General features: G+C 69.8%; 49 protein-coding genes and 1 pseudogene. 24 read left to right on the forward strand and 26 right to left on the reverse strand.

The features are described 5' to 3' along the window. The 3 genes and pseudogenes from F4X11_13545 (at position 1) to F4X11_13555 (ending at position 3,776) form a co-directional block, all read left to right on the forward strand. A pseudogene (locus F4X11_13545) lies at positions 1-68 on the forward strand (energy transducer TonB). Between the two features lie 115 nt (positions 69-183). Then, positions 184-1,899: an AAA family ATPase gene (locus F4X11_13550; GenBank protein MYN66037.1), complete on the forward strand. Its 1,716-nt coding sequence runs from the start codon at positions 184-186 to the stop codon at positions 1,897-1,899. Between the two features lie 170 nt (positions 1,900-2,069). Beyond that, complete coding sequence (locus tag F4X11_13555) at positions 2,070-3,776, forward strand: ATP-dependent helicase (GenBank protein ID MYN66038.1); 1,707 nt, start codon at positions 2,070-2,072, stop codon at positions 3,774-3,776. Positions 3,777-4,257: 481 nt separating this feature from the next. Here F4X11_13555 and F4X11_13560 read toward each other — a convergent pair whose 3' ends face one another. Further along, the gene (locus tag F4X11_13560) at positions 4,258-4,698 is read right to left on the reverse strand and encodes a hypothetical protein (protein ID MYN66039.1); all 441 of its coding nucleotides are present in this window, start codon (positions 4,696-4,698) and stop codon (positions 4,258-4,260) included. Positions 4,699-5,116: 418 nt separating this feature from the next. Here F4X11_13560 and F4X11_13565 point away from each other — a divergent pair, with 418 nt between their 5' ends. Further along, positions 5,117-5,449 carry a hypothetical protein gene (locus F4X11_13565; protein MYN66040.1) on the forward strand — a complete coding sequence of 111 codons (333 nt, stop codon included), beginning with the start codon at positions 5,117-5,119 and terminating at the stop codon, positions 5,447-5,449. Positions 5,450-5,670: 221 nt separating this feature from the next. On the opposite strand, the gene F4X11_13570 is transcribed toward F4X11_13565, so the two are convergent. After that, entirely contained in the window at positions 5,671-7,056 is a 1,386-nt protein-coding gene (locus F4X11_13570; protein MYN66041.1) for a PQQ-binding-like beta-propeller repeat protein, read from the reverse strand. Between the two features lie 252 nt (positions 7,057-7,308). Here F4X11_13570 and F4X11_13575 point away from each other — a divergent pair, with 252 nt between their 5' ends. The 3 genes from F4X11_13575 to F4X11_13585 all read left to right on the forward strand — a co-directional run bounded on the left by F4X11_13575 (position 7,309) and on the right by F4X11_13585 (position 10,886). Beyond that, complete coding sequence (locus F4X11_13575) at positions 7,309-8,325, forward strand: hypothetical protein (GenBank protein MYN66042.1); 1,017 nt, start codon at positions 7,309-7,311, stop codon at positions 8,323-8,325. A 175-nt stretch (positions 8,326-8,500) separates the two neighbouring features. Further along, complete coding sequence (locus F4X11_13580) at positions 8,501-9,505, forward strand: hypothetical protein (protein MYN66043.1); 1,005 nt, start codon at positions 8,501-8,503, stop codon at positions 9,503-9,505. A 151-nt stretch (positions 9,506-9,656) separates the two neighbouring features. Then, on the forward strand, positions 9,657-10,886 hold the full coding sequence (locus tag F4X11_13585; GenBank protein MYN66044.1) for a carboxymuconolactone decarboxylase family protein: 1,230 nt from the start codon (positions 9,657-9,659) through the stop codon (positions 10,884-10,886). A 113-nt stretch (positions 10,887-10,999) separates the two neighbouring features. Here the strand turns inward: F4X11_13585 and F4X11_13590 are convergent, their stop codons facing one another. Then, on the reverse strand, positions 11,000-12,697 hold the full coding sequence (locus F4X11_13590) for a sulfatase (protein ID MYN66045.1): 1,698 nt from the start codon (positions 12,695-12,697) through the stop codon (positions 11,000-11,002). Between F4X11_13590 and F4X11_13595 the strand changes: the two genes are divergently transcribed. Both F4X11_13595 and F4X11_13600 read left to right on the forward strand, forming a co-directional pair. Continuing rightward, entirely contained in the window at positions 12,594-12,779 is a 186-nt protein-coding gene (locus F4X11_13595) for a DUF3018 family protein (protein MYN66046.1), read from the forward strand. The genes F4X11_13590 and F4X11_13595 overlap by 104 nt on opposite strands. A gap of 11 nt (positions 12,780-12,790) precedes the next feature. Beyond that, a complete protein-coding gene (locus F4X11_13600; GenBank protein MYN66047.1) occupies positions 12,791-13,894 on the forward strand; it encodes an SMP-30/gluconolactonase/LRE family protein in 1,104 nt (367 codons plus the stop codon). A 7-nt stretch (positions 13,895-13,901) separates the two neighbouring features. Here the strand turns inward: F4X11_13600 and F4X11_13605 are convergent, their stop codons facing one another. The 5 genes from F4X11_13605 to F4X11_13625 form a co-directional block, all read right to left on the reverse strand. Further along, a complete protein-coding gene (locus F4X11_13605) occupies positions 13,902-15,398 on the reverse strand; it encodes a PQQ-binding-like beta-propeller repeat protein (GenBank protein ID MYN66048.1) in 1,497 nt (498 codons plus the stop codon). Between the two features lie 34 nt (positions 15,399-15,432). Then, a complete protein-coding gene (locus tag F4X11_13610; GenBank protein ID MYN66049.1) occupies positions 15,433-15,891 on the reverse strand; it encodes a hypothetical protein in 459 nt (152 codons plus the stop codon). 125 nt (positions 15,892-16,016) lie between these two features. Next, positions 16,017-17,018, reverse strand: a complete 1,002-nt coding sequence (locus F4X11_13615) for a hypothetical protein (GenBank protein ID MYN66050.1) — start codon at positions 17,016-17,018, stop codon at positions 16,017-16,019. A 200-nt stretch (positions 17,019-17,218) separates the two neighbouring features. Continuing rightward, positions 17,219-18,217, reverse strand: a complete 999-nt coding sequence (locus F4X11_13620) for a hypothetical protein (protein ID MYN66051.1) — start codon at positions 18,215-18,217, stop codon at positions 17,219-17,221. A 110-nt stretch (positions 18,218-18,327) separates the two neighbouring features. Then, entirely contained in the window at positions 18,328-19,719 is a 1,392-nt protein-coding gene (locus tag F4X11_13625) for a PQQ-binding-like beta-propeller repeat protein (protein ID MYN66052.1), read from the reverse strand. Between the two features lie 86 nt (positions 19,720-19,805). Between F4X11_13625 and F4X11_13630 the strand changes: the two genes are divergently transcribed. The 3 genes from F4X11_13630 to F4X11_13640 are packed head-to-tail and all read left to right on the forward strand — an operon-like array spanning position 19,806 to position 23,870. Continuing rightward, positions 19,806-21,650 carry an ABC transporter ATP-binding protein gene (locus tag F4X11_13630; protein ID MYN66053.1) on the forward strand — a complete coding sequence of 615 codons (1,845 nt, stop codon included), beginning with the start codon at positions 19,806-19,808 and terminating at the stop codon, positions 21,648-21,650. Between the two features lie 7 nt (positions 21,651-21,657). Then, positions 21,658-22,797: a glycosyltransferase family 1 protein gene (locus F4X11_13635; GenBank protein ID MYN66054.1), complete on the forward strand. Its 1,140-nt coding sequence runs from the start codon at positions 21,658-21,660 to the stop codon at positions 22,795-22,797. Further along, positions 22,788-23,870, forward strand: coding sequence for a glycosyltransferase family 4 protein (locus F4X11_13640; protein ID MYN66055.1), 1,083 nt, complete (start codon positions 22,788-22,790; stop codon positions 23,868-23,870). The genes F4X11_13635 and F4X11_13640 overlap by 10 nt, the downstream gene beginning before the upstream one ends. Here F4X11_13640 and F4X11_13645 read toward each other — a convergent pair. Genes F4X11_13645 through F4X11_13655 form a run of 3 tightly spaced genes read right to left on the reverse strand, consistent with a single transcriptional unit; the run spans position 23,834 to position 25,376 of the window. Next, on the reverse strand, positions 23,834-24,802 hold the full coding sequence (locus F4X11_13645; protein MYN66056.1) for an MBL fold metallo-hydrolase: 969 nt from the start codon (positions 24,800-24,802) through the stop codon (positions 23,834-23,836). The two genes, F4X11_13640 and F4X11_13645, sit on opposite strands and share 37 nt — an antisense overlap. Beyond that, complete coding sequence (locus F4X11_13650) at positions 24,799-25,113, reverse strand: type II toxin-antitoxin system RelE/ParE family toxin (GenBank protein MYN66057.1); 315 nt, start codon at positions 25,111-25,113, stop codon at positions 24,799-24,801. Before F4X11_13650 ends, F4X11_13645 begins: the two co-directional genes overlap by 4 nt. Then, positions 25,110-25,376, reverse strand: coding sequence for an addiction module antitoxin (locus F4X11_13655; GenBank protein ID MYN66058.1), 267 nt, complete (start codon positions 25,374-25,376; stop codon positions 25,110-25,112). The genes F4X11_13650 and F4X11_13655 overlap by 4 nt, the downstream gene beginning before the upstream one ends. A 163-nt stretch (positions 25,377-25,539) precedes the next feature. Between F4X11_13655 and F4X11_13660 the strand changes: the two genes are divergently transcribed. Together F4X11_13660 and F4X11_13665 are read left to right on the forward strand one after the other, a co-directional pair. Beyond that, positions 25,540-26,523: a PIG-L family deacetylase gene (locus F4X11_13660; GenBank protein ID MYN66059.1), complete on the forward strand. Its 984-nt coding sequence runs from the start codon at positions 25,540-25,542 to the stop codon at positions 26,521-26,523. Continuing rightward, positions 26,517-27,845, forward strand: a complete 1,329-nt coding sequence (locus F4X11_13665; protein ID MYN66060.1) for a hypothetical protein — start codon at positions 26,517-26,519, stop codon at positions 27,843-27,845. Before F4X11_13660 ends, F4X11_13665 begins: the two co-directional genes overlap by 7 nt. 84 nt (positions 27,846-27,929) lie before the next feature. Here F4X11_13665 and F4X11_13670 read toward each other — a convergent pair whose 3' ends face one another. From F4X11_13670 to F4X11_13685, 4 genes are all read right to left on the reverse strand, one after another. Further along, positions 27,930-28,775, reverse strand: a complete 846-nt coding sequence (locus F4X11_13670; GenBank protein ID MYN66061.1) for a DUF4435 domain-containing protein — start codon at positions 28,773-28,775, stop codon at positions 27,930-27,932. Continuing rightward, positions 28,776-30,089, reverse strand: coding sequence for an AAA family ATPase (locus F4X11_13675; protein ID MYN66062.1), 1,314 nt, complete (start codon positions 30,087-30,089; stop codon positions 28,776-28,778). Between the two features lie 71 nt (positions 30,090-30,160). Further along, positions 30,161-31,855: a sulfatase-like hydrolase/transferase gene (locus F4X11_13680; protein MYN66063.1), complete on the reverse strand. Its 1,695-nt coding sequence runs from the start codon at positions 31,853-31,855 to the stop codon at positions 30,161-30,163. A 9-nt stretch (positions 31,856-31,864) separates the two neighbouring features. After that, positions 31,865-32,305 carry a hypothetical protein gene (locus tag F4X11_13685; protein MYN66064.1) on the reverse strand — a complete coding sequence of 147 codons (441 nt, stop codon included), beginning with the start codon at positions 32,303-32,305 and terminating at the stop codon, positions 31,865-31,867. 42 nt (positions 32,306-32,347) lie between these two features. Here F4X11_13685 and F4X11_13690 point away from each other — a divergent pair, with 42 nt between their 5' ends. The 3 genes from F4X11_13690 to F4X11_13700 are packed head-to-tail and all read left to right on the forward strand — an operon-like array spanning position 32,348 to position 34,873. After that, complete coding sequence (locus F4X11_13690) at positions 32,348-33,208, forward strand: FkbM family methyltransferase (GenBank protein MYN66065.1); 861 nt, start codon at positions 32,348-32,350, stop codon at positions 33,206-33,208. Beyond that, complete coding sequence (locus tag F4X11_13695; protein MYN66066.1) at positions 33,205-34,074, forward strand: methyltransferase domain-containing protein; 870 nt, start codon at positions 33,205-33,207, stop codon at positions 34,072-34,074. Before F4X11_13690 ends, F4X11_13695 begins: the two co-directional genes overlap by 4 nt. Beyond that, complete coding sequence (locus tag F4X11_13700; GenBank protein ID MYN66067.1) at positions 34,067-34,873, forward strand: creatininase family protein; 807 nt, start codon at positions 34,067-34,069, stop codon at positions 34,871-34,873. Before F4X11_13695 ends, F4X11_13700 begins: the two co-directional genes overlap by 8 nt. Before the next feature lie 16 nt (positions 34,874-34,889). On the opposite strand, the gene ribA is transcribed toward F4X11_13700, so the two are convergent. Continuing rightward, positions 34,890-36,008, reverse strand: a complete 1,119-nt coding sequence (gene ribA, locus F4X11_13705; protein MYN66068.1) for a GTP cyclohydrolase II RibA — start codon at positions 36,006-36,008, stop codon at positions 34,890-34,892. Between the two features lie 78 nt (positions 36,009-36,086). On the opposite strand from ribA, the gene F4X11_13710 reads away from it, so the two are divergent. Beyond that, a complete protein-coding gene (locus tag F4X11_13710) occupies positions 36,087-37,028 on the forward strand; it encodes a RibD family protein (GenBank protein ID MYN66069.1) in 942 nt (313 codons plus the stop codon). On the opposite strand, the gene F4X11_13715 is transcribed toward F4X11_13710, so the two are convergent. From F4X11_13715 to F4X11_13735, 5 genes are all read right to left on the reverse strand, one after another. Beyond that, complete coding sequence (locus F4X11_13715) at positions 36,988-37,833, reverse strand: class I SAM-dependent methyltransferase (protein MYN66070.1); 846 nt, start codon at positions 37,831-37,833, stop codon at positions 36,988-36,990. The genes F4X11_13710 and F4X11_13715 overlap by 41 nt on opposite strands. Then, complete coding sequence (locus F4X11_13720) at positions 37,830-38,609, reverse strand: fumarylacetoacetate hydrolase family protein (GenBank protein ID MYN66071.1); 780 nt, start codon at positions 38,607-38,609, stop codon at positions 37,830-37,832. The genes F4X11_13715 and F4X11_13720 overlap by 4 nt, the downstream gene beginning before the upstream one ends. Before the next feature lie 7 nt (positions 38,610-38,616). Further along, a complete protein-coding gene (locus F4X11_13725; protein ID MYN66072.1) occupies positions 38,617-39,711 on the reverse strand; it encodes a glycosyltransferase in 1,095 nt (364 codons plus the stop codon). Between the two features lie 74 nt (positions 39,712-39,785). After that, complete coding sequence (locus F4X11_13730) at positions 39,786-40,184, reverse strand: 6-carboxytetrahydropterin synthase (GenBank protein MYN66073.1); 399 nt, start codon at positions 40,182-40,184, stop codon at positions 39,786-39,788. A 34-nt stretch (positions 40,185-40,218) separates the two neighbouring features. After that, complete coding sequence (locus F4X11_13735) at positions 40,219-41,220, reverse strand: zinc-binding alcohol dehydrogenase (GenBank protein MYN66074.1); 1,002 nt, start codon at positions 41,218-41,220, stop codon at positions 40,219-40,221. A 54-nt stretch (positions 41,221-41,274) separates the two neighbouring features. Between F4X11_13735 and F4X11_13740 the strand changes: the two genes are divergently transcribed. Beyond that, complete coding sequence (locus tag F4X11_13740) at positions 41,275-42,048, forward strand: CDP-alcohol phosphatidyltransferase family protein (GenBank protein MYN66075.1); 774 nt, start codon at positions 41,275-41,277, stop codon at positions 42,046-42,048. 8 nt (positions 42,049-42,056) lie between these two features. Further along, positions 42,057-42,437 (forward strand): hypothetical protein, encoded by a 381-nt coding sequence (locus tag F4X11_13745; GenBank protein ID MYN66076.1) that lies wholly within the window; start codon positions 42,057-42,059, stop codon positions 42,435-42,437. Positions 42,438-42,475: 38 nt separating this feature from the next. Here the strand turns inward: F4X11_13745 and F4X11_13750 are convergent, their stop codons facing one another. The 4 genes from F4X11_13750 to F4X11_13765 all read right to left on the reverse strand — a co-directional run bounded on the left by F4X11_13750 (position 42,476) and on the right by F4X11_13765 (position 47,001). After that, positions 42,476-43,222 carry a hypothetical protein gene (locus F4X11_13750; protein ID MYN66077.1) on the reverse strand — a complete coding sequence of 249 codons (747 nt, stop codon included), beginning with the start codon at positions 43,220-43,222 and terminating at the stop codon, positions 42,476-42,478. Positions 43,223-43,257: 35 nt separating this feature from the next. Beyond that, positions 43,258-44,043 (reverse strand): intradiol ring-cleavage dioxygenase, encoded by a 786-nt coding sequence (locus tag F4X11_13755; GenBank protein MYN66078.1) that lies wholly within the window; start codon positions 44,041-44,043, stop codon positions 43,258-43,260. Positions 44,044-44,399: 356 nt separating this feature from the next. Beyond that, positions 44,400-45,626 carry a DUF790 family protein gene (locus F4X11_13760; protein ID MYN66079.1) on the reverse strand — a complete coding sequence of 409 codons (1,227 nt, stop codon included), beginning with the start codon at positions 45,624-45,626 and terminating at the stop codon, positions 44,400-44,402. Beyond that, positions 45,613-47,001: a DEAD/DEAH box helicase gene (locus F4X11_13765; GenBank protein MYN66080.1), complete on the reverse strand. Its 1,389-nt coding sequence runs from the start codon at positions 46,999-47,001 to the stop codon at positions 45,613-45,615. The genes F4X11_13760 and F4X11_13765 overlap by 14 nt, the downstream gene beginning before the upstream one ends. A gap of 176 nt (positions 47,002-47,177) precedes the next feature. On the opposite strand from F4X11_13765, the gene F4X11_13770 reads away from it, so the two are divergent. The 4 genes from F4X11_13770 (at position 47,178) to F4X11_13785 (ending at position 51,008) form a co-directional block, all read left to right on the forward strand. Continuing rightward, on the forward strand, positions 47,178-48,992 hold the full coding sequence (locus tag F4X11_13770) for an acyl-CoA carboxylase subunit beta (GenBank protein MYN66081.1): 1,815 nt from the start codon (positions 47,178-47,180) through the stop codon (positions 48,990-48,992). Positions 48,993-49,025: 33 nt separating this feature from the next. Next, a complete protein-coding gene (locus F4X11_13775) occupies positions 49,026-49,382 on the forward strand; it encodes a hypothetical protein (GenBank protein MYN66082.1) in 357 nt (118 codons plus the stop codon). A gap of 80 nt (positions 49,383-49,462) precedes the next feature. Further along, positions 49,463-49,837 carry an acetyl-CoA carboxylase biotin carboxyl carrier protein subunit gene (locus F4X11_13780; GenBank protein MYN66083.1) on the forward strand — a complete coding sequence of 125 codons (375 nt, stop codon included), beginning with the start codon at positions 49,463-49,465 and terminating at the stop codon, positions 49,835-49,837. Between the two features lie 79 nt (positions 49,838-49,916). Next, complete coding sequence (locus tag F4X11_13785) at positions 49,917-51,008, forward strand: sodium ion-translocating decarboxylase subunit beta (GenBank protein MYN66084.1); 1,092 nt, start codon at positions 49,917-49,919, stop codon at positions 51,006-51,008. Here the strand turns inward: F4X11_13785 and F4X11_13790 are convergent, their stop codons facing one another. Continuing rightward, positions 51,009-51,488 (reverse strand): type II toxin-antitoxin system PemK/MazF family toxin, encoded by a 480-nt coding sequence (locus tag F4X11_13790; GenBank protein MYN66085.1) that lies wholly within the window; start codon positions 51,486-51,488, stop codon positions 51,009-51,011. Positions 51,489-51,891 lie beyond the last annotated feature (403 nt).

The following is a 51,891-nucleotide window of genomic DNA, read 5'->3' on the forward strand; positions in this document are numbered from 1 at the left end:
CCCCCCCCCCCCCCCCCCCCCCCCCCCCCCCCCCCCCCCCCCCCCCCCCACCGGAGGGGTCCGGGCCACGATACCGGGCCCCTCTCCCCTGGGGACCAGACCCGAACTGGCTGCCGCCTACTCCGTCCCGCGCCAGACCGGTTCACAGCGGCTGACCGCTTCTCGACCGCCCATATCAGAACGATGAGCGATCTCCGAATCAGTCGCGTGACAATCCGCAACTTCCGTTGCGTACAGGACATCCAAGTCGACCTGGAACCGGGGACCACCTATCTCGTCGGTGAGAACAACGTCGGCAAGACGTCGATCCTGCTCGCGCTCTGGTCGGCACTCGGAAGACGGCGGCCGCTGGATGACGACCTCCGTCAGTCAGTCGATACACCCGCACCGGCGGAAGCGTCGGTCGACGTCCTGCTCGTGCCCGCGGAAGGTCAGCAGTTCTCCAACGAAATCCGGCAGCGCCTCCTGCACGTGCAGCGCGTTCCCTCCACGCGGCAGGAAGCGGTCGGTATTCGCACGTCATTCCAACCCAGTCGCGAGAGCAGCGTGCTGTCAACCCGACGGTCATTTCTTCAGCCAAACGGTGACGGCGAATGGACCCCCGCCGCCGCCCCACGCCTTCCTCCCGAACTGATGAGGCGAGTCGAAGCTCACTTCCTGGATGCATCCCGGGACCTGGTCGAGGAACTGGGAAACCGCACGAGCACCTGGGGCAGAGTTCTCGCCGATCTCCAGATCGAGCAGCACCCCGAAGAAGGCGACGGCCGTGAAGCTCTCGAGGTTGCGCTCGCTGACTTGGCCCATCGCATCCGGGACTCCAGTCCGGTCCTGTGCACGCTCCAAGACGACCTCGCCGGAATCACCGACGCCCAGGCCGGCGTCGGACGGGTCGAGGTACAACCCCTGCCTCCGCGCCTCGAAGAACTGGCCAGAACGGCGGAGGTGGTGCTTCATCAACCGGAACAGCCGGTTCTGCCGCTCCGACAGCACGGGCTCGGCAGCCGGAGTCTCGCCACGATGCTCGTCTTCCACACCCTGGCAAGGCTCCGACTCGGCGCCGACAGCGGTTTCCAGCCACACCTGCTCACGTTGCTCGAGGAACCCGAGGCGCACCTGCATCCCCAAGCCATCTTCGCGTTGCGAAGCCTCCTGGACCGGCTACCCGGACAACGCATCGTATCGACGCATTCCTCGCAACTCGTAGCGGACGCTGACCCACGGTCCGTTAGGGTCCTGCGGCGCTCGGGAGCCTCCACACGGGTTCTACTACTCTCTCCCGAGACCGCGAAACAGACGCACCAGTTTCGCCGCTACGTCGAGCGTCCTTTCGGTGAAATCATGTTCGCCAGAGCCATCGTGCTCTGTGACGGCAGCACCGAAAGGGGAGTACTTCCGATCCTGCTACACCGCCATTTCGGGAGCAATCCCGCGGGGTTCGGCATTTCCTTCGTCGATTGTGAATCGATGAACGACGCCCGGACGCAGAAAATACTGCGCGCCGCCCACGACTTGGCGCTGCCGTGGCTAGTCTTTGCCGACAACGATCGCGAGGGCCGCGACGCTCTGCGTCGAATCACGCATCCCGCGACGGGCCGGCAGCTCACCACGGATTCCGACGAAGTCGTCATGAGCGGCCAACAGCAGGTGGAGCGACTTCTGGTCGACGCCGGATATACCACCGAGATAGAGCAGGTCGCGCAGGACAACGGCATGCAGATGCCCGCTGGCGACAATCCACATCTGGATTTCCTGAGGAAGAACAAACCCTGGGCCGCCGAACAGGTCGCCGTTCAGGCGATGGAGGCCGACAAGCCGCTTCCGGAGCCCGTCCTAGCCCTGGCCCGGAAACTGCACGCCGTCCTCGGCATCACCCAAACCGAGCCGGTGGAGAAACCGTGAGTCCGCGTGTACCCCGCTCCCTCACGCCCGATCAGGAGCGCGCCATTTCGGCGACACGTCGCGAGGTGCTCGTAGTGGCGCCAGCCGGCAGCGGCAAGACCGAAGTCCTGATCCAGCGCGTGATTCGGACTCTCAAGCACAGCGCCGGCGAAGCGTTTCGGCTGCTCGTAGTGACGTTCACGGTCAAGGCGGCGGAAGAACTGAAGCAACGTGCTCGTGCAGCCGTCGCCGACGAGCTGTGGCGGGTGGACGCCGACACGATTCACGGTTTCGCGCTCGATTGGCTGAAGCGGTATGGAAGGGAGATCGGTATCGGGCCCGACGTGGTAGTGCTGAGCGACGACATCGATCGCGTGGCGGTCCTCGCGGAGTATCTCCGGTCCATCGGACTGGGCGACGACCTCGGCAGTGACGACGGATCCGGCCTGAGAAGGGTGATTGAGGCCATCGACACTCATCGAACTGGACACAATGGACAGCATCGTGCGTGCACCAGCGACTACACCCACCTCGGAGTTTCGATGCAGGAGCTTGCAGATGCCTACAGCGCCGGCCTGCAGGCCCGGGGGGCGGTCGATTTCCCGGGGATGCTGTCGAGCCTGATGGAACTGCTGGACGAGGATCCCTGGGTACTCGAGCATTTCCGCACGCTGTACCGCTGCATCCTGGTCGATGAGGGCCAGGATCTCACGCTGGTCCAATCGGCTCTCCTGCGACGGCTCGCGGGCGAGGGCATCGACCTGTTCGTCGTGGCCGACGACAGGCAGTCGATACGAGGATACGCCGGCGGTGCATTTACTCACGCGCAGGCGCTCGTGCCGTCGGCGGCCCCGGATCCATTGCACCTGCGCCACAACTTTCGCTGCGCACAGGTGATCCAGCGGGCGGCCGAGGCGATCCTGAGACCGGTCGGAGATACTCGCCACGTCGCGCTGCCGGAGAACACGCCGCCCGGTCGAGTCCGCTTCGTTCCCCTGAAGTCTCCCGAAGCGGAGGCATACTGGATAGCGGAGTGGACCAGCGGGCTGCTCAAGACAGGGCTCGATCCCGAGGTCATCGCCGACGGCGAGGATCCATCGGTCGTGCCCGAAGACGTCGCAATCGCCCTCAGAACGCGCTGGATCCTCGCCCCGATCGTCGACGCCCTGGCTGAGCGCGGCATCCGGTGCGTGGTGCAGACGGATACCTCGGTATTCCTTCCGGAACCCGAAGCGAGACTGTTCGTGGATTGCCTCGCGTTCGGGGTAAACGCGAATAATGCGCCAGCGGCTCGCAGGAGCATCGAGGAACTGCGTGACTGGACCGGCGACGACCTGTCAGGAGATCCGTTGCAGGCTCTCCGGAGCGTCCGGAATGCCTCTCTGGAATCCGTAGCTGAACTCGTCACCCGGTGTCTGCTCGGAGGGGCCGACCTCGAACAGGCGATGGAGGCGGTCGCTGAACTGGGAAAGACCCATGACTGGCCGAGAGGAGCTCGCACTCTCTCGGATGTCTGGAGGGACTATCGGACCGCATCGACAGTCCAGAGTCGGTCTCCACAGGGGTTCCTGGCGCATCTCGCCAGAACGCAAAGGACTCGCCCCACCGACCCGGGCGTACGACTGCTCACGATAGACCGTGCGAAGGGGCTGGAGTTCAAGGCGGTGGCCCTGATCGGCGTTCGTGACGGCCTGATACCGCACTACCGCGCCAACAACCCACTCGAACGCAACGAGGAACGCCGACGGCTCTACGTGGCAATGACCCGTGCGGCCCGCGAGTTGGTCATCACATGGCCGACGACGACCGTCGACAGGTACGGTAGAACGCACGAACAGTCACCGTCACCGTTTCTCGTGGAAGCGGGACTCCTGGCCAGCGTTGGCCGGACTACGTAGCGGCTTCGTACCCGGAGCGCAAGCACTCCACAGGCGCGGCCGTTACAGTATCGAGCGCCGGCCGGATGTGCGCCGATCCGCGGAGCTGCCGGCCAATGCGACGGTTCAGTTTCGAAATTGTGCTGGTCGCGGTGCTGCTGTAGCCGGTTGACGGCTGCGCCCGAGGCAGAGGAGTGGCCGTTCGGCGAAGCGGCGGGTTCGGGACGCGCCATCGGAACGCGAGCCGATCGGTTGCCGGAGCGGGGTTGCCCCCCGTGCGTGGCCATCAGTGATAGACCCGAATCGATGCCAAGAGGACCGAGGGATGAGTGGAGACCGGCCGACCCGGTCGCGTGCGCCGTGCAGGTCGCCGACCGGCGAGATTGAGGAACCTACGAGGATCCGCGTCGACCAGATCCGGCAGCGGACAAGGATCGCGTCAGCAGGCGCGGTAAGGCCCGTGCCACAGCCCTAACGGCGACGCGAGATTGCCTCGACAGCGCTAGAACGCGTTGGGGGGCGTCGTGAGTAGGGAGCTGGAGTCTCCCTGCCCCTCAGACTCAGCGCCCTTGTCGTCCCGTCCCACCAGCCCCCAGGCGTTCCCAGACTTGAAGATCGTGCCGCGCTTTTTGAGCCGGTACAGGGCGGTATGCAGATGTCCTCGCGTGATGTCGCGCTCTTGCGACAGGTATCCCCAGAGATCATCGGTCGTCATCATCCCGTCGCGCGTAATGAGCTTCAACGTGGCCGCAGGAAGCGGGACGGTAGCCGAAGCCGGGTGAAGAGAAGCCTCACGAGATGCGTCGGCCTCATCTAGGACACTGAGTGCCGCTTCAAGGCGCTGTTGCTCGTTGTCGATCTCTTGAAGTTGTCGATCCAGAGCTTCACGCCGCCGAACAAGATCGGCCCGTTTCGACTCAACAAAGCTCCTATAATCAGTCATTTGGCACCTGTTTCATTTGTGGTAAAATCAGGGGACGGATGTGGGGCCGGGTTTCCCCGACCCCTCGCCCGCGACGGGCGGCGCTCACCTCATGGGCTCCCCCTTCCGGGGCGTGACCGTCGGGGGCAACGCATCGGGTGTGACCCACCACAGATCGCCAATGCGTTGCCCCTCTCACCACGCCTGATATCAGTCTACACGCCCACATCACAGCACGCAAGCAGCGCGCCCGAAAAATATCACACCGGTCACCGGGAGGCCTGACATCACATGCCAGCTTCACGTGGCGCCTTGGGCATGAAAAGGCCGTCAGCCTGCGAAGCGCGCCGCCATCATCAACCTGCTCGTCGAGGGCCCGTCGCTACGGTCGATCAGTCGCGTCACGGGCGCGTCCATCAACCCGGCCACCAAGCTGCTCGTGGACGCGGGCGAGGCGGGCGTCGCATTCCATAACGAGATGGTCCGCAACGTCAAGGCGGACCGCGTCCAAGTCGATGAGATCTGGCAGTTCTGCTACGCCAAGGCGCACAACGTCGAGACGGCCAAGGCTGCCGCGGATGGGGCGGGCGACACGTGGACGTGTACCGCGCTGGACGCAGACTCGAAGCGGATCGTCCCGTGGCTGCTTGGCGACCGGTACGGTCACGCCGCCTACGACTTCATGACGGATCTGGCCGAGCGCCTGGCCGGCCGCGTACAGCTCACGTCAGACGGCCTGCGAGTCTACGAGGGGGCGACTACACGCAGTTGAGCAAGGTGCTCGGCAACCCGCGCAAGACTTCCGCGTGCTGGCGTCACAAGACACTGCGCTTGCCCCGGCGCAGGCGGGCAGCTCGAGCGACACGTGGCACGATGCAGAGTGCATTGTCGGCCTGATCTACGCACGAGCCCCGGAGCCGGAACCGCGCGGACCGCACAAGAAGCCCGCCAAGGCTCAGATTTCAAACTGCAACACTACCGAACCCAGGCAGCTCACGGCGCGTCGTTGGTGATGCGGTAGAGCCTCGACTGCGTTCGCAGGATGAGGCTGCCGTGCGCGATGGCCGGCGTCGCCAGCGCCATCTCGTCGAGGTCGTTCGTGCCCACTATCGAGAATTCCGAACCGGCCTCCATCACATAGGTGATCCCGTCCTCGCTCAGGGCGAAGATCTTCCCGTTGTAGGCCCACGGAGACGCGGTGAAGCCGTGGCCGGGAGCGATTCGTCGGCGGCCGTAGATCTCCTCTCCCGTGCGGGCGTCGTGACACAGCAGAAAGCCGCGGTCGAGCAGCGTGTAGTAGTAGTCGCCGTAGACCAGCGCCGACGTGCTGTAGGTGCCGAGCAGCGGTTGGTACCACGCGATGTGGTCGTTGCTCGCTTCGCCCTCGGCCAGCGAGATGTCGCCCGACGCGCCCGGCCGGATGGCGTAGACCGGCCGCGGGAAACCGCCGGGATAGCCGGAGCTCAAATACAGCAGGCCGTGGCCGGCGAACGGCGTCGGCACGACGTTGACGGTCATTCCGCCCAGCTCCCAGAGCTGGTTGCCGTCCAGGTCGTAGGAGCGGATCCTGCGGCGGCCGGTGGTCACGATCTCGGTCCGCACCTCGTTCTCCCAGACGAAGGGCGTCGACCAGTTCTCCGTCTCGTCCCGGTCGATGCGCCACACCTGCTCGCCGGTGGCGGTGTCGAAGGCGGCCAGAAACGACCGGGTGGTGTTGTCGTTGACGATGTACAGGCGCCCGTCGTGCAGCACCGGCGAAGCCGCGCTGCCGAACTCCTGCCCGCCGTTGAAGGCGCCGACCTCGGCGGTCCAGACCGTCTCGCCGCTCAGGTTGAGCGCGGCGACGAGCCCGACGGCGCCGAAGTAGACGTACACCCGCCGCCCGTCGGTGACCGGCGTCTCCGAGGCGAAGCTGTTCTTGATGTGCTTCAGCTCGGGCGGCGCCAGGGTGTCCAGCTCGCGCGCCCAGCGGATGCGGCCGGTGGCGAAGGAGACGTCGTACACCATCCAGCGATGCTCGGCCGTCGACCGCTGCTTGCCGAACTCGTCGCCCGGGTCGTACAGCCCCGGCACCGGCTGCAGCTCCTCGCCCGCGCTGATCGCCGCCGTCACGAAGACATGGTCGCCCGCCACTACCGGCGAGCTCCAGCCCAGGCCGGGAACCTCGACCGACCAGGCGACGTTCTCCGTCCTGCTCCAGGTGTCCGGCAGGGCCGGATCGTCGGCCACCGCCCCGGCGTTGAGGCCCCGAAACTGCGGCCACTCCGCCGGCGCCTGGGCCAGGACCGGCGGCCCCGTCCCGAGCACCACGAACCCCGCCGCGCCGAAAGCCACGAACGCGGCAAGCAGCCCCGCGCGCCTCCACTGTCTCATCGTCATCGCTGAGCGCCCCCTTGGAAGCCCGTGGCCAAGCGCCGCGGCGTTTTCACCACGCTCCCTCGCGACATACTACCCGGCGACGGCCTTCGGGGTGGCGGGCCGGCCTGCCGACACGCTCCGCTCCCCGCTTCCGGCGCCTGGGCGGTACCGCACAAATCCGCGCCGGCGCACCACCAAAACTGCTATCTTTAGACTTTCCGGAGGCAGAATCGTGTCGTTCTCCGAAGACACTCACGCAATGGGAGGAAAACGGTGACCAGACGCAGTCTTCACCTGGCGGTCGTGCTCTTCGCCGGCCTGGCGCTCCTGGCCGGCACGGCGGCGGCGCAGGACGACTCCTGGACGGCGCCGCGAACCGCCTTCGGCCACCCTGACCTGCAGGGGGTCTGGGCCAACAACAACGCCACGCCGCTCCAGCGGCCGGAAGTGCTGGGCGACCGCGAGTTCCTCACCGAAGAGGAAGTCGCCGCGCTGCAATCCCACGCCGAAGAGCTCTTCGCCCTCGACGGGGGCGACGCCGCCTTCGGCGACAGCGTCTTCACGGCGGCGCTGAACGCGGTGCAGAACTTCAGCTCGCGCGACACCGCCACCGGGAACTACAACCAGTTCTGGATGGTCGAGCGCGACTGGGACAACCGCACTTCCCTCGTCGTCGATCCGCCCAACGGCCGGCTGCCCGCGCGCACCGCGGCGGCCACGATGCGGGCCGAGACGGCCAGCATGAAGCGGCAGCGCCACGCCATCTGGACCGACGACCGCAGCCTCGGCGAGCGCTGCGTCAGCTTCGGCGCGCCGCGGCTCGGCGCGGGCTACAACAGCTATTACCAGCTCTTTCAGACGCCCGACCACGTGGTCATCCTGATGGAGATGGCCCACGACGCGCGGATCATCCCGCTCGACGGGCGGCCCCATCTCGATGACGGCGTCCGGCAGTGGCTCGGCGACTCGCGCGGCTACTGGGACGGCGACACCCTGGTGGTGGAGACGAAGAACTACTCGCCGTTCGCCAACTTCATGGGGGCGGCCGAGCACCTGCACATCACCGAGCGCTTCACGCGCGTGAGCGACGACGTGCTGCAGTACGAGATCACGGCCAACGACGCGACGACGTGGGAGCGGCCTTGGACGGCGATGATTCCGCTGCGCAGCAGTCCCGACGCGCTCTACGAGTACGCCTGCCACGAGGGCAACATCGGCATGGAGGGCATCCTCGCCGGCGCGCGGCACCAGGAGGCCCAGGAGGCGGAGGCCGCGGCCGCCAGCCGCTGATCCGCTGACGAACCGGCGTCTTCCGCACGGCCGCCTTCCGATCCTGCATCGGAGGGCGGCCGTTTTCTTTGCCAAGCCCTCGGGGACGGGCTGTCGGCGGCCAGGCGCGTTCGTCACGCGGCGCGGATTCCCGCCCGGTCGCATGCTATCCTGACCGATTATCAGGAGGTGGATCATGGGCACGCACGACCCGCGTCGACCCCGGACACTGCTGCTCGCGACGGTCTGCGCGGCGCTCGTCGCCGGCGCCATCGCCGTCACCCACGCGCAGTCCACGGGCAGCGCCTACACGGCGCCCCGCACGGCCTGGGGAGCGCCCGATATCCAGGGCATCTGGACCAACGCCACGCTGACCCCGATCGAGCGCCCGGCGTCGATGTCCGACCAGGACGTGCTCACGGCGGAGGAAGCCGCGGCGTTCGAGACGTCGTCGGCCGAGGCGCGCGCCGCATCCGACCGCTTCATTCCGGGCAACGTCGGCGCCTACAACCAGTTCTGGATGGACGGCGGCAAGGTAGTGACCGGCGACCGCCGGACGTCGCTCATCACCGATCCGCCCGACGGGCGCATCCCGTGGACCGAGGCGGGGCGCGAGCGCCTCGCCGCGGACTCCGCCAAGTACGGCGTCGGCCCGTTCGATTCCTGGATCGACGCCGACACCGGCGAGCGCTGCCTCACCGACGGCCTGCCGTTCGTTCCGCTGCAGGGCTACAACATGAACTACCACATTCTGCAGTCCGAGGGCTGGGTGGCCATGCTGAACGAGATGTTCCACGAGTTCCGGCTGATCCCGACCGACGGACGGTCGCACATCCCGGTGCACGTCGGACAGTGGCTCGGCGACGCACGCGGCCGGTGGGAGGGCGACACCCTCGTGGTCGAGACGACCGCCTTCGCCGACCGGAGCGCCGACCTGTGGCGGGCGACCTGGCGCGGCGCGCGTCCCGGCCTGCACCTGGTCGAGCGGTTCACGCGCGTGGACGAGCAGACGCTGGACTACGAGTTCACGATGACCGACCCCGACATGTTCACGCGGCCCTGGACGGCGCTGCTGCCCATGACCACCGACCACGAGTCGCGCGGGGTCACGTCCGGTCCCATGTACGAGTACGCCTGCCACGAAGGCAACTACGGTCTGCTGAACATCATGCGCGGCGCGCGCGCGGAGGACGCGCAGTAGTCGCTCGAGAGCGTCCGGTCGGGCATGGGCGCGACGGAGAACGCCGTTGCCGACGAAGGTGTGAACGTCGTCATCTCCGGCTCCAGGCCTGTCGGACCGCAAGGATGCGCTCCGCCGTAAAGACGTTTTCTGCCCCCGCCGGGAGGATGCCATGTGTTCGCTCAGGTTCCGCCGACGCCTCGCCGCCGTCAGTCTCGTCGTGATCGGAGCTCTGCTCTGGCAGGGCGCGGAGCGTGCCGCAGCGCAGGTGCGCCCCGACGCCCCCGGCAGTACCCCGGTGGTACGCCTCGACGAGCCGCGCATTCCGCCGCTTCCGGAAGCCGAATGGACGGCCGAGCAGCGTGCGCTCGTCGAGAAGTACGCCTCCGAGGTACGCATCGGCAACGCCTTCCGGACCATGCTGCGCGTGCCCGAGCTGGTCGAAGCGGTGATGCCGTTCGTCCTCTTCACGTCGATCGACTCGACCCTGTCGGCCCGGCACCGGGCGCTGCTGATCCTGCGGACGGCCTGGCTGACCCGGTCGAGCTACCTCTGGGCCGACCACGTGCCGACCGCCCGGGCGGCGGGCGTCATGCCGGGCGAAATCCGGCGCGTCGCCGAGGGGCCCGGCGCAACGGGGTGGGACCCGTTCGAGGCCACGCTGCTGCGGCTCGCCGACGAGCTGTACGTCAACTCGTCGGTGCGCGACGCCACCTGGGACGCGCTGGCCGCCCGCTACGACCTCTACAACCTGTTCGACGCGGTGATGGCGGTCAACGAGACGACGCTGGTCGCGATGCTCTACAACTCGTGGGGCGTGCAGCCGGACGACAACGCTTATGCGCGCTTCCCCGCCGACGTGCCGTACGCCCTCGACGTGCCGGCCCCGGAGCCGCCGCTCACCACGCCTCGCGTTGCCCCGCTCGAAGGGGAAGGCATCCGGGTGCGCCGGACGATGGGGCGCTACCCCGAGCTGCAGGCCGCGCGCAGCGGGCAGTCCGGCTACGTGAACCGGATCTCGCCGCTCACGCCCTACTTTCGCGAGCTGCTGATCCTGCGCATCGGCTGGAACTGCCAGGCCGTCTACGAGTGGGCCAAGCACGTCGGCAGCGTGGGCCGAGCGCGCGACCACGGGCTGGAGCCGGAGCGGATCGCGCTCGGCGCCGGCGCCGGCTGGGACGAGTTCGAAGCGGCGCACGTGCGCGCGGCGGACGAGATCTACCGGGACGGCATCGTCTCGCAGGAGACGTGGGACACCCTGGCCGAGCGCTACGACACGCGCGAGATGATGAGCGTCGTGATGACGGTGGCCAACTACCGCCTCGTCTCGATGTCGCTCAACGCGCTCGGCGTGCAGCCGCAGGAGACGGACGAACTGTTTCCCGACGTAGAGCTGCCCTGACCTGGAACCTGGCAGGCCGGGCTCGCATGCCGTGCAGCAGCCGCGGGCCGGGTCCGGCCAGGCCTCGACGGGACACCGGCGATGCGCACGCCGGCGCCACGATGTGGCGGTGACTACCGGCCGTGCCACGCGGCGCGGCGCGGCCAGCGCGGCCCGTCCTCGAAGAACCGGACGCCGCTGCCGATCCGGTCGTAGTCGCCGAGCTCCGCGCGGGCCTCGTCGGCGAGCGCGCTCAGCCGCTCGACGACCTCCGGATGCCGCGCCGCCACGTCGACCTGCTCGCCGATGTCGGTCTCCAGGTTGTACAGGGCCAATTCGGCGACCGGCTCCAGCAGCTCGCCGCGGAACGCGCCGCCGCGCGAGAGCAGCCACTCGGACTCGTCGCGCCCGGGACGCGGGAACACCAGCTTCCAGGGACCGCTGCGGACGGCATCCAGGCGGGTCTCCCGGTAGTAGTAGAACGCCTCGTGGGGGCTGACCGCACCCGGCTCGCCGCGCATCAGCGCCGAGATGTCCCGCCCGTCGATGAGGCGGTCGGCAGGCAGGTCCGCCCCGGCCAGCGCGATGAACGTCGGCAACAGGTCCATGTTGGTGGCGATCGCGTCCGTCTCCGTGCCGGCAGGAACGTGACCCGGCCCCCACATCACCGTCGGCACGCGGATGCCGCCCTCCCAGGTCGTCCCCTTGGCGCCGCGCAGCGGCCCGGACGATCCCGAGTGCTCCGTGATCGCGGCGGTGTAGCGCGGCAGTGAGTGGTTGCTCCAGGGTCCGTTGTCCGAGGTGTAGACGACGATGGTGTTGTGGTCGATCTCCAGCTCCCGCAGCAGATCGAGAATCTCCCCGGTGCTGGCGTCCAGCTCCTCGATGACATCGCCGTAGAGACCGCGGGCGGACCCGCCCCGAAACCGCTCGCCGGCGCCGAGAACCACGTGCGGCATGGTGTGGGCGACGTACAGGAAGAACGGCCGGTCCGCGTGGCGCCGGATGAAGGAGAGCGCCTCGTCCGTGTAGCGCCGCGTGAGATCGTCGAGCCCGGCCGACTCCTCGATACGCTCCTCGTTGCGGTGCACCCAGTGCACCTCGCCGCTGTCGTTGGCGCCGACCACCCCGAACCACTCGTCGAAGCCGCGGCGTACGGGGCTCAACTCCGGGCGCCAGCCCCGGCGCCGCTGCGTGATGTCGACCTTCCCGACCATGCCGGTCGCGTAGCCGGCCGCCTGCAGCACCGAGGGCAGCAGGATCTCCCGCTCGTGCACGTAGGGAAAGCTCCGCTTTTCGTTGCCGTACTCGCCGACCCGGATCGGATAGCTGCCCGTCAGCAGCGCCGTGCGCGACGGCCCGCACAGCACCTGGGCGTAGAAGCTGGTGAAGCGCATGCCCTCGCCCGCCATGCGATCGATGCGCGGCGTCTCGAAGTCGGTCGCGCCGAACACGCCGAGATCGCCGTAACCCTGGTCGTCGGCGAAAACGATGATGAAGTTCGGCCGCTGCGGCTGCCCGGGCACTCTCGCCGTTGCCGGCGAACCGGCGACCATGGGCGCCGCAGAACCCGAGACGCCCGCCAGCGCCCCAGCCAACAGCACGAGAAACGCGCTCACTCTCAGCTTCATCGTGTCGTCACCTTCTCCCGTCTGCCTGCCGTCGGGCCCTGATGATCGGTCGGAAGCCGCCTGACTATCGCAGGGCAAGTCACGTACACTGTAGTGCATGCTTCGGCCAGAGCCGCGTGACGATGACGCGGTGCGCGAGGCCCGGCGGCAATCATTGCTCGTCAGCCGCCGCGACTCCGAACGCGAGACGCTCGACTTCATCGAGCAGGCGATCGAAGATGGCCCGAAGCCCTCGACAACACGCTCCGTTGCTTGCTATCGCTCGACGGACCACGACGGGTAAGGATTTCCGCCATGCACACTGACACCACTCGCCACCCATCGAACTCTCCCGCACACCGTTCGCCCCGCCGGCCGCTCAGCCGGCGAGCGTTTCTCGGAGCCACGGTCGCGTCCACCACGATTGCGCCGGCGCTGGCCGCCGCGCAGCAGGCAAGCCTGCCGCCGTACGAGCCGCGCGACTGGTCGGGACAGAATCCGCTGCACTATCCGGACCCGGACATCATCGCGCTCGATCCGCGGTTCCGGCCCTACATCCTCTTCAACACGCCGATCCGCCGGCACTACATCGGCACGCTGTGGGCGGAGGGCCCGGCGTGGAACGGCAGCGGCCGCTACCTGGTCTGGAGCGACATTCCGAACAACCGCCAGTTGCGCTGGCTGGAGGAGGACGGCCACGTCAGCGTCTTCCGCAGCCCGTCCGGCCACAGCAACGGCAACACGTTCGATCACGAGGGACGGCAGATCTCCTGCGAGCACGGGAACCGGCGCGTGGCGCGTTACGAGCATTCCGGCGAGGTGACGGTCATCGCGGACCGCTACGAGGGCAGGCCCCTCAACTCGCCGAACGACGTGGTGGTCCATCCCGACCGCAGCATCTGGTTCACCGACCCGCCGTACGGCATTCGGGGCAGCTACGAGGGCTTTCCCGCCGAGCAGGAGCAGCCGCTGTCGGTCTACCGCGTCGACGGCGCTACCGGCGCGATCACCCGCGTCACCGACGAGATCGGCGCGCCGAACGGACTCTGCTTCTCGCCCGACTACGACCGGCTCTACGTCGCCGACACCGGCAGCGGGCAGGAGGTGAAGGTCTGGGACGTCGACGGCGAGACGCTGGTGAACGGCCGCACCCTCGTGCAACTCTCGGTGCCGGGCGATCCCGACGCGCGGTCGGTAGCCGACGGCATGCGCTGCGACGCGGACGGCAACGTCTGGGCCGGCGCCGTGCCGGGAGTGCAGGTCATCGCGCCGGACGGAGACGTCATCGGCATCATCCGCCTCCCGGAGCGGTGCGCCAACGTCTGCTTCGGCGGGACCCGGCGCAACCGGCTGTTCATGACCGCGAGCCAGTCGCTCTACTCGGTCTACGTCGGGGTGCGGGGCGCCGGCATCGCCTGACCCGAGCTTACGCGCGCAGGTCGTAGCACAACAGGCGCGGGCCCGCGCCCGTGAGCAGGTCCCGCGCGTTCTGCGTCACGTAGAGCAGGCCGCGCGACAGCACGGGCAGGCTCCACGACTCGCGGGCCGCGAACAGCCAGCCGCGCGAGATCTCCGTGTAGCCGTCGGGCGTCAGGTCCAGCCACAGCAGGTGCCCCAGCTCGCCCAGGGCCAGGAACTGCCCGTCCGCGGCGAGCAGCGACCCGCGCGCGGTGCCCAGGATCTGCTCGTACTCGCGCCCGTCGATGGTGAACCTCTCGCGCCACTGCGGAACCTCTCGCCAGGCCACCTCCCCCGTCGCGGCATCGATGCAGGCGAGGGAGGAATCGCCCATGTTGCGCCCGTCGAACCCGTAGAGGTAGCCGTCGCGATGAATGGGCGTGTTGAAGTGCAGCGCGAAATCCCGTGTGGTCCATGCCACGTCATGCGTGAAATCGGGCCGCACCTCGACGAGGGCCCCGCCGGCGCGGTAGCTCGCGGTGATGAACACCTTGTCGTCGAAAACGACCGGGCAGGCGGCGTTGACCGACTCGTACGTGCGACTGCGCCACGGGAAGGCGAAGTCCACGCGCCCGTTGGTCGGGTCGATGGACATGAGCCCGCCGGACGGGGGCCGCGACTCCCCGCCGGCGAACACGAACACCCTGCGCTCGCCGTGCACGACGGCCGGCACCGGCGAGGCGTAGCTCGCACCCCATTCGTCGCCCGCCCGCCAGACCTCGTCGCCGGTCTCCAGGTCGAGCGCCGCGACGGTCGGTCCACCCGGTGCGCCGACGTTGACTATCAGCACGCCGCCCTCGATGAGCGGCGTCGAGCTGATGCCGAAGAAGTCCTGCCGCACGCTGTAGGCGCTGCGCAGATCGGACCGCCAGACGACGCGGCCGGTCTCCAGCTCCATCGCGTGGACCCGCCCCTCGGCGCCGATTGTGTAGACCCGGCCGCCGGGAACGTCGATGACAGGACTCGAGCGGGGGCCGTTGTTGTACCCGTAGCGGTCGCGGTACGCCGACGGATACCGCAGCCGCCAATGGGTGCCCCCGGTCTCGGGATGCAGGCACTCGACGATCTCTTCTTCGCCGACCCGGTGGAGATAGACGAGGCGGTCGCCGTGGATCGCCGGCGAGGCGTAGCCGGACCCGGTAGGCAACTCCCAGACCAGCGGCGGCGGCAGGGTCCGGCTGAGCCGCGTCTCGGTCGACTCGCCGTTGTGGGTCGGCCCGAGAAAGGACGTCCAGTCGTGGGTGACGGCGTCCGCCGCGAGTGGCCGCGGGGCGCCGTGCACCAACGCACGGCCGGCCCCGGCCTGAACCCCCGCCGCCTGCTGCGAACCCGGCGCCAACCGACTCGCGGCGACGGGCGGCGCGAGAACAGGCGCGGCCAGCGCCGCGATCGCCGAGCGCCGCGACATCAGTCGCATGCGTTGAATCCTCGCAAGGAAATGCGCCGCACGTCCCAGGTCCTGCATCGTCTGCGGCACAGCTTTCCGCGGCGCAAACTCCTCAATGGGGGCGATACGAGAGGACCAGGAACGCGCCGGCCGCGGCCATCAGGATACCCAGGAAGAACACCGGCGACGGGCTCTCCTGCGGCGGATTGTAGAGCATCGCGACGAACACGCTCACGACCGGCGCCCCGGCGAAGACCAACGGGGGCACCACGTTCGGGCGGCCGCCGTTGACCAGGGCCAGGACGATGCCGAGCGCGCCCACCGCGCCCAGTACGCCGGCGGCGAACGTGAACAGCATGCCGTTCGGGTTGTCGCCGAACAGATTCCACGTGCCGGCGCGGGCGATCATCATCCCCGGCACGGCGATCGCGACGACCAGATAGGCCGCCCCGACCATCAGGAAGGCATGTACCCCGCTGCTGCCGAGGGCCTGCTGTCCGCGATGCAGCGTCGGGATGTAGGTCCCCCAGCTCAGCACCGTCATCACGACGAAGGGCAACCACGTACGCATGGATCGTCTTCCTTCCGAAAGAAACGAGAAACACATAAGAAAGGCCCGCCCCAGTGCACTGAGACGGGCCCGTGAGAGTCGCGTGTCGAGACCGGCGCACTGCACCGGTCAGTCGGTGTCCTGCATCAACGGACCGACGTCACGGCCTGCGTGTCCTTGCGCCGCGCGCCGGCCATGATACCGGCCATCCCGATGTTGCCCTCGTGGCAGGCGTACTCGAAGAGCGGGCCGTCGGTCCGCCGCAACGGCATCATCGCCGTCCACGGCCGGATGAAGTTGTTCGGGTCCTCGACGGTGAACTCGTACATCACGGTGTCGGGATCCATGCGCCGGAAGCGCTCGATCACGGAGGTGTCCGCCGACGAGCCGCCCAGGCTGGTCTCCCGCAGGAAGTTCTTCGTCTCGACGACGAGGGTCTCCCCTTCCCACCGCCCACGCGAGTCGCCCGACCACTGCGGGAGCTCGCCGTGCGGCCGGCCGTCGATGGGAATGATGCGCGCGTTGTGCACCATCTCGTTCAGGATCACGACGTAGCCGGGCACCTGGAAGATCTGCACGTTGTTGTTGTAGGCGCTCGAGACCATCGGCGGTCCGGCATTGAAGCCCATGATGCAGCGGTCCGCGAGGCTGCGATCCGTGTAGTGGTCCGCGAACCCGTTGCGCAGGTTGAGCCGGCGGATCTGCGCCGCCTCCTGGTACTCCGGCTTGAACGGGATGCGCCCGTTCGGCGGGTCGACGACGAGCGACGTCCGCTTGTCGGCGGTCAGCTCGATGCCGCGCTCGTACCAGAACTCGTTGTAGGAGAGCACCCCGCCCTCGGCCCGCGACTGGTAGCCCGCGTTCGGGGCGCCGGTCTCCGGATCGAACAGGTCGCGGTTCAGCCGGATCCGTTCGGAGGCCTCGAACTGGGCCGCCTCCTCGGCGCCGAGCCGGTCCTGGCCCTCGAGCGCCGCGGGGCGCTGGAGCGGGGTCAGGGTCCGGAAGGTGAAGATGCCGGAGATGTCCGGCTGGCCGTCCGGCGTCCGCATCACGGTCTCCGACTCGGCCGACTGGGCGTTTGCGGGAATCGCCGCCGCTACCGTCGCGGCGAGCGCCATTGCGACGACCATCACGAATCGCTGACTCATCTGGAATCCTCCATGCGCTGCAACGGAAACATGGATCCTACCTTGGAATCGCCACCTGTTCAACGGCGTGCCGCGCCTGACGCGGAGATCCGACGCGGACGATCTCGCGCCCGACCCCGTACAGGGAAGCGGCCCGTAGCGGGAAGCCCCGCAACGGGCCGCATGCGTCGTGCGAATTCCGGTCCGACCCGCGTTCCCGATCAGCGGTCGGCGTCGACGCGCTGCGTGTCCTTGCGACGCGCGCCGGCCATGATGCCCTCCATGCCGATGTTGCCCTCGTGGCAGGCGTACTCGAAGAGCGGGCCGTCGGTGCGACGCAGCGGCATCAACGCAGTCCACGGACCGGTGAGGTTGTTCGGATCCTCGACCGTGAACTCGTACACCACGGTGTCGGGATCCACGCGGCGGAAGCGCTCGATGACGTGCGTGTCCTTCGACGAGCCGCGCAGGCTGGTCTCGGTGATGAAGTTGTAGGTCTCGACGACGAACGTCTCACCCTCCCACCGGCCGCGCGACTCGCCCGACCACTGCCGCAGGCCGTGGCGCGGCGCCTCGGCGTCTATCGGGATGATCCGCGGGTTGTGCACCATCTCGTTGTAGATGACCACGTAGCCCGGGATCTGCATGATCTGCACGTTGTTGTTGTACGAGCCCGCGGTCATCGGCGGCCCGGCGTTGAAGCCCATGATGCAGCGGTCGGACAAGCTGCGGTCGGTGTAGTGGTCCGCGAAGCCGTTGCGCAGGTTGAGACGGCGGATGCGTCGCGCCTCCCGGGCCTCACCGGTATACGGGATGCGGCCGTCCGGCGGATCGACGATGAGCGCCGTGCGCTTGTCGGCGGTCAGCTCGATGCCCCGCTCGTACCAGAACTCGTTGTACGACAGCACCCCGCCCTCGGCCCGCGACTGGTAGCCGGCGCTCGGCGCGCCGGTCTCCGGGTCGAACAGGTCGCGGTTCAGCCGGATGCGCTCGGAGGCCTCGAACTGCGCGGCCTCCTCGAGGCTCAGGCGCTCGCGCCCTTCCAGGGCCGCCGGCCGCTCCAGGGGCGTCAGCGTGCGGAAGGTGAAGATGCCGGAGATGTGCGGCTGCCCGTCGGGGGTCCGCATGACTTCGTCGCTCGACTGCGCCCCGAGCGGCAGCGGGGCCAGCAGCGCAACCGCGGCCAGCGCCAACAACGCCGTCAATGCACGATGATTCATCGACCCGCCTCCCTCAAGCTGTGCGCTCCCCGGGCGCCAGCCGGTTCAGACACGATTTTGCCTCTCGAATCAACTATCGTAACGTTGATTTCGCGGCTCCTTCAACCCCGCTAGTCGCCCGCATCCGAAGCGATGCGGTACAGCGTCGACGCGGTCCGTAGGAAGAGGCTGCCCCGCGCGATGGCCGGGGTCGCCATCGTCATCTCGTCGCCGAGCGAGTTGCGCCAGAGCACCTCGAACTCATCGCCCGCCTGCATGACGAAGGTCTCGCCGTCCTCGCTCAGCGCGAAGATCTTGCCGTTGTAGGCCCAGGGCGACGCCGTGAAGAGCGTTCCCGCGGTGACCCGCCGGCGCGGATAGACGGGCTGCCCGGTGCGGGCGTCGTAGCACATCAGGATGCCGCGATCGAGCAGCGTGTAGTGGTAGTCGCCGTAGACGAGCGACGACGGGTTGTAGGAGCCGAGCTGCGGGTGCGACCAGACGACGTAGTCGTTGCTGGTGCTCCCCTGCCCCAGCGAGATGTCGCCGCTCGCACCGGCCCGAACGGCGTAGACCGGCCGGTGGCTGTCGGCGATGTAGCCGGAGTTGATGAACAGCAGGCCATGGTCGGAGAACGGCGTCGGGATGACGAGCGACGACATGCCGTGCAGCTCCCACAGCAGCTCGCCGTCGAGGCTGTAGGAGCGGACGCCGCCGGTGCCGGTCGTCACGAGCTCGGTGCGGACGTCGTTCTCCCAGACGAAAGGCGTCGACCAGTTGGTCCCCTCGTCGCGGTCGGTCCGCCAGATCTGCGCGCCGGTGGCCGCGTCGAAGGCCGCGACCCACGACTGCTCGTCGTTGTCGTTGACCACGTAGAGACGGCCGTCGTGCAGGATGGGCGATCCGGCCGCGCCCCAGTTGCGCCGCGGCAGCCACTCCAGCGGCACCGACCACGCCTCGTTGCCCTCGAAGTCGAACGCGAAGAGGCCGATGTCGCCCAGGTAGACGTAGACCCGCTCGCCGTCGGTGACCGGCGTCTCCGACGCGAACGTGTTCTTCTGGTGCGCGGTCAGCGTCGGCACCGCGGTGTGCAGATCGCGCTCCCAGCGGACCGCCCCGGTCTCGAAATCGACGTCGTAGAGCACCCAGCGCAGCGGCTCGCCCTCCCGGTCGATGTCGGCCCCGGTCATCGATCCGCCGAGGGACCGGGCCCGGTAGGACTCGATCGGCAGCGGCTGCGCGTCCGTCGTGCCGCTCACGCGGGTGACGGTCAGCACGAAGACGTGATCGCCCCAGACTATCGGCGAGCTCCAGGCGCGGCCCGGGATATCGATCTGCCAGGCGATGTTCTCGTCCGGCCCCCAGCGGTCCGGCAGCGCCGGATCGTCGGCGACGACGCCCGCCACCCCGCCCCGGAACTGCGGCCAGTTGGTCTGGGCCGAGACACCCGCCGCCATCGACGCCACCAGCGCCGCCATCACCGTCACTCGCGTCGTATTCACCGCAGCCTCCTGAAGGGTCATCGTTGTCGAGCCGGCTCATTCTACCGCGCCGGCACACTGGGGCGGCGGCACGCGCTGCCGCGCCGGCGCGCGTACACTGATACGCCGTGACTCTCATCCGCTGGACGGCGGCGTTCCTGCGGCCCTACCGGGCGCGCGTCGCCGCCGTCCTGGGGCTGTCGCTGGTCGAGATCGGGCTGGCCACCGCCGCGCCGTGGGCGCTGAAGCTGATCGTCGACAGCGTGCTCGGCGAGCAGCCGCTCCCCGCGCCGCTCGTCGCCGCTGTGCCCTTCTTCGCCGACCTGGGGGCGGTCGCGCTGCTGGCATTGTTCGCCGGCGGCGGCCTGGCCATCGAGCTGTCGGCGGAGGCCGTGCGCCTCGCGCACACGCAGATCGAGGTGGACATGGGCCAGCGGGTCGTGCACGACCTGCGAAGCCGTCTTCTCGAGCACCTGCAGGCGCTGCCCCTCCGGCACCATCTCACCCACCGGACGTCGGATGCGGTCTACCGGCTGGACGCCGACACCTACTGCATCAACGACCTCGTCACGGGCGGCGCCTTGCCCATCGCGCTTGCGGGGCTGCATCTGGCGGTCATGTTCGCCGTGGTCCTGGCCATGGACCCGACGCTCGCGCTCCTCGCGCTGGCCGTGGCGCCGTTCCTGTACCTGTGCCTGCGCTACCACGCGACGACGCTGAGCGAGCGGGCCGAGCAGGTCAAGATGCTCGAGTCCGGACTCGTCGAGCGCGCCTACGAGACGCTGCGGTCGATCGCGGCCATCAAGAGCTTCGCCCGCGAGAGGCACGAGCTCGGCCGCTTCTCCCGCACCAGCCGCGACACCGCGCGGGCGCGGGTGCGCCTGACCTGGCAGGAATCCCTCTTCTCCCTGGCCGTGACCACGGTGACGCTGGCCGGCACGGCGATGATTCTCGTCGTGGGAGGGCTCCGCGTCGTCGACGAGACGCTGACCGTCGGCCAACTGCTCGTCGTCATCGCCTACCTGGCGCGCGTCTACGACCCGGTGGCCGAGATCGCCCATACCGTGGGCAATCTGCAGCAGGCGGGCGGGGGGGCGGGCCGGGTGCGCGACATCCTGGCGCTGGAGCCCGAGATTGCCGATGCGCCGGACGCGGTGGACGCCCGCGGCCTGGCCGGGCACGTCCGCTTCGAGGCGGTCGCGTTCTCGTACGACGGCGAGCGCACCGTTCTCGACGGCGTGAACCTCGAAGCCAATCCCGGCGAGCTGGTCGCCGTGGTCGGCCCGACCGGGGCCGGCAAGACGACCCTCGTGCACCTGATCCCGCGGCTCTTCACGCCGACGGCGGGACGCGTGCTCATCGACGAGCGCGACGCCGGCGCCTACCGTCTGCGCTCGCTCCGGGAACGGATAGCTCTCGTGCCGCAGGATCCGCTGCTCTTCGCGGGGACCATCGCCGACAACATCCGCTACGGGCGGCTCGATGCCTCGGACGCCGAGGTGGAGCAGGCGGCGCGGGACGCGCAAATCCACGCGGCCATCGCCCGGCTGCCGGGCGGTTACGAAACCCCGGTCGCCGAGGCGGGCGCGACGCTCTCCGGCGGCGAGCGCCAGCGGCTGGGCATCGCGCGAGCGCTGCTGAAACAGGCGCCGATCCTGATCCTCGACGAGCCGACCTCGGCCGTGGACACCCTGGCCGAAGCGGCCGTCTTCGATGCCCTGCGCCGTCTGCGGGACGGCCGCACGATGTTCGTGATCGCGCACCGCCTGTCCACCATCCGGGACGCCACCCGCATCCTGGTCCTGCAGGACGGCCGGATCACCGCGCAGGGTCCGCACGATGCGCTGCTCGCGACGAGCGATCTCTATCGCCGCATGTGGGAACGGCTGGCCAGCGGCGGCTCGCTCGACGACCCCGACCTGGCGCGCGCCACGGCGGAAGCCCCCGACCTCGCGCTGCCGGCGCGATCCTGATCCACCCATGCGCATCCTCTTCGCCGGCATCATCGGGCGCTATCCCTTCGGCGGCGTCACCTGGTGCTCGCTGATGTACCTGCTCGGGCTGCGCGATCTCGGCCACGAGGTCTGTTATCTGGAGGACACCGGCGAGTGCATCTACGACGCCGACGCGGACGCCATCTCGGAAGACCCCTCCTACGGCACGCGCACCATCCACGCAGCGCTGGCGCCGCACGGGCTGGGCGACCGCTGGTGCTTCGTCAACTACGACGAGACCTACCACGGCTGGTCGCGCGACCGCCTGCGGGAGTACTGCCGCGGCGCCGACCTCTACATCGACCTGTCGGGCGGCTGCTGGTTCTGGCGCGACGAGTACCGCGCGATCCCGCGGCGGATCTTCATCGACTCGGACCCCGTGTTCACCCAGCTCGCCATCGCCAAGGGCGTCACGTGGTACGTCGACTTCTTCCGCGGCTTCGATCACCTCTTCACGTTCGGGGCGAACGTCGGCACACCCGCCTGCGACGTGCCGACCGGCGGGTTCACGTGGCGCCCGACCTGGCAGCCGGTCGTCACGCGGCTCTGGCGCACCGACCGTCCTCCGGCCCGCAACCGCTTTACGACGGTGATGACCTGGAAGACGGAGAGCTTCACCGACGTCGACGGCAACAAGGACCGCGAGTTCGTCCGGTTCATCGATCTGCCGGCACGCACCGCGGCGCGCTTCGAGCTGGCCGTCAACGGCCCCCACGATCTGCTGCGGGCGCACGGCTGGGCGCCGGTCGACGCGATGCACGTCTCGCGCACCGCCGATGCCTACCGCGAGTTCATCCAGGACTCTAAGGCGGAGTTCGGGGTGGCCAAGCACGCCTACGTCGCGCACCGGTCGGGGTGGTTCAGCGACCGCACCGCCTGCTATCTGGCCGCGGGCCGCCCGGCCGTCGTGCAGGACACCGGGTGGAGCGCCCACCTGCCGTCGGGCACGGGCCTGATTCCGTTCTCCACGGTCGATGAGGCGCTCGACGGACTTGCCCGCGTCGAACGCGACTACCCGCTGCACGCCGCGCGGGCCGCCGCGATCGCGCACGAGTGCTTCGACGCCGCGTACCTGCTGCCGCGGCTGCTGGACGCGACGGCCGAACGAGGCGGCGGATGCGGATAGCGCTGGTCGCGCCGGTGGCGCAGTCGGTGCCGCCCGCACGCTCCGGCTCCATCGAGGCGGTGACCGACCTGCTGGTGCGAGGCCTCGTGGCTCGCGGGCACGACGTCACCCTCTTCGCGGCGGGATCATCCGAGACCCCGGCAAGGCTGCACGCCATCTTCCGCGAGGGCTACCACGCGGACGAGTGTCTCTGGCCGTGGGAGTTGTGCGAGCTGTTCAATCTCGCGGCCGCCGTCGAGCGCGCTTCGGCGTTCGACGTGATTCACGCCCAGGCCGAGTACGCGCCCCTGGGACTGGCCTATTCGCGGCTGTCCCCGGCGCCTGTCGTCCATACGGTCCACCATTGGCCGACCGACCCGGAAGTCTCGCTCTGGTCGCACTATTCGGAAGCGCCGTTCATCGCCGTCTCGGCCGCGCAGGCGCAGCGGCTCGCCGGGTTGACGGTGGCCGGCGTGGTGCATCACGCGGTCGACCCCGCGGCGCTTCCCTTTCGGCCGGACCCCGAAGACTACCTGCTGTTCCTGGGCCGCTTCACGGCCGGCAAGGGCGTACGCGAGGCCATCGACGCGGCGCGGCGCAGCGGCATGCGTCTCGTACTCGCGGCGGCGGAGAACGACTATTACCGCGACGTGGTCGCCCCGCTCGTCGACGGCGACCGGGTCGTCCATCGAGGCGAGGTCGACTCGGCCGGGAGGGCGGCGCTGCTCGGCGGCGCGCGCGCCCTGCTCTACCCCGTGCAGTCCGAGGAACCGTTCGGCCTGGTGCTGGCCGAGGCGATGACCTGCGGCACGCCGGTGGCGGCGCTCGACCGCGGCGCGGTCGCCGAGTTGGTGGACGACGGGGTCACGGGCCGCGCCTTCGACAGCCTGGAGGAGCTGGTGGCGGGCATCCCGCGGATCACGACGCTCGACCGCGCGAAGGTCCGCGCCCGCGCCCTCGAACGCTTCCACCCGGACCGGATGGTAGAGGGGTACGCCCGGATCTACGCGGCTTTGGCGGCGGCCCGGCGGGGCGTGCGAATCACCGTGAACCCGACTCAGCGCACGAAGAGCGACCCGCCGCCGAGCTCGTAGAAGACGATCGGGACGAAGTCGTTCGCCGTCCACGTCGCCTCCCGCCCCCACTGCGCGTCGTAGGCGGCGGTAGGCGCCGCCTCCATCACCCGCTCCAGGGTATAGCCCTCCGCGATCATCGCCTGCACGCGATCCCGCACGTCGACGATCATGTCCAGGAACTCGATCATCGCGTCGCGCCCGACGACCTGCAGCCCGTGGCCCGGAATCACCCGCGTGGCCGGCCCCGCCATGCCGATCGCCTTCTCGAGCGCCGCGACGGTGCCCGCGACCGTGCCGCCGTTGTAGACGTCGACGATCGGGTAGCTCGTTGTCCGGAACACGTCGCCGAGGTGCAGCACGTCGGATTCCGGGAAGTGCACGAAGGTGTCGCCGTCGGTGTGGGCGGCCGGCGCCAGGAACGCCCGCACCTTCTCGCCGTTGAAGTGGAAGCTCACCGCGTCGTTGTAGGTCACGACCGGCCGCGCGCCGGCGGCGGGACGCGGCGCGAAGCTCCCGCCGCGGCGCGGGAAGCGAAGACGCTCCAGCGCGCGGACCCGCACGTTGTCGTGCGCGAAGATCAGAACGTCCCGATCCGCCAGCGGTGCGTTGCCGCCGATGTGGTCGGGGTGCACGTGCGTGTTGATCAGGAAGCGGATCTCGCCGTCGGACACGCTCCGCACCGCGGCCACCAGCCGCTCGGCGAGCGGTGCGAACAGCGAGTCGACCAGCAGCACGCCGTCCGGCCCGGCGAATACGCCGACGTTGCCGCCGCCGCCGGGGCGCTTCACCATGTGGACCTGCCCCGCCACGGGCACGACGGTCAGCTCAACGCCGGCGAACGGGTCGGTGGGGTTCTGCGCTCCAGCTACCGCGACGGCCACGATGCAGGCCGCGGTCAGAACGGCCAGTACGGTACGAGGTTGTCTGATCATGGACGCCTCCCGCCTCATGCTCCGAAGTCCTCCCGGAACCGGTCCATCTGGTGCATCCGCTCATGCAGAACGGTGACGATACCGATGTCTCCGTCGCTCAGCGTCTTCCAGTAGACGAAGTGCTTCTCGTACCGGAAGACGTAGCCATCCACCCCGAACGCGGCCGGTACGGGACGTGATGGAACTCCGCCGCCAGCGATTCTCCCGAATGCCTCGAAGAGCCCCGTGATGTACGTGTCGGCGCGGGCCGCCCCCCATCGCTCCCGGGAATAGCGGTAGATCTCGTCGATGCGAAGCGCGGCCGCCTCCTGGACCCGGACCACCCTCATTCGCCGGGCCGCACCCTGTTCCGGGAGATGACGTCGGCAGCCGAGAGCGAATGGAAGGAGGAGTCCGGCGCCGCGAAGGCACGCACCAGCTCGGCCTTGAGGCGCTCGTACGCCTCCTGCTCGGACCGCTCCTTGTCACGCCGGATGAGGTCGCGAACGTACTCGCTGATGTTCTCGTAGGATCCGTCCTCACCGACATTGGCCGCGACGAAGTCGCTGAGCGCACCGCTGAGGCGAACCGTCATCGTGGTCGTGCGTGGCATGGCGTGTTCCTCGGCTGCCGCGTATTCATCATAACCAATATTTTGCACATCTCAGCGTGCCGGCGACATCGCGGTGCTGCAAGGTCGCCATCCTCGTCTCCGCCACCCGTGGCGTGCCGGGCCGTCCGTGACGTACGCTTCCACCGTCGCAAGCACATCGACCATGCCGGCCCCCACGAATCTTCGCGTCCGTTCGCTGCTGGCGGTCCTCGCGCATCCGGACGACGAGTCGATCGCGTGCGGCGGCCTGCTGGCGTGGTGCGCCCATCTGGGAGTCGACGTGTCGCTGCTGTGCATGACACGCGGCGAGCACGGTCGCGGCTCGACGGCGGGCAGCGAGAAAGGAACCCTGCGATCCAGCCTGTGCGTGACGCGCGACGAGCACGGTGAGAGCCCGGGAGAGGTCGCACGGAAACGGCGGCGGGAGTTGGAGGCGGCCGCGCGAGCGCTCGGCATCGGCGCCGTGACGCTGCTCGACCACGAGGACGGCATGCTGCCCTGGCTTGCCGCCGGTCCGCTGCGGTCCGAGATCGAAGGGGCGATTCGCGTGCGCCGGCCGGAGGTCGTCGTCACCTTCGATGCCGACGGTCTCTACTGGCACCCGGACCACATCGCGGTGCACGAGCTGACGACGGCCGCCGTCATGGCGCTGCGCGACGACGCACCGGCTCTTTACTACGTCACGATGCCTTCCGGATCGATGCGCGCCGTCGCGGATCATGCCGCGGAGACGTTGCGGGGCGGCGCGGCCAACGAGCCGCCATCCGGTGGCGCTTCGGATCCAGGACGCCGGAGAGACTCCACGAAACGCCGCCCGCCGTCGTCGATTCTCGGGGTTGCGGATCCGGATGCGTTCGGTTCGGGTGCGCCGGCGCCGACACTGGTCGTCGACGCGGGCGTCTTCGCGACACGGAAGCTTGCCGCGCTAGCCTGCCACGCGTCGCAGTTCCGGGACAGCGCACTGGCCTACGTCACCGAGCAGGATGCCCCTCGCCTGCTGGGCATCGAACACTACCGGCGGGCGGCGGCCGGCGCCGCGGGCCGCACGTTTCTCGAGGACCTCGGCTCACCACCCGAGCCATTCGCCGGGCCCCGCCATGCCGGCGACCGCCCCCCGGGCGGAGGCCGAACGGCGCCGCCATGCTGATCGAGACTCTCGACCTCCTCCGCTGCCCGTTCTGCGGCACCCGCCTGTCGGTAATCGAGAACGCCGCGCTCGACCGCGGGCGGGACCGCATCGAATCCGGCGTTCTGGGCTGCGAGTGCTGCGCCTTCCCGGTGGTCGCAGGGATTCCGGTCCTGATCGCCGACGACGCGACACGGGATGCGATGCACGCGCTGGAGGCGGGACGGCGCGACGACGCCCTCCACATGCTGCGCGGCCTGGAGGGCGCGCGGCTCGACGCGTTTCGCGAGATGACCTCGGTTGCCGGCCGGGCGACGTATCGCGATCTCCTCGGCGTGCTCTGCCTGGACGCCGAGGCGGACTATATGCTTCATCGGTTCTCGGACCCGACCGCCCTGCTCATCGAGGCGTTGCTCGACGCGCTGGGACACCGCGGGCATCCGGCCGGCGGCGGCGACCGAACTTGCCGCGTCGGCCCGCAGGCACACGCCGGCGCCGGAGCATCCGACCGACGGGGGCGCGGCGCGGCTCCACCCCGCCGCGCACTCGACCTGTGCGGCGGCTCAGGCCATCTCACCCGCATGCTGCTGCGTCAGCCCGCGTGCGCGGGCGCGGTCCTCGCCGACGTCCACTTCTGGAAGCTCTGGCTCGCCGCCCGCATCCTGGCCCCGCGCTGCGAGCCCATCTGCTGCGACGCCAACAGCCCGCTGCCGTTCGCGGACGACCGGTTCGCGATGGTACTTCTGAGCGACGCGTTTCCCTACATCTGGCACAAGCGGCTGCTCGCCGGCGAGATGCAGCGGGTCGCGACCGGCGACGGCGTGATTGCCATGCCGCACCTGCACAGCGCCCACGGCGAGAACTACTCCGCCGGCGACACCCTCTCGCCCGCCGCCTACTCGAACCTCTTCGCAGCGCTGAAGCCCAGGCTCTTCGACGACCGACATCTCCTGGACCGCGTCCTCGACGACCGGGTCCTCGATCTCGCGAACCACACGCTACCGGCCGCATGCGGCGACACGCCGTCGATAACCCTCGTGGCCAGCCGCGATCGCGGGCTGTACCGGCACTACCCGGTGGCCGACCCGCTCGACGTGACCGGCGTGCTGGCGGTCAACCCGCTCTACCGCGTCGACTACGCGGAGGGCGTCTCGCGGCTCACGCTCACCTTTCCGACCGCGGAGTACGAGGACGAGTTCGCGCTCGTCAAGCGGTACCTGCCGGCGAGCGTCACCGTCGACGCCGACCTGCGGGGCAAGATCGCCCCCGCCGACATCGGAGACCGGCACGCCGAGCTTCGTCGACGACGAGTGCTGCTCGACCTACCAAGCCGTTACTGTTGACCGGTCCTCCCGAAACAGCATTGAGTACCAGACCACCGAGTTTCCACGTCGCGGCCCTGTACTCGATACCTGCACGCGCCGCGCTCAGTCCTGAAGAATCCGAAACGGGTGGTTCCCGGCTTCCCATGCCCGCATATCCGTCCACAACGTCGTCGCCTGCAAGTCGGCTGGCGTAAAGCCGGAGCGGAGAATGCTCGAAATGTGCTCCTGGCCGACACCCGCTCCGACGTTGCCGAGAACACGGCCCAGTCCTATTCTCAGAATACGCGCCATGTCGTGGCCGCGAACGACACGCCATGGATCAGCAACCGGCAACTGTCCGATGCACCGTTCCACAACTTCTTCATCGCACGTTGAACCATCCTTCACCACTGCGTGAAGCAATCCCTGCTCGTCCACCGCGCACGTCTCGACATCGACGAAACGCGGTACGCGAATTGCGGAACTGTCGATATCGAGCCCGTCGCGCAGGGCTGCGAACCTCAGTCGTCCGAAGACCAGTGCCCGTTCCAGCAACGCGCCGCGCACATCCGTTCCCGCATCTCTTTCGAACCGGCCGATCTTCGATTCGTCACCGTATTCCGCAAGCACCTTTTCGAAAGCGGACGAGCGACAAAGAAGACACTCCAGATCGTGACCGTCCGTTCCCACCACGTTCGGCGTACCGAAGTCGACATCCATCAGGCTGTCACAGTCATCGTCCACAATCCCCAATACTCCGTCGATCCTCTCACCATCGAGCCTTCGAATACCACCGATGACATTGTGCTTGCCTTCACCATCCACGAGCTCACACTCTTCGCACCTCCTCGGTCGCCAGAATCGCATATCCGTCACGCCCTCGACAACCAGAAATGCGCCGGCGTGTTCCGTGCGCATCATCTTGATCTCCGAGGCGATCGTGCCCGGATCTTTGTGGCCGGTCGGCATTCAGGCAGGATCCCCCAGAGCAACCATCAAGTCGTCTCTGTCGCCGACGACGTACGGCGAATGCGTCGCGACCAGCACGTCGAAATTCGACAGTTCGACGATCTTCAGCAAGTCGGGAAGAAAGCGCTTCTGCCAGGCCACGTGGAGGGAAAGCTCGGGCTCGTCGACGAGCACTATCGTGTTGGACCGAACCCTGAACAGCAGGTCGTAGTGGAGGACCAGCTCCTGTTGCTCTCCCGACGAGAGCGCCCGTAGCGCCAGGTCTTGGCCCATACCGCTCCTGGCGACGAATCCGTGCTCTCTATCCAGCGCGATCCTCTTGTGTCGATATTTCTGATTCACGTTATCCAGAAGAACGTGAACGCGTCTTGCGAGATCTTCCAGCACCTGCAGTTTCCGCTCGGTGTCCTGAATGTACAGGGTCATGACCCGGATCCGCGCGGTATCCATGTCGCCGAGCTTGTCGACCGGGAATGGATGTGTGGGGGTCTCGTCCAGGACTCCGATTCTCTTCAACTCCTCCGTCTTGCGATCCAGTTCGGACATCCGTTCCTTGAGTTCGTCGACGGCCAGCTCATCCGTCGCCGAAATCAAGCGCTGCGGGAAGGACTGGTCAAGCGCCTGGGACTCGCGGCCGTACTGAACCATCTTATCGGCGATCCGTCGCCGGAAATGCTCACTGCATTCGTCCACCGCGAAGATGGGTGGTTCACGCCGTAGCGATCTCCGGTAGCCGAAGCGCGAAAAGGCGCTCAAGTCCGTCCGCACCAGGCGCTGGGCCTCGATGAAGTGGGCGCGAGCGTGCCCGAGAAATTTGTCGAACCAGATCGTCTGCTCTCCGTCGGTGTCTCCCTCCGAGTATCGTGAGACAACTTCCGAAGCGTCGAGCACTAGGTCATCGCGCATGTCGATCCAGGCGTCGGCGGTCCCAGGGTGCGGACGCAGATAGTCGATCTTCGCCGCTATCCTGCCTGCCGGGGACAATTCGTCGAGGCTTGCCGAGTGCGGCCGTCCTTGTGTGAACAACCGCAGTTTGTAGCCGCCGCCGGGCTCTTCGCCCGTAGCCGTCACTTCCACGGTACTGCCATCACGAAACTCCAGGAAGAAGCGGGAGAACGGAATGCCACGAATATAGCCGAGGCGCCGCCTGAGCAGCGCGTCGACCATCCCCAGAACGACTGTCTTGCCAACGCCGTTGGGGCCATGCAGAAGCGTGACTCGATCCTCGAGCTTGAGGTGAATGTCGTGGTTGTAGGTCCCGAAGAGGCCGTCCACCGCGATGCGCTGCAGCCTCAGCAACTCCGATTCGGCCATTGAATCAGTCCCAGCCTCCGAATTTGGACATCGCTTTCAGTCTAGCATCGCATGCGTCGCGCGCGAACTGCTCAGGGGACCATCCTCTCGCCGGAATCCTCCGCGTCCCCGAACGCGTCGAGGAGCAACGGCAGCAGCGCGTCCATGCGGGCCAGCGTCGCCCCGCCCGGCGGCAGGCCGTCCGCGAACCCGCTACCCCGCAAGCGATCCAGCAGCGCCGGACGGCTGGCGACAACGTGCACCGGCACGTCCCAGGAGGCGCCTTCGCCGCTCACCAGGGCCGGCGGCTGGTGGTCGCCGACCAGGATCATCACGAGGTCGCGGTCTCCGCGCAGCCGCAGGTACCCCCCTACCGTCGCGTACGCGTAGCGGAGCGCCTGCACGTAGCTCGGACCCAGGTTCATCCAGTCCGGCTGCTCGGACCAGGCTGCCCACAGCTCGTCGTCGTCATAGGGCCGCGCCGAGACCACCCGCTCCCAGTCGGGTTGGTACGGCGGTGCCGGAGTGAAGGGCGCATGGGTGGTGATGGTCGTGAAGAAGACGAATCGCGGCTCTCGGTCGCGCGGCTCGATCTCCAGGCGATCGACGCGGGCCAGCGCGTACTGGTCGTTGATGCTCCACCAGCCGAACGGCGGCCCGCGGTAGTCGAGCCGGTCGTGGTCGTAGATCTCGTCGAACCCGTAGAAGGCGCCCTCGGGCCAGGGGACGAGCAGACCCGGCGCTATCGCCAGCGCGCGATAGCCCCCGCGCTGGAACACCGTCACCAGCGTGTCGCGCTCCTGCGCCATCAGCCGCACGTTGCTCCGGTCGTCGCGCACCTCGGTGCCGGACAGCAGGCTGATGTGGGCGAGCCACGACTCGCCGCCGAAGGTCGTCGACTCAACCCGCGCCGAGACGACCTCCCGTGCCGTGTCCCGAATGTCTGCCGTCAACTGCGCCCGACTCGCGGCGAGCGCCTCCACGAACGCCGGGCGCTCCCAACTGACGACGCCGTACGACTCCATGAAGACGAGCAGCACGTCGGCCCCCGCCACGCGCGAGAGGTCCGAGCGCAGCACCGGCGGGGGTCCGAGCGCCGCGACCCCGGCGCCGCTCATCTCGTAGGCCAGCTCGTACGCCTCGCGGGCGTAGGCGGAGGCGACCGGATCGGCGAACCGCAGGCGCTCCACCGGCCGCCAGCCGGCCTGCTCCGCGGCGAAGAGCGCCGCCAGAAGCCCCGCGGCGGCGCCGAGCAGCCGCCTCCCCGCCGGAGCCTCCACCGCACGGGCGATACGGCCGACGCACCAGCGTGCGGCGGCATAGACGGCGACGGGCGCGGCGACCGCCGTCCCCAGGAACAGCGCCATCTGCCACGGCTCGGCCACCGTCGCGAACATCGCGCCCACGCTGGGCACGTGGCGCAGGTCCCAGTAGGGATTGACGTCCCGCCCATAGAGCGCGCGCGTCGTGACGTCCACGTAGCGTCCGGCGAGCAGCAGCACCCAGACGACGGCCGCCCCCCGCAGGAACCGCGCGGAGACGCGGCCGGTCCACCACCGGAGGCACACGAGGCCCAGAATCGCCGCCGCCAGATCCGGCGACACCTCGGCGGTCGGGCGGACGGCCAGCGTCGGCCAGACGTTGCGGAAGGTCAGCGACAGGTTGAGGAGCAGAATCGCGCCGGCGACCGCAACCCACGCGCCGAGATGCCGGAGGGCGTCTCGCGGCGCGACGCGCGGCCGCCGCAATCCCGGGGCACGCGCAGGACGCGAGGCGTCTGCGGACACGAACGCCGCCTACCTGAGGCTGAACGGCAGCGCCCGGCCGCCGATGGTCAGTGCGAGCAGGCTGCCGAGCACCGGCGGCCCGAAGCCGTTCGTCAGATACCCCAGACCCGTGAACATGATGCCGCTCGCGAAGTGGAAGTTGAGCACCATGAGCAACGCCAGGCCGGCCGTGACGCGCACGCTGAAGCCGACAATCAGGGCCGCGCCGGCGGCGAACTCCGCCAGCGGCACGACGCGCGCGAAGAGCGGGGCGAACGGGATGCAGATCGTTTCGAGGTACCAGAGGCTGTTGCCGGAAGTGAGCTCGCGCCAGCGCTCCAACTCGGCCAGCAGCGGGACGCTGCTGAGCAGCCAGCCGACCTTCTGCCCCGCCATCAGGATCAGGAACAGCCCCATGAACATCGACAACGCTCGCAGGCCGACGCCCGCACCAGTACCCTGGAAGGACATGCTGGCCATTGTAACCGCGCGCGGTTCCATCCCAGAATGGGAATGCGTGGAGAAGACCGCCGTCCCGCCGCCCCCCGGTCGCATCGCAACCGCTCTTCGTCCCTCCCGACGCCGCGGTCGCCGCAACCAGGGACCTGTCGCGTGAGCGCCCTGCGCCGCGCCGCGGGGCTGGCGCGCTCCCTGCTCGTGTATCACGCGATTCCGGGACGGCAGCGAAGACTCCGGCGCCTGTACCGGCAGTTCGTGACGCCCGGCGATCTGGTCTTCGATCTCGGGGCCCACGTCGGCAACCGGACGCGGGCGTTCCGCGCGCTCGGATGCCGCGTCGTCGCGCTCGATCCGCAACCCGACTGCGCCCGCCTGCTGCGCGCCGTCTTCCGCCGGGCGCGCGGCGTCACCGTGGTCGAGTCGGCGGTCGGGGCAACCGACGGCCGGCTGCAACTGACGATCAACGAACGCCATCCCACCCTGAGCACCGCGGCGGACGGATGGCGCGCGGAACGGGAACGCGACCCCCGCTTCGCGAACATCCGCTGGAACCATACCGTGACGGTTGCGTGCACGACCCTGGACGGACTGATTGCCCGCTTCGGCGAGCCCGCCTTCGTGAAGGTCGACGTCGAGGGCAGCGAGCCCGACGTGCTGGCGGGTCTCGGACGGCCGCTCGCGAGCCTGTCGTTCGAGTATCTGCCGGGCGCACTCGACGCCGTGCGCGCCTGCGTGGCGCGGCTCTCCTCCCTGGGCCGCTACCGGTACAACTGGTCGCCGGGCGAGTCGTTCGAGCTCGCCGGGCCCGACTGGCTGACCGGCGACCGGCTGGCCGCGGTCCTGGCGACGGCCGCCGCCCAGCGTCGCTCGGGCGACGTCTACGCCCGTCTGGACGAGGGGGACGGCGGGCGATGACGGCGCGCTTCGACCCCACCCACGTGCAGCGGTACTACGACCGTCACACCGCGACGTTCCTGCGCTACGGGCAGGGCGGCGGCGCCGGCGCCATCCACCGCGCGGTGTGGGGACCGGGCGTCGAATCCCGGGAGGCGGCGTTCCACTACGTCGAGGACCGCATCGCCGATCAGCTTCGCGCCGCCTTGCCGGCCGGGACCGAACCCTCGGTCGTCGACCTCGGCTGCGGCGTCGGGGGCAGTCTCTGCTATCTCGCCGGGCGGCTCCCGATCCGCGGCGCCGGCGTCACGTTGAGCCCGCTGCAGGCCCGTCTCGCCACCGAGCGCATCCACGCCGCCGGCCTCCACGATCGCATCCGCTGTCTGGAAGGCGACTACGCGGACCCCGGGCTCGCGCTGCCCGCCGCGGACCTGGCGTACGCCATCGAGTCGTTCGTCCACGGACCCGACCCCGCCGGCTTCTTCGCCCAGTGTGCGCGCGTCGTCCGGCCGGGCGGCCTGCTGCTCATCTGCGACGACGTCCGGCGCGCGGGCGGCGGCGCCGCGGCACGCCGCAGCATCGAGCGCTTCCGCCGCGGGTGGCGCATCAACACCCTGCCGGACCGCGAGACGCTTCGCGCCCTTGCCGCAGAGGCGGGATTCGAGCACCGCTCGACCGACGACCTGACGCCGTTCCTCGAGACGGGGCGACCGCGCGATCGCGCGATCGCACTGCTCGCGGCGCTGGTCGGCTGGCTCCCGGTCGACGCGCGGCTCGGCCACCTGACGGGCGGCAGCGCGCTCCGGACCTGCCTGCGCCGCGGCTGGATCGGATACGATCTCGCGCTGTTCCGGCGCGCCGGCGGTCCGGCCACGGCCCATGCCTGACGATCCGATCCCGCACTGGCAGTCGCTGACCGGCCCCGAGGCGGCGCAGTTCGCCCGCCGCGATCCGGTTCTCGTGCTGCCGCTGGCCGCCATCGAGCAGCACGGCCCCCACCTGCCGCTGTCGACCGACGCCGACATCGGACGCGGCCTGCTGGCGCGCGCCATGACGCGGCTGCCCGCCGACTTCCCGGTCCGTGTGCTGCCGCCGCTGCCGATCGGCGCCAGCACCGAGCATGCCCATGCGGGACTCGCCGGCACGCTCCACGTCGAGTCCGGCGACCTCGCCGCGGTGATAGTGCGCCTCGGCGCCGCCCTGGCCGGGTACGGCGTCCGGCGCCTCGTGCTGAGCAACAGTCACGGTGGGAACCGCCATGCCATGGAGACCGCGGGGCTGCAGCTTCGGCGCGAGCATGGCCTGCTGGTCGTCAAGGCCACCTACTTCTCGTTCGCGCCGGCGCCGGACGTCGACCTCCCGGATTCGGAATGGCGGCACGGGCTGCACGGGGGCGCGGTCGAGACGGCGATGATGCTGCACCTGCATCCGGACCGGGTGCGGACCGAACAGGTGGCGCGCTTCGCGTCCCTGGGCCAGGAGCTCGAGGCCGCCGGCTCTGGAATCCTCCCGGAGGGATCGGCGGCGTTCGCGTGGGTGGCGGGCGATCTGAACCCCCGCGGCGTCACCGGCGACGCCCGTCTCGCCACCGGGGAGATGGGCCGGCGGCTGGTGGAGCACTACGGCGACACGCTGGCGGCGATCATCCGCGACACCCGGGCGTTTCCGGTCGAACGACTCGCCTGAACGGGCGCCGGCCCGCCTACTTGGTTGGGGGCGCGCCGGACAGCATGTCCTCGAGCCAATGGCCGGCGCGCTGCAACTTCGCCTTCACGTAGGGCAGGTTGTGGCGGTTGAGGGTGCCGTACAGGGGACGGCGGTCGTACACCTCGATGCCCCCGCTCTGCAACGCGTCCATCTTCGCGGGATTGTTCGTCAGCAGCAACACCCGCTTCACGTCCAGCTCCTTGAGCATCGCCACCGCCGCGACGTACTCCCGCTCGTCGGCGCCGAAGCCGAGCACGCCGTCGGCGTCGACCGTGTCGAGGCCATGCTCCTGCAGCGTGTACGCGCGCAGCTTGTTGGCCAGCCCGATGTCGCGTCCTTCCTGGCCCATGTACAGCAGCACGCCGCCGCCGGACCGGGCGAAGTGCCGCAGGCTGCCCCGCAATTGCTCTCCGCAGTCGCACCGCAGGCTGCCGAAGAGATCTCCCGTCAGGCACGCCGAGTGGATGCGGACCGGCACCGGATCCGGCCAGTCGCCCTGGCGCCCCACCAGCACCGCCACGTGCCCGAGCAACCCGTGCGCCTCGCGAAAGAAGACGAAGCGGGCATACTCGGCCTCGGCCAGCGGGACGGGTCCCTCGCTGACCTGCGTGACGCGCACGTCCACGCTGCGGGCCATCTCCTCGATCTGCGCGCTCGTCACCGACAGCGTTGCCCCGCTGGCGATGCGATCGCGCAACGGCACGGAGTCCCGGGCATCGGCCGCCACGCTCACCACCGCCGGCAGCAGCCGTCCGAGGCGCGCCAGCGCAAGCCCGCCGATCTCGACGGTGGTCGCGGTTCGCACGTCCCGCGGGTCGATCGAGAACCGGCCCTTGGCCATCGCCAGGTGCAGAATCTGCTCGGGGCCCTCCCCGTTCAGCGAGAGGCTCATGCCGCGAGCCCCTTCCATGGCGGCGGTGGGAACGAGCCCCATCGATGTGGCGCGGTGGCGCGTCACCACGAGGCGCAACTGCCCCTCCCCGCGCAACGTCTCCAACGCCGCGTCGGTCAGTCCATCGACCGAGGCGATCAGCGCGGCGCGCTCACCCGCCGCCGTGATGTACACCGACCTGCCCTGCCGCAGGTCGAACAGTGCGCGTTCCGAGTCGTACATTCCCATGCGTCACAGTCGTTACGGTGGTTTACTCTGCTGCTACTCTAACAGCCCTTGGCAAGCCGTCCGCCCGAACCGATGCGCGCCGCCGCCGCCAACGAGGGTACGCGGCTCGACGAGCAAGCTGCCTGGAGCCTGGTGCGCACAGTCCGTCCAGGTGCCCGCACCCTCGCGCAAGTGCATGATTCCAGAACGGATGTGTCGCTGCAAGTGTATCCCTCCGGCGCATGGGACACACCAGCGCGGTTGACCGAGGAGGCGCGCCAGGTCCTGGATCTGTTCCTCCCGCTCCAACTGCAGTCCGACCTCGTCATCGCCCAGGCCGGGCAGAGTCTCGACGGCCGCATCGCCACCGACAGCGGACATTCGCACTACGTGACCGGTCCGCGGGACATACTACGCCTCCATCGATTGCGCGCCCTCGTCGATGCCGTGATCGTGGGGGCCGGAACCATCGCGGCCGACGATTCGAGGCTGACCGTGCGAGAAGCCGAGGGTGACAACCCGGTACGAGTCGTCATCGACCCGAACGGCCGCCTCGACCGGTCGCGACAGGTCTTCCGAGACGGAGCGGCACCGACCGTGGTGATCCGGCGGAGCCGGCAGGAGGATCCGGAGCGACGCCGCGCCGAGCGTGAGGCCTCCGCGCGCCCGTGCCTCGCGCCGGGCGGCGACACGGCCATCGACCTGCCCGCCGGCCCGTCCGGAACCATCGACCCGCACGACGTGCTGGCGGCGCTTCGGGACCGCGGCTGCCGCCGCTTCCTGATCGAGGGCGGCGGGGTTACCGTGTCGAGATTCCTGGATGCCGGCGCGGTGGACCGGCTGCACGTCGCGGTCGCGCCCCTGCTCATCGGATCGGGCCGGCCGGCCTTCACCCTGGCGCCGATCGCGACCCTGGAGCAGGCGATCCGCCCCGCGTGCAGGGTGTTCCGTCTGGGCGAAGACGTCCTCTTCGACCTCGATCTGCGCGCGCCGATCAGGCCGGCAACGCCAGCAGATCCAGGTGGCCGACCGTGAGCCCGAAACGGCCGCTCTCGATCGTCGCTCGCCGGCGTTCCGCCCAGGCCCGTACGCGCGCGGCGCCGCCACAATCCGCACCGTCGCCGGGCACGTCCCCGAGCTCGTCCGCCGCCGCGGATTCCCAGCCGTCCACGAGCGCCTCCGCCAGCGCCGCGTCGTCCGGTCCGAGCCGCCACGGGCTCTGCAACGACCAGGCGCGGTAGCCCGCTTCGCGGAACAGGGTTTCCGCCATCAGACCGGCCATCGGACCGAGCGCCGGGCCGAGCCCCTTGTCCCGCCGCTGATGGGAGTTCACCGCCCGCCGGACGAGTGCGTCGTCCGGATCGTCCGCCGGCCGGCGGCCGTCCGCCGCCGTCCACTGAATCGTCCCGTCGTAGGTCAGGGCGAACAGCGCCGCGCAACGGGCGTCGCGGCAGGCTTCGGCCAGCCCGCGCAGCCAGTCTCTGGACACCAGATCGAGGAGCGCCGAGCCGGTCGCTAGGTCGACGTCCGAGTCGCGGATCGCCTCGAGTCCGGCGTCGGCCAGATCGCCCACGAAGCGCTTCACCTCCACCCCGTCCGGCGCCGTCGCGCGCTTGAGCAGGTCCCCATCGCGGTCGACCAGCGTCCAGCGCCCCACCCCCGGCAGCCGCGGGGCCAGGTACCGCAGATTCGAGCCCGTTCCGCTGCCCAGGTCGACGACGCGCGTCCAGCCCCCCGCGCGCCAGGCCGGCGCCAGGAGGGACATCGCGGCGGCCGACCGCGACCGGTGGTCGACCGGCTCGCGCAGCGCGAGCCACGCCGGATCGAACGTCTCGCTCATATCGCCGGCGAGTCCTCGTAGGCGTTCGTCAGCTCGCCGACGCCGTCGATGCGCACCGTCACGACGTCGCCGTCCCGCAGCGAGCCGACACCCACGGACGTACCGCACGCGATGACGTCGCCCGGCTCCAGGGTCAGGTCGAACGACAGCCGGCTGATCAGATCCGCCGGACTGAAAACCATGTCCGTAACCGGATAGTTCTGGCGCTCCTGACCGTTGACCTCGGTTCGCACGCGCAGCGCCGACGGATCGAGGCCCGTCGCCACCGCGGGGCCGAGGACCCCGAACGTGTCGGCCGCCTTCGACCGCGTCCACTGCGGAAAGCTCGGATCCTTCTTCAGCAGCCCGATCGCCGTCACGTCGTTGACGCACGTGCAGCCGAACAGCGCCTCCAGCGCCTCGGCCGGCGCCGCGTTGCGGCAGGTCCGGCCGATCACCAGGCCGAGCTCGCCTTCGAAGATGATCTTGCCGTCGTAGCCCCGCGGGCGCCGGATTGGCCGCCCGGGCCCGTTCAGCGACGTGTTGGCCTTGATGAAGTAGAGCGGCTCGGCCGGCACGCTGCCGCCCATCTTCTCGATCAGGGCGTGGAAGTTGTTGGCGAGGCCGACGATCTTGCCCGGCGCGACCGGGGCCAGCAGCTCGACCTCGGCGCGGGGAATACCGGCGCCGGCCGGTGCGTGGCGGCCGAACGGGTCGCCCTCGTGCGGCGTGACGACGCCGTCCTCGAGCGTCCCGAATCCGGTGCCGCCGTCGTGCAGAAACCGTACCCAGTGCATCGTCACCTCATGTCCTCATCGCGTCCCCGTCGTCGTGCGCCGGCGCCGCCGCCCTGCTTCGCGAACCGGTCGCGTCGGGCGCCAGGGCCAGAAGCTGCGTCTCGAACGTCCGTGCCGCCGCCGTCCAATCGGGCAGCGCCGACGCGTGGCGGCGGGCCCCCGCCGCAAGCCCGGCCCGGCGGGCCGCACCGGGGCCCGGCGCCTTCCCGGCTGCCGTTGCCGTCTGCGTCTCTTCCGAGTCCAGCAGCGATCCGAGCGCCGACGCCAGCGCCGCGTCGTCGCCCGGCGGCACCAGCAACGCGGCGTCCCCCGGCAGCGTATGGGGGATCGCGCCGCCGGTCGTGCTCACCACCGGCAGCCCGCGGACCAGCGCTTCGGTCAGCACCATGCCGTACCCCTCGTAGTGCGACGCGAGAACGAAGAGCGAGCTGGCGGCGTAGATGCGGTCCAGGGCCGCACGCTCGCATTCTCCGGCGAAGCGGACGCGCCCGGCAAGCCCGCGCTCCTCCGCCAGCGCCCGCACCCGCCGCGCATGGTCGGGCGCCCGTTCCAGACTCCCGGCACAGACGCATCGCCACGACAGATCGCGGAGCCGCGCGAGAGCCCGCACCAGCACGTCGTGCCCCTTGCGCGGAACCACCGACGCCACCGAGAGCAACTGCGGCGGCTCGCCCGGCGCCGGTCCGGCCGCGGGCGGCGCCGGATCCGTCCCCGGCGGCGCGACACGCACCCGGGCCGCGTCCACCTCGAAGCGCCCGAGACCGCGCGCCGTGAAGCTGCTGGTCACGATCACGCCGGCCACCGCGGCCAGACTGCGCCGTTCCCGGTCCCGCAGACGCCTGCACACCGCCGCCGGAAGGCCCGTCTCGTCGGAGAGCGGATGGTGCACCAGGGCCAGGATCCGCAGCCGCTCCCGGTGCGCGACGACCGGCTCGGGCAGACCGCCGAGAGCCAGTCCGTCAATCAGCACCCGCGAGCCGTCGTCGAGCCCCGCCAGCACGCGAGAGAGGCTCGCGCCCGCCGCGGCGTCGGCGTCCGGGAACGCCCCCTGCAGGCCGTGCACGTCCACGCGCCAGCCGCGGCGGCGCAGCCCTTCCGCCATCCGGGCGTCGTAGATGTAGCCTCCGGTCTGCTGGTCGAGCGCCCCGGGGACGACCAGATGCAGCCGGCGTGCGCTCACGGGCGCCCCTCGTAGCGCCCCCAGGCGACGTGGGACTCGTGCAGCGTCACCGCGATGGAGGTCAAGCCGGCGGCGCCCGCGCCGAGCGCTCCCGACCGCATCGCGGCCGCGAGCCGCTCGAAGATCTCGCGGGCCAGAAACTCGGTCGTGGTGTTGCGGCCGGCGAAGGCCGGCTCGTCGTCGAGGTTGCGGTAGTTCAGATCGCTCAGGATCTCCTTCAGGACCACCCCGGCGCGGCCGATGTCGACCACCATGCCGTCGGCGTCGAGCGCCGGCCGCGCGAACGTCGCGTCGACGACGTAGGTGGCGCCGTGCAGCTTCTGCGCGGGCCCGAACGCCTCTCCGGTGAAGCTGTGGGCAATCATGAAATGGTCGCGGACGTTGAGGCTGTACACGTCGATACCGTCTCCCTGCGCGGTCCCCCGCGCTTCAAGTTCCCGAACCAGCGGTTCCGACGGGGTCGTCGTAGCGGATGCGATGGCAGAGCGCATCGCCCGGCTGCGTGGCCAGCGCGGCCAGCACCGCCGGCAGCTCGTCGAACCCGCTCTCTCCGCTCACCAGTGCATCGAGGCGCGCGTCGGCCAGCAGCGCCAGCGCCAGCTTCAGACGGCGGCCGCGAGACCAGCGCGGCGCGCGGTCCGGCGGCACGTGCCCCACCTGACTGCTGCGGATCGTGAGGCGGCGGGCATGGAACGCCTCGCCCAGCGGCAATGGAACCGGCGACGTACCGTACCAGCTCGCCTCGACGATCGTCGCCTCGCGCCCGGCCGCGGCCAGCGCCGCCCGCAACCCGTCCGGGTGCCCGCTGGCGTGGACGACCAGATCCGCCGTCGCACCCTGCGGCGGATCCGGGCGGTAGGTCAACCCGAGGGCGGCCGCGACCGCCGCGCGCGAGCGGTTGGGATCTACGACCGTGACCTGCGCACCCGGCAGGTCCCGGCACAGGGTCGCGGCGAGCAGCCCGACGACGCCGCCCCCGATCACCACGATCTCGTCGCCGGGCCCCGGCCGCGCGTCCCAGACGACGTTCACCGCGGTCTCCATGTTGGCGGCCAGCACGGCGCGGGGCGGCGGCACGCGCGCCGGCACCGCGTGGACCGCAGCGGCGGGAACGCAGTAGCGGTCCTGGTGCGGATACAGACAGAAGACCATTCGGCCCCGCAAGCGATCGGGCCCCTCCTCCACGATCCCGACGCTGCCGTAGCCGTACTTGACCGGCGCCGGGAAGTCGCCCTCCTGGAACGGCGCCCGCATCGCGGCATGTTGCGACGGCGGCACCGCCCCCCGAAACACCAGCGCCTCGGTACCGCGGCTGATGCCGCTGTAGCGGGTGCGGATCAGTACCTCGCCGGCTTGCCTCGGCGGAAGCTCGGCGGACACAATCTCTCCGTGGCCCGGCGTGCGAATCCAGAACGAGCGAGCGGTCGGCATGGCCGGCATGAGCAGGTCGCGAGTACCGTCCAGAGACCTTATCGCACAAGCGTCATGCCGCGGAGTGGTACGCGGGCGGCCCCGACGAGTCGCTCTACCCAACCGCGCCGCGCCCTGACGGACCTCGGCCTCGGCCTGCTCCCGCTGGCCGCGTGCGCGCTCACCACCTCGCGGCTGCTCAGCCTCTCTCCACAGTACTTCTTCGACGTGGCGGGGATCTACGCCCTGTTGGCGGCTCTCATCGTGCGCTTCATGCCCCGGGATCTTCCTCCGCCCGGGCTGGGGGCGGCCAACCAGATCACCCTGGTCCGGGCCACGCTGGTGATCCCGACGGCGGCCCTGGTCCTGCAGCCTGCCCCGTTCGAGACGATGGCTCTCTGGTGGATCGCCGGCGTCGCGGCGGTCGCGATCGCGCTCGACGGCCTCGACGGCCTCGTGGCGCGGCGCAGCGGGCAGGAGACCGGGTTCGGGGCGCGCTTCGACATGGAGCTCGATTCCTTCCTGATGCTCGCGCTCTCCGCGCTCGTCTGGCGCACCGGCCGCGCCGACGCCTGGGTCCTGCTGGTCGGCGCGCCCCGCTACCTGTTCGTGGCCGCCGGCTGGATCTGGTCCGCCCTGACCGCCGAGCTGCCGCCCAGCTTCCGCCGCAAGACGGTCTGCGTCGTCCAGGGCGTCGCACTGATCGCCTGCCTCCTGCCCGTCATGCCCGTCGAGCACGCGCCCCCCGTGGCCGCGGGCGCCCTGGCCCTGCTGGCATGGTCCTTCGGCATCGACATCATCTGGCTGATCGTGCACGCGCCGGGCCGCGTCCGGCCCCGGCGCGCGTAGGAGCTCCCATGCGAGGACTGCCCGGCGCCGTCATCGTCCTGGCCGCCCTGTCCGCGGCCGGCTGCCTCGGTGACTCCCGATCGGACACCCCGCGCCCGTCGGTGGAGGAGCTGATCGAGAGAGCCGCAGAAGGCGATGCGCAAGCGCTCTTCGAGCTCGGCAACCGCCACGCGGACGGCGACGGGGTAGCCCGCGACAACGTGCTCGCCTACATGTGGTTCGGCCTCGCGGCCGAGCGCTTGACCACCGAGGAGGGATACGAGGCCAGACGGATGCAACTGCGGCTCGACCCCGACATGTTCCGGCATCAGATCACGGAAGCCGAACGGCTGGCCCGCATCTGGAAAGCCCGTCAGGCCGCGCGCGAGCGCGATGTCGAGCGTCGCTGATACCCGGCCCCCGATACCCCGGACATCGGCGCGCCGCGTCACCGGGGCGGGGCTTCGCCGTCCGGTTCACCCTCCGCGGCGGGCCGCAACTCGTCCATTGCGAGCCGGCCGTCGCCGTCGGCGTCCAGCGAGCGTAGCGACTGCGCGGCCGAGGCGATCTCCGACGCGGAAACCGCACCGTCGCCGTCGGCGTCGAGCGCCGCCATGAGCGGGATGCGGGGCGGCTCGGGCCCGCCATCCGCTTCCACCGCCTCCTCCCCCTCGGGACTTCCGGTCTCCGCCGGTTCCGGCTCGGGGGGAGGCTCGGCCTCGACGGTCAGCAGCGCCAGGATCTCCGCTTCGGAGGCCGCCCCGTCGCCGTCCGAGTCGGCGCGGGTCAGGAGGCTCCGGAACTGCGATGCCAGCTCCGTGCGCTCCAGCAGGCCGTCCTCGTCCGCATCGAACGTCATGAACGCAGCCGTCGCCTCCGGCGGGGTCCGCGCCGGCCCCCCGATCGGACCGCCGCGCCGCGGACGCAGCTCGTCCGCCGACAGGTTGCCGTCGCCATCCTCGTCGAGCGTGGCCAGCGATTCGGCCGCCGCGTCCATCTCGGCGGCCGAGATATCGTCGTCGTCGTCCGTGTCCAGGGCGCCGAAGGCGGGCAGCCTGCGCAGGGCGCGATCGTCATCCTCTGCCTGGCCGGCCCCCGACTCCTGTTCCTGAACCGCGGCGACACCCATCGCGGCGAGCGCGATCGTCACCGCCAGCACGACGGCCGCGCCGCGCTCCAGCCCACCTGATTGCATCGTCGACTCCAGTCAGCGGTTCCCGTGCACCCTGATCAGCCGTCGCGCGACGTCTGCGGCCGGCCGAGACCCCAGCCGAGCGAACCGTCGTCCAGCTCCTCCACCGTCTGCCCGAGCACGATGTCGAAGTGGGCGGTCAGCTCGCCGATCCGCGATCCGGGCAGCGGCTCGAAGTCGACGAGGATCGTCTCCTTCGCCACCGGATCCTGAATCCGCGCGGTGAGCCGGTCCTTCGCATTGTCCGGGTGGCCGTTGATCAGCATCTGCGACGTGAAGATCCGCTGCCCGTGCCGGCTGACGGCGAAGTGTATGTGCGGGGTGCGGAAAATATCGCCGATGATGTACGGGACCGGCTTGATGGTGCGAAAGTAGTACTCGCCCTGCACGTTCGTGAGAAAGCGGCCGTAGCCCTGGAAGTTCGAATCGGGCGGCACCTCCTCGTTGACTCCGTCCTGGTGCCGGTACGACTTGTTCGTGTCGCACTGCCAGATCTCGACGAACGCGTTGCGCAAGGGCGTGCCGGCGCGGGTCGTGACCGTGCCGTGGAGATGAGTGACCTCGCCGACCGCCGGCGTGATCGAGTCGTTGACGATCAGCAGATCGTTGTCGGTGTCCAGGGGCATCTCGTCCGGATAGAACGGCCCTTCGAGCGAGCGGCTGCTCGGCGTCGCGATCAGCTCCTCGGCGAGCACGCCGGGCGTCCAGAGGGCGGCGACGCCGAGCGTCCCGGCCCGCAGCGTGCGCTCCAGGAAGACGCGCCGCGGCAGTCGGGCATCGAGTCGCGAGTCACCTCGCGGGCGCGGACGAAACGGCTGGGTCATGGTCATCTCCTCCACGCGATTCGCGATCTAACGATCAGCCGCCGACGGGCGTCCGAAGGGAGGACGCGCAAGCCCCGAAACGAGCAACGCGGCGGTCAGGCCGAAGTACCAGACGGTGCGCATCGACGGTTCCCAGAGCGGCAACGCGCACCAGATGGCGGCGCCGGCGACGCAGGCCGCCCGGGAAATTCCGGCGCCGTCAGGCCGACGCCAAACCATCAAGGTCAGCCCGACGAGCCAACAGCAGAATACGAGCAGGTCACGTTCGTTCACGGTGCGTCCCCCATCGACACGTGCGTGTCCGTCCCGCCATCATAGCCGTGCGACGCACCATCCGCCACCGCCGGATCGGCGTGTCACCGGGGCGCCTGCGCGAGGCTCGCGTCGAGCCGCTCCTCCACCGCGCGGGCGCTCATGGCGCCCTTGTAGACGTACAGGCGGCCGGGCAGCTCCTCGTCCAGCACCTCCTCGCTGACCCGCAGCCGGGTGCTGACCGCGAAGACGACAGGCTGCCGAAGCCCGGCCTGCACCAGGTCGACGCGCCGCCACACCGCCTCGCGGCTCCAGTACCCGAGCGCCTCGAAGTAGACGCGGCGCCCGGCCCCGCGATGGGTGAAGACCAGATCCGGCACGCACAGGCCCACTCCCGGCAGATCGAGCAGCGTGCGGGCGATCTCCACCGTCCACGGCGTCTCCATCTGCCGGAACCGGTCGCGCAGCCGCGCAACCTCGTCCGGCAGGCCCGCATCCTCGTGCGCCGGGTTCGCGGCCGGATCTCCTTCGAGGCGGTACGTCGCGGGCCGCCGCTGCGGCCCCCACAGCACGTCGGCATCGAGCTCCCAGCCGGGGCCGCAGACATCGAGGATCGGCAGCAGGAGCGCCAACCGCAATCCATAGGTCGTGACCGACCGGAACAGGCTGAACGGCCCGTCGATCTCGATGCGGCAGGCGCCGTCGGGAAGCCGGGTCGCGACATACAGCAGCCGGTGGAACTTGAGCCGCCGGAAGAACAGGCGCAGCCCGCGCGGCTCGGGGCGCCGCAAGATGACGACGACGCGCACGGCCCGGAGCAGCACCGCCTGCTTCTGGGCGGTCTCGTAGGCGGCGACCAGCGCGGGGCCGCCGATGGCGTCGAACCTGGCGAGTACGTGGTTCTCCCGCAGGTCGGCGAACAGCGCGTCCCGAACCGCGGCCCCCCGCAGGTCGAGCTCGGCGGCAGCCGCCGCGATGACCGACTCGGCATCGAAGGGCTCGGCGTCGCCCAGGGCCCGCCGGGCCGCGGCGGCCTCCCCGAAAACGCCCCGCCTGAGCGCGATCGGGTCGACGTCGTCCCGCGCCTCGAAGCTGCAGCGATCCTCCACGAGCTTCCGCAGCCCCCGCACGAGGCGGTAGTCGATCGGGTGGTGCGGCACGTCGTCGCAGGCGGCCTCGAACGCCGCCCGGGTGTCGCCGACCCCCGCTCGCGCGGCGGCGACGTAGCGCTCCGCGACGCCGAGCAGCCGTTGCTTCTCCGCCGCGCGCAACGGCGGCGTCTCGATGCGCCCGCCGCGCCGCCGCACCCGGACCAGGTCAGTCGTCAGCATCGTGCTCGCGCCGCCGCTCGCTCGTCCGGACCTCGGACGTCTCGTTGGCGACCAGCTCGTAGAGGACCGCCCTCTTGTCGCCCTGCTTGCGGAGGATGCGGCCGAGCCGCTGCACGTACTCGCGCACCGAGCCGCTGCCGGAAATCACGATGCCCACATTGGCGGCGGGCATGTCCACCCCTTCGTTCAGGACCTTCGAGGTGACGAGCGCGTTGTAGACGCCGGCGCCGAAATCCTCCAGCACCCGGGTGCGCTCGGACACCTTCGTCTGGTGCGTGATGATCGGCGCGAGGAATCGGCGGGACAGCGCGTAGGCATCGTCGTTGCGCTCGGTGAACAGCAGCGCCCGGTCGCGCCGGTGCCGGTGCAGCAGCGCCTCCACGTAGGTCAGCTTGGAGGGCGCCGCGAACGCGAGCTGCTTCTGCCGCTGGTAGGCGGCCAGGGCCCGCCGGCCCGCGGCGCTCTGCGACGAGCGGATGATGAACTGCGACCAGCCGTCCGGCTGCGACATGCGGATGCCCTGGCCGACCACGAACTCGCGGTATACGGCGCGCGCCTCGTCGTACGCCCGCCGTTCGTCGCGGCTCAGCTCCACGAAGATCCGCTCGACCGTGTAGTCGGCGAGGTAGTCGCCCGCGAGGTCCCGCACCTGCCGGCGGTAGACGATCGGGCCGACCAGCGGCTCCAGTTCGGCGTGGCGGCCGTCGACGCGTTCCGGGGTCGCCGTCAGTCCCAGTCGAAAGGGCGCGAGGCAGTGCTGGGCGGCGAGCGCGTAGGCGGCGCCCGGCAGGTGGTGGCACTCGTCGAACACCACCAGGCCGAACCGCGCGCCGAGGTGCTCCATGTGGATGAACGCGGAGTCGTAGGTCGAGACCGTGACGGGCTCCACGCGATGCTCGCCGCCGCCGAGCACCCCGATCTCGCGCCGCAACCGCTCGCCCAGCAGCCGATGCCACTGCGCGACGAGGTCGAGGGTGGGCGCCACGACGAGCGTGTCGCGCCGCATGGCATCCAGCGCCAGCAGCGCCACCTCGGTCTTCCCGGCTCCGGTCGGCAGCACTACCACGCCCCGTCCCCGCGCGGCCCGCCAGGCGTCCACGGCCTCGGTCTGGAAAGGGCGCGGATCCCGACGCACCTGCAGGCCGGCGTCCAGCACGCCGTACTGCCGCGCCTCGTCCTCGTAGGCGATCCGGCCCTGCACCAGCGCGCGCACCACGGGGGCATAGGCGACGGCCGGCGCCCGGAACCGCCGGGTGCGGGCATCCCAGCGGCAGGTGTCCGGCAGCGGAGCACCGCCCTCCTCCTCCGAGAACCCGCCGATGTCCAGCGTGCCGGCGACGAAGCGCAGGGAAACGGTCAAAGCCTCGCGGCGCAGGCGCCCGCCTTCCGGGCCGCGCTCTCGCTACAGCGTACTCCCAATCAACCAGCGGACACTGCATGACCGCCGACCGCCCACGAACGCGCGGGACCCGCTTCGGGCCGCCGGATACACCGGCTCCACGGCCGGTCCCGGCGCACGGAACCGGTTTGGTCTAGAATTGAGGGCTGACCATGTCCGACAACGGTAGCTCTTCGGAACCGCACGAATCCCCGCCGGAGGCGGAGGACCGGCCGGACGGCGGCGCCTCTCGTTCGAAGCCCCGCGGCAAGAAGAAGAGGAAGTCGACCGAAGCGCGGGCCGCCGGCGCCACTACTGCCGGGGCGGGCCTCGTGGCCGCGGTTCGCGCCCTGGCGCGCCGCCGCGAGAAGAAGCGGGTCGACCCGGACGCGGACTCGGCCGAGGCGGATACGAGCAACCTGGAAGCGGTCGCACCGGAGGCCGACGAGGGAGACTCGCTGACCGAGCGGCGCGCCGAGGCGCGGATGGGCGGCGGTCAGGATCGCATCGACGCGCAACACGCGCGCGGCAAGCTGACCGTGAGGGAACGGATCAACCGCCTGCTCGATCCCAACTCGTTCGAGGAGTTGGGCCCGTTCCTCGAGCACCGTCACACCGCGTTCGGCCTCGACCGCCAGCGGCACGCGGGGGACGGTGTCGTCACCGGCTTCGGCTATATCGACGGCCGGCGCGTCGCGGTCTTCGCGCAGGATTTCACGGTGCTGGGCGGCTCGTTCTCCGAGACCCAGGCGCTCAAGGTCGGCCGCCTGCTGGAAACGGCCACGTCCAGCGGCCTGCCGGTCATCGCGCTGCTCGACTCGGTCGGCGCCCGCATCCAGGAGGGGATCTGGAGCTTGGCCGGCTTCGGGGATCTGTTCTGGCGCAACACGCAGGCCAGCGGCGTGGTGCCGCAGATCAGCCTGATGCTCGGGCCGTGCGCCGGGGGCGCGGTCTACTCGCCGGGCCTGACGGACTTCGTGATCATGGCGCGCGGCAGCAGCTACATGTTCATCACGGGGCCCGACGTGATCCGCACGGTCACCGGCGAGGAGGTCGACGCCGAAACGCTCGGCGGAGCCGACACGCACGCCGGCGGCTCCGGCGTGGCGCACTTCGTGGCCGACGACGAGAACGCGGCTTTCGACGTGACGCGGCAGTTGCTCGGCTACCTGCCGTCGAACAATGCCGAGGATCCGCCGATCGTCGAGGCCGAGCAGAGCATCGAGCCGGACACGGCGGAGTTGGACAACCTCGTTCCGGAGGCGGCCGAAGAGGCGTACGACGTTCGCGAGGCGATAACGCGCATCGCCGACCGACACTCCTTCCTGGAAGTGCACGCCGACTTCGCCCCGAATGCCGTCGTCGGGTTCATCCGCCTCAAGGGGCGCGTCGCCGCGGTCGTCGCCAACCAGCCCGAACATCTGGCGGGGGTGCTCGACATCGACGCGTCGGACAAGATCGCGCGCTTCATCCGCTTCGCGGACTCGTTCAACATCCCGCTCGTGACCCTGGTCGATTGCCCCGGGTTCCTGCCCGGCGCCGACCAGGAGCGCAACGGCATCATCCGGCACGGCGCCAAGATCGTGTACGCCTACGCCGAAGCGACCGTGCCGAAGGTCTCGGTCGTGCTGCGGAAGGCGTACGGCGGCGCCTACATCGTCATGAGCAGCAAGATGATCCGCACCGACGTCTGCCTCGCGTGGCCGACCGCCGAGGTGGCGGTAATGGGGGCCAAGGGAGCCGTCAGCATCCTCTACGCGCGCCAACTGAAGCAGGAGCTGCCCTCGAAGCGCGAAGCGGAGCGCGCGCGGCTCGAGGACGAGTTCGAGAAGCAGTTCAACTCCCCTTACGCGGCGGCCGCCACGGGGCACATCGACGACGTGATCTACCCGCGCGAAACCCGCGCGCGCGTCGTCGCCGCGCTCGACTTCCTGAAGGACAAGCAGACCGCGGCGATGCCCAAGAAGCATGGCAACATCCCGTTGTAGCCGCCCGTCGCGGCGGGCTGCCGAGGCCGCGCGATGACGCCCGAGCTGCAGACGGTCCTGGAGATCGCCGGCGTCGGCTCGACGTTGCTGTTTCTCTCGCTCGGCGGACTCGTCACCCTGATGTACGCGCTGACGTCGCCGCTGCTCTACGGCGGGCTGCGGCTGTCCCGCGGCAGCGGCACGGGCAGGACGAAGGCGGCGGAGCAGGCCCGGCTGGAAGCCGCGGCCGAGCAGGAGCGGCAGCGGCAGGCCGTCGCCATCGCGGTGGCGATCGCGCGGGCGCGAGCGGCGCGACCCGCGCCGCTGGAATCGGACGTGGCCGCCTGGCGGCGGCTGCACCGGGCCAGCCGGTTCGCCCAGTCGACCGAACGGGCGAGGGTCCGCCTGTGACCCGCTACCGCGTCACCATCGACGGCCGCGTGTACGACGTCGACATCGACGACCCGCGCGCCAGACCGGTCACCGCCCGCTTGTCGGGAACGGCGTACTCGGTGGATGTCGAGCCCACGCGCAGCGCCGCCGCCCCGGAAGCGGCGCCGGCGGCCGAGCCCGAGCCCGGGCCGTCCGAGGAACCGTCCACCGCGCCGCTCTTTCCGTCCGAGTCCTCGCCGGAGGGAGGCGGCGCGCCGCGCACGATGACCGCGCCGATTCCGGGCGCCGTCACCAAGGTGGCCGCGGCCGTCGGCCTGTCCGTCGAGCGCGGCGGCGAGTTGCTCACCATCGAAGCGATGAAGATGTTCAACGTGATTCGCTCGCCGTGGCGGGGCACCGTCACCACGGTGCACGTCAAGGACGGCGACCGCGTCGTCCAGGGCCAGCCGCTCGTCACCCTGACGCCCAGCTAGCCAGGCGGTCTGTGTCGCGGAAGGGTGCTGGCGGCGACGAACCCGGAGCAACCCGGCCAGCCGGATTACCGATACTCCCATGATGTCGCTCGATTTCGGGATTCTCTTGATGTTCGCCATCGGCGGCATTCTGATCTACCTGGCGATCGCCAGGGAGTACGAGCCGACGCTGCTGCTGCCGATCGGGTTCGGCGTGCTGCTGGGCAACCTGCCCAACTCGCCGATGAACGAGCCGGGGGGGATGCTCTACCTTCTGAACGAGTTCGGCATCCAGACCGAGCTGTTCCCGCTGTTCATCTTCATCGGCATCGGCGCGATGATGGACTTCCGGCCTCTGCTGTCGCAGCCGATCTTCGCCCTGCTCGGCGCTGCCGGCCAGTTGGGGATCTTCGCGACGCTCCTGCTCGCCACGCTCATCGGCTTTCCGCTGAACCAGGCGGCGTCCATCGCGGTCATCGGCGCCATCGACGGTCCGACCAGCATCTATGTCTCGTCGCTGCTCGCTCCCGAGCTGCTCGCGCCGATCGCGGTCACGGCGTACTCCTACATGAGCCTCGTGCCGATCATCCAGCCGCCCATCATGCGGCTGCTCACGACCCGCAAGGAACGCCGCATCCGGATGGAGTACGCGCCGCGGCCGGTGCCGCGAGCCGCCGTAATCCTCTTTCCGATCGTCGTCACCGTCGTCATCGGCCTGCTCGTGCCGCAGTCGGCCCCGCTCGTCGCGACCCTCATGATCGGCAGCCTCATGAAGGAATCGGGCGTCGTCCCGCAGCTCGCCGGCTCGGCCTCGGAGACCCTGACCAACATCTCGACCCTGTTCCTGGGACTGACCATCGGCAGCCTCATGCAGGCCGAGACCTTCCTGCAGGTCGACACGCTCCTCATCCTGCTCCTCGGACTGGGCGCGTTCGTGCTCGACACGGTGGCCGGCCTCTGCTTCGGCAAGATACTCGCCCTGGTCACCGGGGGCCGCATCAATCCGCTGGTCGGCGCCGCCGGCATCAGCGCCTTCCCGATGAGCGGCCGGCTGGTGCAGAAGGTGGCGCAGGAAGAGGACTTCACCAACCACGTGCTGATGCACGCGATGGGCGCGAACACGGCCGGTCAGCTCGGATCGGTCATCGCCGGCGGCGTGCTGCTGACGCTGGTGACGAACGTCCTGGGGTAGTCAATCGCCGAGGTAGAGCTCCATCGCCGTGTCCAGGCGCTTCAGGAAGGAACTCGACGCAACCCCGATGAACCCGGCGAGCCGGGCCTTCGACACTTGACGGATTCCGGGCAGTACGGCGAAAGAGGCCTTCCCGCGCACGTCGTCGGTCCTGATGCGCAGCGGCCAGACTTCATCTCCAATCGTGGAGAGAGGGACCACGACGACGCTGTCGAGCACTTCGTTGTGTGGAGTGCTCGAGACCACCAGACCGGGTCGGGTCTTCCCGAACTCCGGCGGCGAGGCGACGCCCAGGTCGATCCAGAACAGCGAGCCTCGGGTCGTCACGACTCGGGCCCTCGCTTCGGCGGCGCGGCCAGATCCGCGCCATCCCACTCGGACAGCCACGCCTGCTCTTCCGGATGCGCGTCGATGAAGGCTTTGAACCTTGTAGCGGCGGCGCGCGCCTGCCCCCGTTCCAGGTCCTTTCGCAGCACCCATCGGACATGCGCCGAGAGGCTTCGGTCCGCCGGCTTGGCAGCTTCGATGCGCTCGAGAAGCTCGCCCTCCAGCTTGATAGTAGTCGCTCTCATGCGTGCAATCTACCCTCGCAGCATGATCCGATCAACCCTCGGCTGAGAGCGCCTGGAGAGATTGCGGCCTCGGATCCCTGGTCAAGGCAGCGATAGCGCGAATACAGCGAAAAACCCCCGGATTCATTGGGGTTTCTGTCAGGACGCGTCGGGTACACCCACGATTCCACCCACGCGGGACCGCAGCCCACGGCCGGGGGCCGTTGTCGCCGCGGGGGTAACCGTTCGGTGGTCCCGGGATTTTGTGCTGGTAACGCGTTTCGATATTCGATATGGTCTCGGCCATGGCGTGTCGGGACACGGCAGACGAT

It is taken from the genome of Acidobacteriota bacterium (genome assembly GCA_009861545.1).
In the GTDB taxonomy this organism is placed as follows: domain Bacteria; phylum Acidobacteriota; class Vicinamibacteria; order Vicinamibacterales; family UBA8438; genus WTFV01.

What these genes read in the sequence shown, in the direction of transcription:
- F4X11_13735 (MYN66074.1), bottom strand. Translation starts at nt 41,220, where the DNA reads ATGCCGACCGCTCGCTCGTTCTGGATTCGCACGCCGGGCCACGGAGAG.
- F4X11_13595 (MYN66046.1), top strand. Translation starts at nt 12,594, where the DNA reads ATGCTTCGGCCAGAGCCGCGTGACGATGACGCGGTGCGCGAGGCCCGG.
- F4X11_13590 (MYN66045.1), bottom strand. Translation starts at nt 12,697, where the DNA reads ATGAAGTCGAGCGTCTCGCGTTCGGAGTCGCGGCGGCTGACGAGCAAT.
- F4X11_13770 (MYN66081.1), top strand. Translation starts at nt 47,178, where the DNA reads ATGTCCGACAACGGTAGCTCTTCGGAACCGCACGAATCCCCGCCGGAG.
- F4X11_13550 (MYN66037.1), top strand. Translation starts at nt 184, where the DNA reads ATGAGCGATCTCCGAATCAGTCGCGTGACAATCCGCAACTTCCGTTGC.
- F4X11_13665 (MYN66060.1), top strand. Translation starts at nt 26,517, where the DNA reads ATGCTGATCGAGACTCTCGACCTCCTCCGCTGCCCGTTCTGCGGCACC.
- F4X11_13670 (MYN66061.1), bottom strand. Translation starts at nt 28,775, where the DNA reads ATGCCGACCGGCCACAAAGATCCGGGCACGATCGCCTCGGAGATCAAG.
- F4X11_13610 (MYN66049.1), bottom strand. Translation starts at nt 15,891, where the DNA reads ATGCGTACGTGGTTGCCCTTCGTCGTGATGACGGTGCTGAGCTGGGGG.
- F4X11_13690 (MYN66065.1), top strand. Translation starts at nt 32,348, where the DNA reads ATGCGTGGAGAAGACCGCCGTCCCGCCGCCCCCCGGTCGCATCGCAAC.
- F4X11_13655 (MYN66058.1), bottom strand. Translation starts at nt 25,376, where the DNA reads ATGCCACGCACGACCACGATGACGGTTCGCCTCAGCGGTGCGCTCAGC.
- F4X11_13725 (MYN66072.1), bottom strand. Translation starts at nt 39,711, where the DNA reads ATGGCGGAAGGGCTGCGCCGCCGCGGCTGGCGCGTGGACGTGCACGGC.
- F4X11_13580 (MYN66043.1), top strand. Translation starts at nt 8,501, where the DNA reads ATGGGCACGCACGACCCGCGTCGACCCCGGACACTGCTGCTCGCGACG.
- F4X11_13650 (MYN66057.1), bottom strand. Translation starts at nt 25,113, where the DNA reads ATGAGGGTGGTCCGGGTCCAGGAGGCGGCCGCGCTTCGCATCGACGAG.
- F4X11_13785 (MYN66084.1), top strand. Translation starts at nt 49,917, where the DNA reads ATGATGTCGCTCGATTTCGGGATTCTCTTGATGTTCGCCATCGGCGGC.
- F4X11_13615 (MYN66050.1), bottom strand. Translation starts at nt 17,018, where the DNA reads ATGAGTCAGCGATTCGTGATGGTCGTCGCAATGGCGCTCGCCGCGACG.
- F4X11_13775 (MYN66082.1), top strand. Translation starts at nt 49,026, where the DNA reads ATGACGCCCGAGCTGCAGACGGTCCTGGAGATCGCCGGCGTCGGCTCG.
- F4X11_13755 (MYN66078.1), bottom strand. Translation starts at nt 44,043, where the DNA reads ATGACCCAGCCGTTTCGTCCGCGCCCGCGAGGTGACTCGCGACTCGAT.
- F4X11_13560 (MYN66039.1), bottom strand. Translation starts at nt 4,698, where the DNA reads ATGACTGATTATAGGAGCTTTGTTGAGTCGAAACGGGCCGATCTTGTT.
- F4X11_13715 (MYN66070.1), bottom strand. Translation starts at nt 37,833, where the DNA reads ATGAGCGAGACGTTCGATCCGGCGTGGCTCGCGCTGCGCGAGCCGGTC.
- F4X11_13600 (MYN66047.1), top strand. Translation starts at nt 12,791, where the DNA reads ATGCACACTGACACCACTCGCCACCCATCGAACTCTCCCGCACACCGT.
- F4X11_13635 (MYN66054.1), top strand. Translation starts at nt 21,658, where the DNA reads ATGCGCATCCTCTTCGCCGGCATCATCGGGCGCTATCCCTTCGGCGGC.
- F4X11_13685 (MYN66064.1), bottom strand. Translation starts at nt 32,305, where the DNA reads ATGTCCTTCCAGGGTACTGGTGCGGGCGTCGGCCTGCGAGCGTTGTCG.
- F4X11_13640 (MYN66055.1), top strand. Translation starts at nt 22,788, where the DNA reads ATGCGGATAGCGCTGGTCGCGCCGGTGGCGCAGTCGGTGCCGCCCGCA.
- F4X11_13675 (MYN66062.1), bottom strand. Translation starts at nt 30,089, where the DNA reads ATGGCCGAATCGGAGTTGCTGAGGCTGCAGCGCATCGCGGTGGACGGC.
- F4X11_13740 (MYN66075.1), top strand. Translation starts at nt 41,275, where the DNA reads ATGCCGCGGAGTGGTACGCGGGCGGCCCCGACGAGTCGCTCTACCCAA.
- F4X11_13745 (MYN66076.1), top strand. Translation starts at nt 42,057, where the DNA reads ATGCGAGGACTGCCCGGCGCCGTCATCGTCCTGGCCGCCCTGTCCGCG.
- F4X11_13720 (MYN66071.1), bottom strand. Translation starts at nt 38,609, where the DNA reads ATGCACTGGGTACGGTTTCTGCACGACGGCGGCACCGGATTCGGGACG.
- F4X11_13645 (MYN66056.1), bottom strand. Translation starts at nt 24,802, where the DNA reads ATGAGGCGGGAGGCGTCCATGATCAGACAACCTCGTACCGTACTGGCC.
- F4X11_13750 (MYN66077.1), bottom strand. Translation starts at nt 43,222, where the DNA reads ATGCAATCAGGTGGGCTGGAGCGCGGCGCGGCCGTCGTGCTGGCGGTG.
- F4X11_13700 (MYN66067.1), top strand. Translation starts at nt 34,067, where the DNA reads ATGCCTGACGATCCGATCCCGCACTGGCAGTCGCTGACCGGCCCCGAG.
- F4X11_13570 (MYN66041.1), bottom strand. Translation starts at nt 7,056, where the DNA reads ATGACGATGAGACAGTGGAGGCGCGCGGGGCTGCTTGCCGCGTTCGTG.
- F4X11_13710 (MYN66069.1), top strand. Translation starts at nt 36,087, where the DNA reads ATGCGCGCCGCCGCCGCCAACGAGGGTACGCGGCTCGACGAGCAAGCT.
- F4X11_13660 (MYN66059.1), top strand. Translation starts at nt 25,540, where the DNA reads ATGCCGGCCCCCACGAATCTTCGCGTCCGTTCGCTGCTGGCGGTCCTC.
- F4X11_13605 (MYN66048.1), bottom strand. Translation starts at nt 15,398, where the DNA reads ATGCAGGACCTGGGACGTGCGGCGCATTTCCTTGCGAGGATTCAACGC.
- F4X11_13790 (MYN66085.1), bottom strand. Translation starts at nt 51,488, where the DNA reads ATGGGTGCTGCGAAAGGACCTGGAACGGGGGCAGGCGCGCGCCGCCGC.
- ribA (MYN66068.1), bottom strand. Translation starts at nt 36,008, where the DNA reads ATGTACGACTCGGAACGCGCACTGTTCGACCTGCGGCAGGGCAGGTCG.
- F4X11_13620 (MYN66051.1), bottom strand. Translation starts at nt 18,217, where the DNA reads ATGAATCATCGTGCATTGACGGCGTTGTTGGCGCTGGCCGCGGTTGCG.
- F4X11_13585 (MYN66044.1), top strand. Translation starts at nt 9,657, where the DNA reads ATGTGTTCGCTCAGGTTCCGCCGACGCCTCGCCGCCGTCAGTCTCGTC.
- F4X11_13625 (MYN66052.1), bottom strand. Translation starts at nt 19,719, where the DNA reads ATGACCCTTCAGGAGGCTGCGGTGAATACGACGCGAGTGACGGTGATG.
- F4X11_13695 (MYN66066.1), top strand. Translation starts at nt 33,205, where the DNA reads ATGACGGCGCGCTTCGACCCCACCCACGTGCAGCGGTACTACGACCGT.
- F4X11_13760 (MYN66079.1), bottom strand. Translation starts at nt 45,626, where the DNA reads ATGCTGACGACTGACCTGGTCCGGGTGCGGCGGCGCGGCGGGCGCATC.